Consider the following 56,038-nt stretch of genomic DNA (forward strand, 5'->3'; position numbering starts at 1 on the left):
CATCCTCAATGCCATGGTGAGCCATGACACCCTCTGGCAGGCTCCAGCTTGCTCATTGCCGCCAGCTGCCACCCTCATGGCAGCTACTACATAGCAGGGTGAGCTTGACAATCAAGATAATCGCTACGAGTTAGGGCAAACAACTGTTTGCCCCTACCAGTCCAATCCTCAATGAAAATAAGACGCCCCATTCACATCAAACGTCGCGCCCGTCGCATGGGGCGCTAGCCCCGCCACCAAAAACGCCACCAGGTTAGCGACATCCTGGGGCTCCGCCGGGGCACCCATAGGAATATCCCGCGTCACATACTCCGCCCCCCGCTCCGCCATCACCTGCTCGATGCGATCGGTGCGCACAAAGCCAGGCGCGATCGCATAGGCTCTCACCCCATCCTGGGCAAACCCCTTAGCGATACTGCGCGTCAGCCCTACAACGCCCCCCTTAGAGGCCGCGTAGGCCATAAACTCTGGCCCATCGCCCCGAAACGCCGCTCGGCTGGCCAGGTTCACCAAAGTACCACCGCCCTGGGTTTGAAAGTGGCGCACCGCTTCCCGACATAGATCAGCCATCGCAATCAAATTAACTTGCAACGTGTCCTGCCAGGCCGTCGACCACAGATCCCAGTCGGCGGCGATGGGGGCTGCGGGCATGGTCGCTGCGTTGTTGACCACAGCGCTAATCTGCCCTCGCCAACCCAGGGCTTGCTGCCAAAGCACCAAGGCCGCCCCCGGCACCGCCAAATCGGCCTGCACCAGGTGAACGCGCTCATGCCCCAGATCGGCGGCAATCTGGTTAGCCTCGGCTTCCCCCTGGCTGTAGTGGAGAAGGACCGAGGCCCCCGCTTCGTGCAGGGTGCGCGCGATCGCCTCCCCAATACCTCGGGAACCGCCCGTTACTAACACCGTGCTGCCCTGCAAATCAATTAACGTCATCAGCCATTGCCGCCAGTGGTAACGCGCCCAAACCTCTCGTCATCAGCCCTATGCCCACTCATTCAGGGAAATAGAGCAACCATAAGTCAATGTACAGCCGAGACCAACCCTCTAAAAATGTAAATATTCTTGCAATATTTCTTTACACTACGTTACAATCGGGCCACAGAGCAAAAAAAACGGAGAGCATCCCATGACAACTAGCGGTTACACCACTGAAGAGGGCGGTCGTCTCAACAACTTCGCCATCGAGCCCAAGGTTTATGTCGATGACAGCCAGCAGTTTGGCTTCAACAAATATGCCGAGAAGTTGAACGGTCGGCTGGCCATGATTGGTTTCGCCTCTGCGGTTCTGTTTGAAGCTTTAACCGGTCACGGCATTGTTACTTGGCTCACCAACTTGTAGACCCAGCTCAGGTTGGCGGTATCTGTCACCACGCCATAGAACGATTTAATTGTGAGCATCGCAAAAAGTCATCGTTCTAAGACCTACATCCTAAAGACGTATGTTAAATTAAGTAACAGGATATTGATTTTCGCCCCTCTAATCACTTAGGAGATATCCAACATGGAAACCAAAGAGACCAAGTTCGGTTTTGTTGACTTTGCAGAAACCTGGAACGGCCGTCTGGCTATGCTGGGCTTCGTGATTGGTGTAGCTACCGAGTTTTTGACTGGGCAAGGCATTTTGTCTCAAATCGGCATTATGTAGTTTGCTTAGAGCTTGATAACTAAATAAAAGAAAGGGAAGCAGAAAGCTGCTTCCCTTTCTTTTTGCTAGCTTGAGTTTTTTCAGCTTGTGGTCGGCTATAGCCATCGCCAGAACAGTCAGGACATGACTTGTATCCACTGAAGCGATGGCTATACGCCATCGCGCTGTCTCAGTTTTTGCCGTTGGAAGAGACCGGTGTAAGCGCAATGGCCATCGCTATAACGCACAACTTTTCGGCGATTACATCATTCGGGTGAGGGCAGTTATCTTAGACAGTTTAAGGGCATCTAGCCCGTTCAAATCGTCTAAACTCAACCACCCCTCTTTGACTAAGTCAGCAAATACAAAAATCAGCGCTGCTTCTCGCCCATCATATTTACCGTCAAGCTCGTGGCGGCGAGCGCTCAGAAAGTCGTGCAGACGCCAAACGTCATCGGTGTCAGCTACGGCACTGGCTTGGTCTCGCACCACTTGCACCAAAGCTTTTATCTCTCGCTCATAGGCCTTATCGAAGGCGGCTTTAGCAATGGACTGCTCTTGAGATGTCCACTGAAGTTCGCTGGTCTGCATGATTAAAGGGTTGAAAAGGGAATAGTGAAGCCTTCTATACCTCGTTGCCCAAATAGGTGGCTAGGCCATGCCGCAGACCTTAGAGCTACGACGAACTTTAAGCAGCTCTAAAGCCAATTCTCCACAGCGACTCGTATCAGCCCTAATTGTTGGGCAACGATGTATATATATCTATATTAAAGACACATTACAGAACTTTGCAAGTTCTCATAATCAACAAAACACCCCCGACTGGGGGTGCTTTGTTAACCAGGCCCAAAGACCAGGCGCGCAGACAACGCTTAACGAACTAGATTGAGTAGTTCCTTGGGCGACGCAAGCAGGTCAATGGCTACAAAGAAGATTTTGCCATCGGGGTTGAGCAAGAAACGCCAGGCAATATTCATGCCGACCCCGGCTCCAAACCAAGGAGTTTGCACTTTGCCAGTCACCTTGATCTGGGTGAACCCTTCATCGGCGGATTCGGTCACACCGCGCTCTGGAATCAACTTAAGGTTTTGGCAGTCTTCTTGAAAAAACCGCAGCACATTGGCTTTACCTACGATCGGTCGCTGGAAGGGTGGCTGGAGGGCACCGTCTGGGGCAAATAGCTCAATCAGCGCGTCAAAGTCGTTGGCGTTGAGGTTATTCATGTAGGCCAACACAGTTTGGTTGGTCACCCCTTCGATGGTGACCTGTTGGCGTTGAGCGACATCTTGAGGAGGCATTACCGGCTCAGCTACTCGCTGATAGGCCCCCATCTGCTTGGGGTCAAAGCCCATATCAACCACAGCATTGCGCAGCACTGTAATCTGCTGACCCGACTCTAGGTTACGAATCGACTGCAGCACCGCTGAGGCGTTGGCCGACAGCTGATACCCCTCGGGAATGGGGGCGACGAAGCCTTCTTCCATCCACTGACCCAGCTTGTACCAGAACCCCAGCTTGATGTTGGGCGACCAGGTGGAGTAGGTGCGGCCAATGGGGGTGTCGGCCCGGTTGGCTAGGTCGCACATGACCTGAGACTGCTCTTGGAACGACATGGCCCGAATCTCGTTCATGGTGGCTTCGGCAAACTGCATGCTGGCCGCGCCGGGAGCTGCAATGGTGATGCCCTTGCCCATATCGAGGTAGGCAAACCAAATTAACGCCAGTTGGTCTTCTGCACTCAACTGCGTAAAGCGAGCAATGGTAGCGGGTACCGCATCAGCAGTGAGGGTACTGGGGAAGATATTGCGCGCTGAATCGAGTGTGAACGGCATGTTATAGCTTCCTCAAAGGGTACAGAGTGAAAATGACTGTAAATTTCGAAACATTTCCTTACAAAACTTAACATTGAAGGTGTGTTCACGCAAGCGGAGTAGAAACGATGCGATCGCGTGCTTTGCTTTGGGGGCAAAATCCCTAGAATAGAGATAGTTCACAATTGCGTTTGGCGGATATATCTCTATGGAAACCCTTGCCCTTACTCCCCCCAATGTGGAGCAGGTTTTAGACGAACTGCGTCCCTATCTGCTTGCCGACGGCGGTAACGTAGAGCTGGTAGAAATTGATGGCCCTGTTGTTAAGCTGCGCCTTCAGGGAGCCTGTGGCTCTTGCCCCAGTTCGGCGATGACGCTGCGCATGGGTATTGAGCGTCGCCTACGCGAGTTTATTCCCGAAATCGCTGAGATTGAGCAAGTGTTTTAGCGCGACGGCTTAGCCATACCTAATCCTCCGGTGATGGTGCGCTGCACCTAGGTCGGAGGATTTTTCGTGTTTGCTGATATCCTGTTGTATTGGCGAGGGTTAGCCTATTTTGCGGCAGCCATTTTATGGATAGCGTTTAGGGGGTTGCTGTGCTCGACTTAAGGCAGATACGGGAAAATCCGGAGCGGGTGCAAGCGGCCCTGAGCAAGCGTGGGGAGTACGACCTGGCACCGCTGCTAGAGTTAGACCAGCAGCAGCGCCAGCTAGAGACAGCGCGATCGCAGCTCCAGGCCCGCAGCAACGAAATCGGCAAGCAGGTCGGCCAAACCATCAAAGCCGGCGCTGCCCCCAACGGCCCAGAAGTCACCGCCCTTAAAGACGAAGGCAACCAGGTCAAGGCAGAGCTACAAACCCTAGAACCCCAAGAGCGCGAGATCAAAGCTCAGATCGAAGCCATTCTGCTCGGCTTACCAAACCTGCCCAGCGACACCACCCCCGTCGGCAAGGACGAAACCGAAAACGTCGAAGTGCGCCGCTGGGGCGACGAGTACTTGCCGAAGCAGCCTGCCAAACCCCATTGGGAAATTGGCGAAACCCTTGGCATTCTCGACTTCAAACGCGCCGCCGAGAAGATTGCCCAGAGTCGCTTCGTCGTCTTGAAGGGCGCGGGTGCGGCACTAGAACGAGCGCTGATCTCGTTCATGCTCGATCGCCATATCAGGGCGGGTTACGACGAGATCATTCCCCCCTACTTAATCAACTCGGCAGCGCTTACCGCCTCGGGCCAGCTGCCCAAGTTTGCTGACGAAAGCTTCCAGTGCCGCAACGACGACCTGTGGCTCACCCCTACCGCCGAGGTGCCTCTCACCAACCTGCACCGCGACGAAATCTTGGGTGCCGACCAGTTGCCGATTCACTACTGCGCCTACACCCCGTGCTTTCGCCGCGAGGCGGGCAGCTACGGCAAAGACACCCGCGGCCTGATTCGCCTACACCAGTTCAATAAGGTGGAGATGTACAAATTTGTCCACCCCGACATCTCTTTCGACGCGCTAGAGGCGCTGGTGGGCGATGCCGAAGATATTCTGCAACAGCTCAAGCTGCCCTACCGAGTGCTAGAACTGTGTACCGGCGACCTGGGCTTTTCAAGCTGCAAAACCTACGACCTCGAGGTCTGGATGCCCTCTTCTGACAGCTACCGGGAGATCTCTAGCTGCTCGAATTGTCTAGATTTTCAGGCTCGTCGCGCCAATGTGCGCTTTAAGTCTGCGGGTCAAAAAGGTACTCAGTACGTGCATACCCTCAACGGGTCAGGGCTTGCTATTGGCCGTACCATGGCCGCCATTTTAGAAAACTACCAGGAGGCCAACGGCTCGGTGCGAGTGCCCGAGGTGCTGCAACCCTATCTCAACCGCGAGTACCTCTAAGCCCCGGTTCCCCCGACTACAGAGGGAATCGATACACGATCGCGCCGCTATCCTTCACATCAAAGGAGGCGTTGAGCATCTGGGCCTTTTGGTCGAGAAACTCCTTGGCCTGATCGATCGGCACCTGCGCTGCTGCCGCAAACTGAATAATGGTGAGGTCCCCCGCTTGGCTTTGCAGCAGCTGTAAAAACATCTGCTCCTGCTGTAGTGACAGGGATTGGGTTGTTTGCCGGTTGCTGTGGCGCAGATTCCACGCCAGCCAGCTGCCCAAAGCTGTAGGCGCTAGGCCGAACAGCACTAGAGCAGCTGCGGTCTCGGCTAGATCTTCCAAATCGTCATCAGCGTCGACGATCTGGACGGTCGCCAGCAGCGAAATGGATAACCCAAACAGCAAACAAGCTCCAGCCAATGTCTTTTGTATTGTTTGCATACCCATACTCTCCCACCCAAATCGATCTCGCTTTCGACAGACTTTTGACAGCAATGTTAGCCATCTTCCCCCTAATTCGCCTAGGGAGGGTCGCTTTGACCTGCCCTAGGCCCTCTCTATAATAGGAGGCAACCAGTCGCCCCCGGCCAGCTATGACCTACCCAACGGGACACTCCATCGCTCAGACTGACCCGCCGCGATCGCCGCGCGAAACGCTTCCCACCATGTACGACCTCCCCAGCGAGTTTCCCGAGGAGCCTGGCTTGCCTGACGAGTTCCATGACTTACAGCCGCAGTTACTGAGCCGCACACTGGCCCTCAGCGACTATAGCCGCGACCAGTGGTTTACCGGATCTGACTTAAACCTCTACTACGATGTGCATCATCCCCTCTGGCACAAGCGACCCGACTGGTTCTTAGCCGTCGGAGTGCCACGCTTGTACGATGGCCACGACTTGCGGCGCAGCTATGTGTTCTGGCAAGAGGGGGTCGCTCCAACAGTTATTGTAGAGTTTCTGTCGCCCAGAACCGAACCAGAAGACTTGGGGCGTTTTTACCACGAGAGCGATCAAGTCGAAGCATTGGCAGAAAATTCAGAGCCCTTAAGTTTAGGTCAGGTGCCCGGCAAGCTAGACGTCTATGAAACCTACTTACGAGTACCTCACTATGTTGTGTACAGCCGTTACACTCAGCGGCTGCGCTACTTCAAGTTAGAGGGAAGTCTGTATAGAGAGCAGGCTGTTAATTCTGCATCTCCTGCCATTTGGTTTGATGATTTAAAGGTTGGGTTAGGAATTTGGGAGGGTGAATTTGAAGGCATTCCAAGTTACTGGCTGCGATGGTGCGACGCTCAAGGCAGTTGGTTTTTAACCGATACCGAACAAGCCAAACAAGATGCCCAGCGACAAGTGAGCGCTGCCCAACAACGAGCCGATCGCTTAGCGCAACGGCTGCGCGAACTTGGGGTAAACCCCGACGAAATTTAGCCTTATTTTTTGCCGAATAGCTGACCCAGCACCGCTAACCGAGAGCAGTGCCAGTAGTCGATGTGGGAAATTACCTTGCCGTCTTCGCCGAGGGCTAGCTCACTGTGCCCAGGAATGCTCATGCGCGGCTGCCAGGGCACAGGGGCTACCCAGCTGAGAGTCCAGTGGGTGTTGATTTGAGTCGGAGTGGCGTACTCTATACCGTGCAGATCGAGGTTGACCTGCCTAAACAAGCGATCGATGAGCCCGATCATGCTCCTGTAGCGAGTGACGCCGCGAAACTCGTTGAGCGGGTCTTTGAAGTACACGTTTTCGGCGTACAGATGGTAGCTCTGGTCTTTGGGGAAGTGCTGATAGTCGAGGCGAATTTGGTCGAGAATATCCATAGTGGCCTCTCTAGGCAAGTACCGTCGTCTTTATTATCGACATTATCGACGACAGCACCTGGAGCCTGAGGTTGATTTCGCCTGAACTGCTCTGGCAGCCAGTTTCCTACAGAATCTCCCTATAGAATCTGGGAGAGGAATTTTTGGGTACGGTCTTCGCGGGGGTTGCTGAAAAACTCCTGGGGAGTGTTTTCTTCGATCAGGTAGCCGCCGTCCATCAGCACGACGCGATCGGCTACTTCGCGGGCAAAGCCAACTTCATGGGTAACGCAGACCATAGTCATGCCCGAGTCGGCTAGCGATCGCATCACATCCAGCACTTCCCGCACCATCTCTGGGTCGAGGGCAGAGGTGGGTTCGTCGAACAGCATCACCTTGGGCTGCATGGCCAGGGAGCGCGCGATCGCCACCCGCTGCTGCTGGCCCCCCGAAAGCTGCCCCGGAAACTTGTGGGCCTGCTCTAAAATCCCCACCCGCTCCAGCAGCTGCATAGCCACTTCCTGAGCTTTGGCCTTGGGCCAGCGGCGCACCCAGATGGGAGCCAGGGTGACGTTTTGCAGCACCGTCAGGTGAGGAAACAGGTTGAACTGCTGAAACACCATGCCCACCTCGCGGCGGATGGCCTCAATGTTTTTGAGGTCGTGGGAAATGGTGATGCCGTCTACCTCAATGCTGCCCTTCTGATAAGGTTCAAGGGCGTTGAAGGTGCGAATAAAGGTTGACTTTCCCGATCCAGACGGCCCCATGACTACCAGCACTTCGCCCTTGTAGACCGTCATGCTGACTCCCTTCAGCACATGGAAACCGTTGTCGTACCACTTCTCGACGTCGCGGGCAACGATAACAGGCTCCGTGCTCGTATGTTGGGCCGATGGTTGCTCCGTCTGAAACTGTGTCATGAACATTTTCCTCTTAAGTTCAGCCCCTGAGTGGGGTCATTAACGACGTATAAACAACGGATTCAAAGGCCTAAACCAAATCCAAGGCGAGCAGTGGAGTTCTGCCTATAGGACGATACAGATGCTGGGCTGGATTTGGTATGGGTACCTTTACCCAAGATAGATAATGCTATTTTGCCTTAACCCTAGGGGGTTTCTGGATTCCAGACTGTTAACTGTTACACGGAGAGACATTTAAGTCGTGCTAACTCATAGCCTCGATCAGTAGGGCTAAAGCTAGCTGTGGGCCACGAATGACTGGCCCACGCGCGTAGTACACAGTTAGTGGCCTGTATTGAGCTTTTCTTCAATTTTGCGGCTGCCCAGGGACATGGCATAGCAAAAGAGCCAGTAGATCACGGCTAGAAACAGGTAGACCTCGGCGTAGCGACCCAGGTAGGCCGGGTTGGCCAAGATCGATTTGCCGATGCCTAACAGTTCTGCCAAACCCACAATCGACAGCAGCGTGGTGTCTTGAAACAGGCTAATAAACTGACCCACGATCGCCGGAATAGCAATTTTGAGGGCCTGAGGTAGAACAATCAGGCCGAGGGTTGTAGGCGTGTTGAGCCCCAGCGACATTGCCGCTTCGTTTTGGCCTCGGGGCACTGCTTGAAGACCAGCCCGCACGTTTTCGGCCAGGTAGGCGGCGCTAAACAGGGCCAGCGCAATAATGGCCCGTAAAATGCGATCGGGCCGCGACCCCACCGGCAAAAACAGCGGAATCATCACCTGGCCCATAAACAGCAGGGCCACCAGCGGCACCCCTCGCACCAGCTCAATATAGGCGGTCGAGAGCCAGCGCACCACCGGCAGCGCACTGCGTCGCCCCAGCGCCAGCAGCAGCCCCAGCGGAAAACACAGGGCAATGCCGCTGACGGCGGTAAACAGCGTCAGCACCAGCCCACCCCAATCGTTGGTGGATACGGGGGTGAGCCCCAGCCCGCCGCCAATCAGCCAGAGAGCGGCAAAGTACGATAAAAACCAGGCCAGCGACACCCATTTGCCAATACCGGGAAATTTGCGCCCCGCCTGGCGGCCTGCGGCGGCTGCGATCGCTACCAGAGCCACCATCGGCAACAGCTTGAGAGAACTGGGCCGAGTGGGCGGAAACAGCACAATAAAGGCGCACACTAGCCCCAGGCCAATCAGCACGCTGCGGCTAAACAGGGTAGAGACATTGCGGCCCAGCACCCCCCACGACAGGCCCGCCAGGCCGCAGACAATCGCCAGCAAGGCCCAGATGCGTGGGTAGAGACCGGAGGGGAATGTGCCGGTCATAAACAGGCCAAAGTTGTTGGGAATGACCCGCCACTGAGCGGTGGTAAAGGCCCAGGACGTAAGCCGAACGGCTCCCCAGGCAAAAATGCCAACAATGACAACCGTCAGCAAGCTGTTGAACCAGTCGCTAAACAGGTTTTTTTTAGCCCAGGCGACAGGCCCGAGGCCAACAACTTCAGGACGCGCAGAGGAAAAAGAATCGGGAGTTACGGTGGTCATGGGTTAGCGCTCCTTGAACTGCACAGCCCGGTTGAACTGGTTCATCACCAGGGTGATGAGTAGGCAAAGAATCAGGTAGGTGGCCATCAGCACCACAAACACCTCCACCGGCCGCCCAGTTTGGTTGTAGGTGGTGGTTGACACCGAATACATCTCGGGAAAGGCGATCGCAAAGGCCAGACTGGTGTTCTTAGTCAAGTTCATGTACTCGCTGTTCATGGGTGGAATAATCACCCGCAGTGCCTGGGGAAACACCACCAGCCGCATCACGATGCCCGCATGCAGCCCTAGAGAACGGGCTGCCTCCCACTGGCCCTTCGACACCGACTGAATGCCCGCCCGCACAATTTCGGCCACAAAGGCCGAGGTATAAAACACCAGAGCGGTGAGCGCCGCCACGTACTCCCGCGACAGCCGCAGACCGCCCGTGACGCCGCCGCCCTCAATTCCCTCAGGAATAGTCCAGTTCATGCCAAAGACGATAATGGCCAACCACACCAGGCCCAGCACCGCCAGGGCAATCGACTGCTTTTGACCACCCACACCGGTTTCAATGCGAATTTTGGTGCGCCACTGCCACAGGTAAAAGGCGGCGATCGCCGCCCCAACCGTCGCGGCGATACCCAGCACCGCCAGCACCGCACTGCTCGCCCAGGGAATATAGACTCCCCGGTTATTGAGAAAAGCCAGCCCCAGCACGCCAATCTGGTTGGCCGGGTTGGGCAACATGCCAAAGATTGCAAAGTACCAGAAGAACAGCTGCAGCAGCAGCGGAATATTGCGCACCAGACCCACGTAGGCCCGGCTAATCTTGTGCACCAGCCAGTTTTTAGAGAAGCTGGCTACACCTGCCGCCGTTCCTAGCAGAGTGGTGAGGGCAATGCCTGCCGCTACCAGGGTCAGCGTGTTGCCCAGCCCCACCGTCAGCGCTCGCCAGTAAGGGTCGTTGGGGCGATACCGAATCAGGCTTTCGCCAATACTAAAGCCAGCCGGGTTGCGCAGAAAGCTAAAACCAAAGGCCCGCCCCATCTGAATCAAGTTGCGGTTCAGGTTGCTCAGAAAAAAGCTCAGCAAGAGAAAGACAACGACTAGCGTAATCACCTGAAAGGCAATCTTCCAGAAACGCTCATCCCGCAGCATTACCTTCAAATTGAAGGATCTGCTGCCGCTATCGTGGGCCATCTATGTCACCTGCGGTTAAGTCGTGTAAGAGTCGTGTAAAGGCTGTATGCAAAATAATCTAAGAATGATGTCAAGAAAAGTTCAATTCGTTACAAGGATTTATGAAAAAGGCGCAGTCTGGCTGCGCCTTTCACGTCTCAAAGCTTGGGGGAAACGGCTAACGGAAGCGATCGGCCCCAGTCACCTTAGCGGAAGGGGGGAGAGTACATAAGTCCACCCTCACTCCACAGTGCGTTTTGGCCGCGCTCTAGAGCAAACTCAGAGTCAGCCCCAACATTGCGCTCGTAGACTTCGCCGTAGTTACCCACTTGGGTAATGACCTGCACCATGAAGTCGTTGGGCAGCCCCATGTCGGTACCCAACGTGCCCTCTTGACCCAAGAAACGGGCAATATCAGGATTCTCTGTGCCCTCAAAGGTGCCAACATTCTCAGAAGTAATGCCGAATTCTTCGGCTTGAATCAGGCCATAGGTGACCCACTTGACCACGTCAAACCAGCCAGAGTCATTGTTGGTGGTCACAGGCCCCAGGGGCTCTTTAGACATAGTGACTTCGAGCAGAACGTGCTCATCGGGGTTGGGCAGGGTGCTGCGACGGGCAACCAGCTGTGACTTGTCAGAGGTCATGCCTTCGCAACGACCTTCGTCGTAGGCAGCATAGGCGGCGTCGGCATCCTGAAACACAACGGGCTCAAACTCTACACCCAGCTGGCGCATCTGGTCGGTCAGGTTGAGTTCGGTGGTGGTGCCGGTTTCTACACACACGGCCTGCCCGGCAAAGTCCTCCAGAGTTTCGATGCCGCTGTCGGCCCGCACCAGCATGCCCTGACCATCGAAGAAGGTGGTTGGCGCAAACTCTAGACCGACGCTGGTATCACGGCTAATGGTCCAGGTGGTGTTGCGGGAGAGCATGTCAACCTCACCCCCCGACAGCGCGGTAAAGCGCTCGGTAGAGTCTAGGCGGCGGTACTCTACGGCTTCGGCATCGCCCAAAACAGCGGCGGCTACGGCTTTGCAAACATCTACATCAAGGCCGGAGTAGGTGCCACTTTCATCCACAAAGCTAAAGCCTGGAATGCCACCGTCTACACCACAGATTAGCTGGCCCCGATTTTTGACGACATCTAACCGGCCGCCTGCGGTAGCTGTACCCCCCCCATCGCCACCGGCAGTGGTCGTGGTTTCACCACCACAGGCGGCCAATGTTAGCCCCAGGGCAGCTGCGAGTAAACCCCACTTACGCATGAATCAATCCTCACTCACAAAAAATAATGCAAAATACACACCCTTTAAACAACCGAGAGTGTTGCACTTGTTAACACTCCAACGGTTTGAGTTTTCATTTTGCATCAAAGATAACAATATACCTGGAGGAGGATTCGAATCAGGATGGATCCATTAAGATTATAGCTGCATCGAAACACCCGTGTTTCTAGACCTTACTGAATCCGCCAGCTGACGACTTTATACCGATTCTCATCGTTAAAGGCCCGAGAATCGGCGGTTGCGGCCCCTAGCCTGTTTTTCCGAGTTGAGCGTGGCAACGCCGACAGGATAGAGGGTGTGGCGGGAAGTGATGATAGGCCCTAGCGCCCTTGGGCTAGATCGCGAATTAAGGGAATTTTGGCGCGAATGTAACCGTGGAGCTGATCGGTTTCGCTCTGGTCAATTGGCTGCTGCCCGGCAAATTGATCTAACAGCCAGCACACTAGGCTGTTGTCATCTAGGGCAAGGAGATGACTGCTCTGTGACCGTTCTACCAAAGACCACAGGTGTCGTAGGAGCTGAGGGTTCATAGCAGTTGTTAATAATTTCTTTAGATTTATACTAATGCAACCGACTCGTTGTGCAGCAGAGCCGATGAATTATTAACATCTTCTTCGCTGTGGCACAGCCACTAATCTACCGCCGGGGTGAAATGCCGCTAGAGCCGGTGGGTTTTGAGTTAGTATCCCAGGCGATCGCGCGGGCTACGGTGCAAATGCCTGCCACCGCAATGCCCTGTTGTCGAAGGGCTTGAGCCGCTGCTTGGGCCGTCGCCCCGGTGGTCAAGATATCGTCTAGCAGCCACACTGTAGCCTGGCGCAGCGCACTGATCTGGTTGGGCTCAACGGCGAAGGCTTGGGCCAGGTTTTGCTGCCGGGCCGCACGACTGAGACTGTGCTGAGCCTGGGTAGCCAGCACCCGCTGCAGCCCGTGGCTGTGCAGGGGCAGGCGGTTTAAGCGGCAAAACGACCGAGCCAGCAGGTCGGCCTGGTTAAAGCCCCGCTGCTGCAGTTTGGTAGGATGCAGCGGGATGGGCACAATCGCCACCGGACGAGCCGATGACTCTAATTTGACGCGATGGGCAAAGACTGACCCCGAAGGGCCATCGCGCCAGGTTTGAGCCAGCTCGGTGCCCAGAAATTGCGCCACTTCGGTATGGCCCGTGTACTTAAGGCTGCCAATAACCTGGCGCAGGCTGCCCTCGTAGCGCCCCCAACTCACCACTGTGAGGCCGGGTAGGGTGCGATCGCAGGAGGTTGGGGCCTGGCACTGCCGCACCTGACGGCAGCAGCTGGGGCAGACCACCGCTGCGGTCGATCGCTGGCACAGGGGGCAAGGGCTGGCTAAAAAAAGGCTGAACAGCTGTTGTTTAGTCTGGCCAAACCAGCCCTGAGCCGATGACGAGTAGCGCATAATATTTGCCCTGGCGGAAGGAGGCAGGGCTGTGGCGGCGCACTGCTGAGTCTATTGTTGCGGGCACCGACGGCAGCGACGAGGGTAGAAATAACGAATTTGGGGACAATGGCCCCAGTTTGGGTCTTTGGACAGGCGACTAGGGCCATGGCCATCGCGTAGAATTTGTAACTATAAGATGTTGACTTGAATACAGCGCTCGTTTGCGATCGCAGGTTGGCCTAGTGGCTTTCGGTGCCCTCGCGTTTTTGTTGGGCCGACCGCCCTAGGGCGGTAATAAGCATTGATTAAAAACCAAATACATTAGGCCATTTCCCTCAGGCTGGTTTTTGGTGAGGGCTAGCCTTTTACCTCTGGTATGACCTGGCTTAGACAACTGGATGACCTGGGTTTAGCCGACCTGCGGGCCGTTGGCCACAAAGCCTACCACCTGAGTCGGCTCAAACAGCATGGACTGCCCGTGGCTCAGGGGGTTGTGTTAACGGCTGCGCCCTGGCACCGCAGTTTAGAGCAAATGGCCTGGCCAGAGCCCTATGGCGATCGGTTGTTGCCCGTTTGCCAGGGCGGGTTTCACGCCCTGCAGCAGTGCAGTCAGCAGTGGCAGCAGGCCATGCGGGCAATTCCGGCGATCGCTCAGGTTAATTGGTCAGATTCCCCTCCGTTTAGCGACGCTATCCCTGCCGCCTGGATGCTGCGCGCCTCGCTGTGGGCAGACTCGCCGGAGCCAAAAGATTTATCAAAAAACGTGTCAGAACATTTAGCTGCCTCCCCGGTACTGCTCAGCAATGGCCTTTTGCCAGCCCAAATTGAGGCTGACTTTGCCGCCCTGCCCCAGGTACTGCCGCAGTTTTGGAGTCAGGCGCTGACGGCCCGCTGCCTATCGGTCTGGCAGCTTTACTGTCAGCGACTGAGCGACCTCAACTTTGCGACGCTGATCATGCCGGTCTACCCAGCGATCGCCTCGGGCACCCTAACTCTCGAGCAGGGGCAGATTACCGTGGCGGCCGTTGCCGGGCTGGGGCTGGCCCTGACCCAGGGAGAAGCAATTCCGACCTACTGCCGTGCCAGTCGCAGCAAGGTAGCTGCGGCCATCTGGAAACCGGGGTTTCAGGAGCGGGTTTACCAGCTGATGCCAGCGTCTAAGTACCGCCCCCGCCCCGCGGTTGTAGCCCAACCCATTCAGGTTGTAGAGCGCGATCGCCCCGAGCTGCACATGCCCCTAGACGCTACCCAGCTAGCCCGCCTTGTGCACCTGGCCAATCTAGCCCAGGCAGCCCTGGGCAGCGATGGCGTACGCCTGGAGTGGTTGCTGCACCCCGGTGCCAACCCTGAGCAGCCAACCCTGGTGATTACCGAGGCTACTCCCTGGAGCGACCCGGCGGCGGTAGCGCCTGCCCCGTCGCCCCCCACCGCCCCTCGCCCCCGATCGCAACCGCCCCTGCTGCCCTCGGCCAGCACAGTGGTACGCGGCATTGGAGCCGCCGTCGGACGCGTTCAGGGGGTGGCGGTCGTGGCCCACCATCCCCAAGACTTGCCCCAGCCGTTGCCCGTGGGGTGCATTGTGGTGCTGCCCGATCTCCAGCCCGATGTTTTTTTTCAGCTGCAGGCTGTCAAAGGCATTGTGACGGAGMGCGGTGGGGCTACCTGTCACGCGGCGATTCTAGCGCGGGAGGTCGGTATTCCAGCGGTGGTCGGGGCACCCCAGGCGACCCAGCTGTTGGAGACCGGTATGGTGCTCTGGCTCGACGGCGATCGCGGCGTGGTCTACGGCCTGACCGACGAAGCTAGCGACCACCAGCAGTTTCAAACCGCCCTCAACGAGTTTCAAACCACGATTGACCCAGCGGCCGACCTGTCGCCCCAGCACAAGGTTCGCTATCAGCGGCTGCAGACCCAGGTGATGATCAACCTCAGCCAAACTCGGCAGCTGGCCGCTCTACCCCTCGACTACGCCAGCGGCATTGGCCTACTGCGCTCGGAGTGGCTGCTGCTCGATGTGCTAGACGGACGACACCCGTGGGACTGGGTCAACCAGGGCCAGGAGGCCGAGCTGCAAAGCCGCTTGGTGCAGCAGCTAGAGCCAATTTTGCAGGCATTGGGGTCAAAGCCCCTACGCTACCGCAGCCTCGATCTGCGATCGCACGAATGGCAGGCCCTGCAGGGCAGTCCGCCGGTCGAACCCAACCCCATGCTGGGACTGCGGGGCACCCTCAGCTACGAAGTCGACGATCGCCTGTTTCAGGTGGAGCTGGGGGCATTGGCAGCCCTACAGCGGGCGGGTTATGCCAATTTGCAGCTCATCTTGCCCTTTGTGCGCACCGTCGAAGAGGCGATCGCCTGCCGCCAGCGCATTGAACGGGCCGGGCTGCTCGACGCCGATGGGTTTATGCTGTGGATTATGGCCGAAGTACCGTCGGTGCTGTTTTTGCTGCCCGCCTACGCCCAGGCAGGCATCCAGGGCATTGCCATTGGCTCAAACGATTTAACCCAGCTGCTGCTGGCCGTCGATCGCGACCAGCCCATCATGGCCTCTGCCTACGATGAGCGCCATCCCGTCGTTCGCCTGGCTATGGCCCACCTGGTGCAAGAGGCTCACCGCTGCGGCCTGCTGTGCTCCATTTGTGGTCAGGCTCCAGTCCGCCATCCCGAGCTAATCGCCGATCTGGTCGCCTGGGGAATTGGCTCTATTTCGGTCGAAGCCGCCGCGCTTCCCTTTACCCTGGAGGCGGTTTGGCAGGCCGAGCAGGGCGATGAGTAGCCAAAGGTAACGTTACCAGCCCTGGGCAATACACAGCGATCGCCGTAGCATGGTCGATAATAACAACGTTGTGCAGACAATTAAGCCCTATGTCTCTTCCTTCCAACCTGGCTACCCTAGACGGTGCTCCTTTGGCCGCCGATTCTCTGGCTAACAAAGTTATTCTGTTTGTGAATGTGGCCAGCAAGTGTGGCCTCACCCCCCAGTACAACGGCCTGGTAGAGCTTGACAAAGCCTACGGCGATCGCGGTCTGATGATTGTGGGCGTGCCCTGCAACCAGTTTGGCCAGCAAGAACCCGGCAGCCCCGAGGAAATCAAAGACTTCACCAAGAACAAGTACGACGTCGACTTTACCCTGCTCGAAAAGCAGGATGTCAACGGCCCCAACCGCAGCCCGCTCTACCAATTTTTAGTCGGCGAAGGCCCCGATATCACCTGGAACTTTGGCAAGTTTTTGGTCGGGCGCGACGGCAACGTAGTCGCTCGCTTTGACCCCAAAACTCCGCCTGATGATGCCGATCTCAAGGCTGCAATCGAGCAAGCCCTGGGCTAACTGGCCAGGGTCGTCAGTACATCGTGCAGCAGATCTTGGTGCATGAGGGCGCGATCGACCCGCGACTTGATCTGCTCTGGCGTCAGCGGGTCGCCGTTAGCATAGACCTCCAACCAGGTTTTAGTGATCTGCTCCGGAGTCTCTGGCCAGCGGTGTGCCCCGGCCTGGGGGTTGAGGTCTATTCCCGGCAGATCGAGGTCGGCCATTAGCTGGCTAACCTTAGGGTCGTAGCTCAGCCCAAAGCAGCGGCAGCCCTCAGCCGCCGCCATAATTAGAGCGTGCAACCGCATGCCAATCGTCATCTCTACACCGCGAAACAGCCCCTTGAGCTGGTGCGGGTCGCTGAGGGTGTAGATCCGGCTGGGACCGGGCAGCCGAGGCTGAATGTACTCGGCAATGGGCAAGTCTTTGACTGGCTGAAATGGCACCAGCAGTAAGCAGGTCTGGGTAGCCGATTGAAACGCAGCCAGGGCATGGGTGAACTGATCAAGATGGCGTTCGCCGAGCCAGGGGTGTGGGCGCAGGGCCACAGCTACTCGGGGGGCAGGCAGTTCCCACAGCCCCTCTACAGGCGCTGGTTCCAACGCCCACACCGGGTCAGGGGCCTGCATACCCGGCACCTGCCACCGCGCCAGCCAAGCCGCCGAGCCATTGTCGCGCACGCTAACGGCGTCGCAGTGGCCCAAAGCGTAGCGACCCAGCCCTTGGCTCAGGGGATGGTTCAGAGGGCCAATGCCCTGACCCCAGGCAATGGTTTTTAGACCCAGCCACTGGGCCAGGGCCATCAGGCCACCGTAATAAACCGGGTTTTGCAGACTGGTGGCATCCTGCAGCAGGCTACCGCCCCCCCAAATAAACACGTCGGCCCCGCGCAAGGCCCGAATGACTGGCCCAAGTGCTTTGCGGGGCACCGCCTCAACCCCGTAGCGCTGAGCGGTCTCGGCCGGGTTGCCCGACAGTACTACCGGAGTTACCGTTGGGGGCAGCATTTGCAGCAGGGTGGCCAGCAGCGCTTCGTCGCCGCCGTTGCCCATACCGTAGTAGCCACACAAAACCGCTCGCATGCTTCACCTGTCCCCGGTTAACCCGTTCGTTAAACCGCTATACGCCATACACCGACCTCTCTACAATAGAGGCTGTTGTTACGCCCTGAACCTCATGCACGCCCTCTCACTACCCACCTGGATGATCCACATCTCAAGCGTGCTGGAGTGGATGGCGGCGATGTGGTTCATCTGGCAGTTTGCGGTGGTGACCCAGCGACCCGTGTGGCGGTGGCTGGCGATCGGTATGTTTCCAGCCCTGGTCAGCGCAATGGCCGCCTGCACCTGGCACCTGTTTGACAATGCGCCGGGGCTGGCCTGGCTGGTTACCCTACAGGCCGCCATGACTGTCATTGGCAACGGTACCCTCTGCCTCGCCGCCTGGTGGATTTGGCGACACGGCAGAGTATCGACAGAAAGCTAGCGCACGATTGGCCAGTTCCCCACGCCAATTGCTGAGTGACAAAAGCACCTAATACGAAATCCGCATTGAAAAACCCCTAAGTTAAAGCAGAAATCCCGCAGGGGCATTGCAGTGCAATGCCCCTACCAACCCCGTGCAACAGATAGGATTCAGTACAGCCCCTCAAGCCTTACCCTCCCTTCCCCTCACCCACCCAACGACTCAACCTCCCAACCAATGCTCGACAAAAACACTCTCTTTGCCATGTCCCTCTTCCCCTACCTGGGGTTTCTGTGGTTCATGACCCGCACTAAGGAAACTCCTCGGCTGGCCCTGACTGGGTTCTATGCGCTGCTGGTGTTTGTAGCCGTGACCATTCCAGCGGGTATCTATGCCAAGGTGGGGTTGGGCGAAGAGTTGGCCAATGTTGATTGGCTCCACGGCAGCGCCGAGGCGTTTTTAACGCTGTCGAATATTTTGGTAGTGCTGGGGTTTCGTCAGGCGGTTCTGCAGCACCGGGCTGGGGGAGATGAGGTGGGGAAGGAGGGGCAGTGAGGAGGATGAGGACGGTGAGGGGGTGAGGAAGACTTGCGACGTTTAGATGTCCCCGTCCTCTTCTCATCCCGCTATTTCCTCGTCCCCCCATTTCGTCATCGTCCCCTCATCCCCTGGGGCAAAAGCCATTTGCCAGAAGGCGGCTTCGAGATCCGCCACGCGCAGAAAGGCGACCTCAGCCTGGGCTTCAACAGGTGGGCTGGCGGTAGTCAGCGCAGCATCGGCTTGGGCGGCGAGCAGGCGAACGTAATCGGTAAAGCCGGGGTTGCCCCAGCGATCGGCAAACTCGGTGTAGGGTTTGGGCATGGGGCCGGGGAGTTGCCAGCCCTGGTTGTAGGCATACTCAATGGCCCATAGAGCGGTAGCCTGCACCGGATAGGGAGCAATAGCCAGGCTGGCCATAAACTCGCAGTAGCGCTGGCAGGTGGGCTGAATGGAGGTAGCTAGGTTGAGCGATCGCTCGCTAGCCTTGGCCTCAAACCACAGCAGCTCGTCTTTGAGGGCACCCAGACCCGCTAGCAGCACGTCGATGTGGTCGTCGGGGGCGGCCGCCAGCACGCGACCCACCATCCGGGTAAAGGCTTTGACAAACAAAAAATCTTGCACCAGCCAGGTATTGAACTGGGCTGGCTGAAGGGTGCCGCTGTGGCAGCCGATCAAGAAAGGATGGGTAGTGGCCCTTTTCCAAGCGGCGGGGTGGGTTTGGAGCAGCGATTGACAGGTTATGGGCATAGTGAGCCTAGCAACAGCAAACGAATGGGGCCAGGAGTAGGTGGGTTTTGGGTTGCAGCAACGTTGCGCGCTTTAGCCCTTATACCAAATCCGAATTGCATTAACCCCAATGCTCAGCAGGCGGCTTGAGTAAGGGCAAACGGCGTTTGCCCAACCCAACCGGGGGTTAGCCAAGGCGGATTCAGTATTAAACCATGAACCCAAACAAGTAAATCCGCAACCCAGCGGGCTAATTTGGCACAATTTCGGTAACGACACGGCCGCCGTCGACCACTACAGTTTGGTCATCAAGGCGACCCACGGCGCGGGAGCCGTTGAGGTTGATGGCGGGGTCGACCTGGCGGTAGTTGACTCGGCCTTCGGCCACTACCGTTTGGGTATCGACGTTCCAGTTGAGGCGATCGCTGGTCATGCGGGTCTGGTTGGTTTCGCCAACGGCCACCACATCCTGGGAGAGCACAATCTGCTGTTCAGCTAGGTTCATCTGGCCCTGACGGGCGGTAACCCTAATTTTGTTTTCGGGATGAACCAACGTTAGCGGCTGATTGACGGCCACCTGCTCCTCGTCCACCTGCCAATCGAGGGCTTCGCTGGTCATGTTGAGCGGCAGCTCTAGCATTTGCATGGCCACCTGGCCCCGTAGGGCAACCAACTGCTCAGCCAGGTTGAGGGAACCGCGTTGGCCAACCACAACGTCGGTAATGGCATTTTGCTTAAACTGCTCAACTCGCAAAGGCTCAGCGCTCTCAATGCGCTCGTCTTCCCAAAACCAGGTCAGTTCCTTGGCCTGAAGCTTAAGCCAGGACTCGGTCTGCGGGTCAGCTACTACAGTGCTGGCGACCACATTGCCCTGGAGTTCCATGCGGTTTTCGCGGTTAAACACCCGCGCTTCGTCGGCAGCGGCGCGCAGCTGAGGGTGGGTGCCGGTAATTTGATCGCGCATGATCAGCATGTCGTCCTGGGGCCGCCACTCCATTTCGCTGCCCCGCAAAACAGAGCCATTTTTGACGCCCGTAGCAACAATATTGCCCCGCAGCACAATAACGCTGCCGTTCTCTTGCACCTCACCCTTGTCGGCAACAACTCTATAGATCACCTCGCCATCCTGAAAGAGATCGCCATCAGGGCGAGTGATAAAGGCCACCTGCTGATCGGTGCTGTAGGTGACCTCGTCGCCCTTGACTCGCCACAGCAGCAGCCCATCGTCGTCGGGCTGCTCTAGGGTGACATCGCGCAGAGTCAGGCCGGGCTCTGGATCGGCCGTGGTGTCGGTTGCCTGGTCAGAACCTGGCCTGGGGCCAACCAGGCTGTATAGCCCGATCGTCACCGCTGCGATCGCAGCTCCCCCAATCATTAACCGCCGCCATTGTGCTGCCATGGGTTGCCCTAGAGGTTATTCGCCAATCACCACGCCGTCTTCCGGCGGCTCTTCGGTGGCGGCCAGATTAGACAGCGGCCTGTAGGTGTAGTTGTGGCTAGCGGTACTGCGAGGCAGCTTGCGAATGTCGTCTTTGACCCCTTCGAGGTCGATGTAGCGATCGGCTACGTTGATCAGGCTATCGCTAGTCATCGATCGCAGACTCACCACCTCTACCCGCGCTCCGCGGTAGCTGGCGGCATCGGCGGCATAGGCTAAATCGCCGTCGCCGCTGACCAGCACAGCGGTGTCGTAGTAATCGACCAAAGCCACCAAGTCTACGGCAATCTCGACGTCGAGATTAGCTTTCTTAGAACCGTCGGGCAGCTGCACCAGGTCTTTGGCAATCACCCGGTAGCCGTTGCGCCGCATCCACAGCAAAAAGCCCTGCTGCTTTTCGTTGGTGCGATCTACTCCGGTGTAGAAAAACGACCGAAACAACCGCGACCCAGCGGTCAGCTTGCACAGCAGCTTTGTGTAGTCAATCTCGATACCTAGCTGCAGGGCTGCATAAAACAGATTGGAACCGTCGATAAAAATGGCCACCCGCCCCCTGTTGTCGAGCACCTGCTCAGGGGTAAATATGGCGTCGTCGCTAATTAGAGAATGGCTGTGATGAGTATCTAACATGGGTTTTTATGGTGGATTAAATAGAGTTTGGTGAGCCTAAAGCAAGCGTAAAAAGGGTTGGATTGTTATCAAGGGCTGGCTGCGGTTTCGGGCAGCTCTAGGCGCTGAAATACGGGAGCGGATTCTCCTAGGGGTTGAGCCGGGGGCAGTTGCCCCCAGGCGGCATGGTCAGCGTAGGCGATCGCTTGACCAAGGGCTTTGTCGTTAAAATCGATGGCAAAGCCGAGCTGGGTATAAATCTGGTTGCTAATGTCAGGAATAATCGGCGACAGCAGGTAGGCAGCCTGACGCACCGACTCTAATACAGCGTATAAAACGACCTCAGTCTCAGCCTGTTTGCCCTGTTTGTAGAGGCTCCAGGGGGCTTGCTCGTCTAGAAACTTGTTGCTGGCCTGCACCAGGGCCAGAGTGGCCGTGCAGGCCTGGCTAAAGGCTAGCTGGGTATAGGCCTTGGCTACCGTATCGGTGAGGGCAGCGCCAATCGCCCGCAGGGGATGGTCAGCCGCGATCGCACTAGGGTCGACATCGGGCACTTTGCCGTCGCAGTAGCGGGCCGCCATTTTGAGAGTGCGGTTGAGCAGGTTGCCCAGGTCGTTGGCCAAATCGGCGTTGAGTACGTTGATAAAGCGGGTTTCGTTAAAGTCGCCGTCTTTGCCAAACTCAATCTCACGCAGGAAGTAGTAGCGCACCGCGTCGGGGCCGTAGATTTCGACCAGTTCTACCGGGTCCAGGGTGTTGCCCTGGCTCTTGCCCATTTTCTGGCCATCCTTGGTTAAAAAGCCGTGGCCGTACACCCGCTCCGGCAGCGGCAGCCCCGCCGACATCAGCATGGCGGGCCAGTACACCGCGTGAAAGCGCAGAATATCTTTGCCAATCAAATGGGTGTTAATGGGCCACCAGTTGGCGATCGCTTTTTCAAGATTGGGCGGTTCGCTGGGGTCTTGCAGCGCGGTAATGTAGCCCAAAAGCGCGTCAAACCACACGTAGAGGGTATGGCCGGGGTCGGTGGGTACCGGGAACCCCCAGTCGAGGTTAATGCGCGAAATAGAAAAATCTTGCAGCCCCCGCTTCACAAAGCTCAGCACCTCGTTGCGGCGGGCCTCAGGTTGAATAAAGTCGGGGCGATCAGCGTAGAGCTGCTCTAACTGGTCCTGATAGTTAGACAGCTTGAAAAAATAGTTCGACTCGTCGCGCCACTCGACCGCCTTGTTGGTGTGGATGGGGCAGCGCTTCCCATCGAGCAGGTCGCGCTCTTCTTTAAATTCTTCGCAGGAGACGCAGTACCAGCCCTGCTGCTGGCCCTTGTAGATATCGCCCCGATCCCAGACGCGCTGAAAAAACTCGTTGACGATGGCGTTGTGGCGCGGGGCCGTAGTGCGAATGAAGCGATCGCAGTCAATATTGAGCAATGCCCACAGTCGCTCAAACCCAGCCACAAACTCGTCGCAGTGAGCCTGGGGTGAAACGCCTCGTTCTTCGGCGGTGCGCTGAATCTTTTGGCCGTGCTCGTCGGTGCCCGTAATCATCAGCACCGGGTGCCCCATCAGCCGATAGAAGCGAGCCACGACGTCAGCAGCAATCGTGGTGTAAGCGCTGCCGATGTGGGGTAGGCCGTTGACGTAATAGAGCGGTGTCGTAATGGCAAAAGGCGGTTTGTCGGCAGGGGTAAAAGTCATACAACCAGTGGGAACACTCGCCTGCTAAGAGGCTGAATTAACAACGGCAATCATCGGCGCAACAGCCGCTAGAACGAAGCTCTAGGGCAAAACCCGCCAAATAACCAGGATAGCAGCGCCAGCAAAAAGCTGACCTTTGACACCTACACAAACCCGATGCCAGTTTGTATACTAAGCCGCTGTGTTAGCGTTCCCTGAATAAACCCTAGAAGATTTAAGCATCTGACAGAGTAAAACAATTGATTTGAAACCGCTCTGGCCAAAAAAGACCTTAGTCGTCGAGCAGGCCGAGTCGGTCCGGTGGCCAAAATCGCACCACGGCTTTGCCAATGATGTTTTCCTGGGGCACAAACCCCCAGGCGTGGCTGTCGTAGCTGCTGTTGCGGTTGTCGCCCAGCACCAGATAAGACGCATCGGGTACTTCCTCAGGCCCCCACTGGTAGTCGGGTGGGGCTTTGATGTAAGGCTCGCTCAGCACCTCGCCATTGCGAATCACCTCACCGTTGCGCACCTCGACCACATCCCCCGGTAGACCAACGATGCGTTTGATAAAGGCATCGCGCCGCTTGCCCGGAGGGGTAAGGCTTTCGGGCGGCCAAAACACCACAATATCCCCATGCTCAGGAGGGTTGAGGTGGTAGCTAATTTTTTCGATCACCAGGCGATCGTTGATTTGCAGGGTTGGCTCCATTGAGCCAGAGGGAATGTAGCGCGCCTCTGCCACAAAGTGCCGAATCCCCAAAGCCAACACGACGCTTAGCCCAATGGTTTGCAGCCCCTCCACCCAGGGATTGGGTTGCGACATCTGCTTTCGTTGCCCTGGACCTTGATCCAGGGCAGGTTTGGGCGGCAGCGAAGATTTATCAGACTGATCGGTCACAGGTGTGTCCCCGAAAGTTATAGAGCAGGGTGCTCAGGCAGCTCTGAGGCGTATTTCACCACAGGCGTTTCCCTTTAATCTGTCCTAGTGTAGTCGATCTGCTTTGCAACCATCTGCCCTTGAGGGCAGGGGTTTACCGCGATTGCAGACAATTAGCTGGGGGGATGCATTCAGGGGTAGATCTAGGCGATCGCCGAAGCAATTTTTGGAGAAATTGCAGGGGCCAGGTCCTCAGACCACAGCCCTTTTTCTTCTAGCCAGGGACGGCTGTAAATGCGCGATTGGTAGCGCGAGCCGCCGTCGCACAGCACCGTAACAATTTTATGGCCAGGGCCGAGCTGCTGGGCTAGCTTGACTGCTGCCGCCACATTGATACCCACGGAGCCACCCATAAATAGCCCATCTTCATAGAGCAGTTGATAGAGGGTGCGCAGCGCCTCAGCATCTTCAATTTGAATGGCGTCGTCAATGGGTACTCCTTCCATGTTGGCAGTAATGCGGCTGTTGCCAATGCCTTCGGTAATCGAACTGCCCTGGATGTTGATTTCGCCGGTTTTGATGTGGCTGTAGAGACCGCTGCCCATGGGGTCGGCCACTACGCAGCGAATTTGAGGATTTTTCTCTTTAAAAAACAGAGCTGCGCCCGCGTAGGTGCCGCCGGTACCGGTAGCGGCTACCCAGCCGTCAATGGTGCCCTCGGTCTGCGCCCAGATCTCGGGGGCAGTGGTTTCGTAGTGGGCCAGGCGGTTGGCCAGGTTGTCGAACTGGTTGGCCCAGATGGCGTTGTCGAGTTCTGCCGCCAGACGACCCGACAGCTTTACGTAGTTGTTGGGGTCGCGGTAGGGCACAGCGGGCACGGTGCGCACCTCGGCTCCCAAGGTGCGCAGCAGGTCAATTTTTTCCTGGGATTGGGTATCGGGAATGACGATCAGGCAGCGGTAGCCTTTAGCGTTGCAGATGTGCGCCAGGCCAATGCCGGTATTGCCAGCCGTACCCTCGACGACGGTGCCGCCGGGCTTGAGCAGGCCTTTTTCTTCAGCGTCTTTAATGATGTAGAGGGCAGCGCGGTCTTTGACCGACCCGCCGGGGTTGAGAAATTCTGCCTTACCCAAAATGTCGCAGCCGGTGGCTTCGCTAACGCTTGGAAGGCGAATTAAGGGGGTGTTGCCCACTGCGGCGACAAAACCGTTTTTGATATCCATATTCTTCGTAACCGTTGACAACAGCCTGCTGCGCCGGGGCCGACGCCGACTCACTGATCTAGCGCAGGTCGCCTCTTCATCCTACGGTGAAACGGCGGGCTTCTCGGCTAGAATCGTTATGCTTTCTGCAGTTTTGGGGCCGCTTTTGAGGGTGCTACCAGGGGCAACAGTCTCAGTTAAAGCATGAGGAAGTAATTCTCACCCTGAGACACTTCGTGAACGCCCCTTGGTCGCTATCACCCTTGGTTCTTAAAAACTGGTTTAGGACTGGCCTTAAGGAAAGATGCTGATCTAGCGTCTCTTCAGTTTGACAGGCGGAAACGCAGCTAGCATCTGCCATCGGGGCACAATCTCGGCCATAGCACAACGCCACCGCTACCCCTGTCTTTTTCAGCTTGTTTCGTCTCTAGTGCCAATGAAAACCCTCGAAGCGCTCATTTTTGATGTCGACGGTACTCTGGCCGAAACCGAGCGTGACGGCCACCGAGTCGCGTTTAATCAAGCGTTTCAGGAGTTTGGGCTGCCCTGGCACTGGCCAGTAGGTCTCTATGGTCAGCTGTTGCGGGTGGCCGGTGGCAAAGAGCGCATTCGCCACTATATTCATCGCTACCAGCCCAAGTTTGAGCGTCAAGACGACATTGATGAGCTGGTGGTGGGGCTGCACCAGGCCAAGGCTCGCCATTTTCAGGCGCTGGTTGCCAGCAACGTAATACCGCTGCGGCCGGGGGTGAGGCGATTGATTGAGGCGGCTCAGCGGGAGGGGGTGCGACTGGCGATCGCCACCACCAGCGCCAAAGACAGCGTTATCCCGCTGCTGGAGCGTCTGCTGGGGCCAGACTCGCCCACCTGGTTTGAGGTAATCGCCGCCGGAGACATGGTGCCGGCTAAAAAACCCGCCCCTGATATCTATAATCTGGTGATCAACGCTATGGGTCTCAACCCCGCCACCTGCCTGGTGGTTGAAGACAGCCCACAGGGGTTAGAAGCCGCGATCGCAGCCGGGCTTCCCACCGTGGTCACGGTCAACGACTACACTCGCAACTATGCTCTGCCCGGCGCTCGCCTGGTAATCAGTCATCTGGGCGAACCCAGCCTTCCGTTTGAAGTGCTGTGGGGCGAGGCCAGCAACGCCTATTATTTCTCCCTAGATTTGGCCCAGGCGCTCCTACCGTCTTAAACGCCAGCACGGCTCAGGGCGCACGCCGCACGCCCCTACCCTTTACGTCAGGGTTGTCTCCGCCAAATCGGCCTCACCTCCTCATCCCCTCATCCTCTTTTCTACTCATGCCGTTATCTCAAGCCCTCTGGCACTCCAGTGATGACCTTGCCCAGGCCTGTCTGCAACATCCCTTCGTACAGGGTCTTGGCGACGGCACCCTGCCGGTCGAGAATTTTGCCTACTACGTGGGACAAGACGCCTTTTTTCTCGAAGCCTTTGCCCGTGCCTACAGCATCGCTGCCGCCAAAGCCCCTACTTGGGAGACGTTTCAAGTGTTTCATCAGCTGGCTGATGGGGTGCTGGCCGAGCTTAATTTGCACAGCAGTTACGCCCAGCAGTGGGGCGTCGAGCTGGCGATGGTCACTCCTGGTGCGGCCACCCGTCGCTATACCGATTTTTTGCTCAGCACCGCCTGGGGGCAGTCGTCTGAGGCGACGGCGATCGCTATGGCCCCGTGCATGCGGCTCTATGCCTTTTTAGGGCAGTCCCTAGCGCAGCTCAAGCCACCAGCTCACCGCTACAGCCCCTGGATCGAGACCTACAGCAGCGACCAGTTTGAGCCTCTGGCCGCCCAGCTCGAAGCGCTGATTGACAATCAGGCTGTCGATACCCCCAGCAACCGAGCCGCCTACCGCTACGCAATGGACTGCGAGCTCGCCTTTTTTGAAGCCGCCTGGCAGGTCAAATCGTGACGGCTTAGGGCTGGCTAGCCAGGCGGTGGCGAACGTCTTCATCGCTGGTTTGGGAGAAGTTCTCGTACCAGCAGCCGATCGCCGTAAGCCGGTCAGGCAGAGCCACACATACGACCTCATCGACCTTGAGCCTCAGCTCATCGTAGAGACTGGGCGCAGCCACGGGGGCAGCCACAATTAGCCTGGCAGGCTGCTGAGGGCTAACCACTGAGATCGCGGCCCGCATGGTGGCTCCGGTAGCAATACCGTCATCGACCAAAATAACGGTGCGATCGCGGATGGTAGGCGGTGGCCGATCGCCCCGGTAGGCGCGATCGCGGCGCTGCAGCTCTTGCAGCTCTTTAGCCGCAATGGCGTCAATCGTTGAGGTTGCAATGTCTAGCCCGCGGACGACATCGTCATTGAGTACGCGCACCCCGCCCGAGGCGATTGCTCCTAAGGCCAGTTCTTCGTGGTCTGGCACCCCCAGCTTACGAACCAGGCAAATATCCAGCGGCGCATTGAGAGCCTGGGCCACTTCGTAGGCTACCGGTACCCCGCCCCGAGGCAGCCCAAGCACTAGCACATCGGGGCGATGGGCATAACGCTTCAGTCGATTGGCGAGCTGTCGTCCGGCATCGGCACGGTCTTGAAACCGCATGTTGTGGGCAACAGCATCGAGCATGGTCTACCTCCTGGGAACGGGCGGCGGGGGAAGGAAGGGGGGCTGCAATCGCGATTGCAGCCCCCCTTCAAAACGGCTTAGTGAATATCGACTTTCACAACTTTTTGCTGCTCTGATTCCAATTTGGGCAGAGTTAGATGCACCATGCCGTTTTTGTAGTCGGCCTGCACATGGTCGGTTTGAATGCGCGCGGGCAGCGGAATCGTGCGCTCAAACTGGCCATAGTGAAATTCTGAGCGCACTAAGCCCTTTTCTTCGTGCTTAGACTCTGACTTGCGCTCGCCTCTGACTAAAACCGATGATTCGGTGACCTGAAGATCTAAATCCTTAGCTTCCATCCCTGGAATCTCAAGTTTTAGATGAATGGCATTATCGGTTTCTTCCATTTCTGCCGAGGGCATGAAGGTTAGCGATTGTAGGCCTCTGTCGCCGTCGCCATCACCCCCGGCAAGAAAGCGATCGAACAGGTGATTCATTTCTCGGTGCAAGCGCTCAATACCTCGAAATGGCTCCCAACGAGCGATGTCACCCAGGGGATCGTGATGCATGATAGGCATAACTTTTCCTCCATTTTTCTATGAAGATAAAGTTGGTGTTAGGGCTGGGTATCGGTCATCGATAGATGTTCACTGGCAGGAGAGAACAGTTAAGCTTAGCCCCTTACCTCACCAGCGAAAATTTCTGTCTGTGACCTACCTTTATGCTAAATCCAAACCATAATTCGTGAGGTTTTTTGTAAAGAAATATTGAATTTTTAGTTATACACGGCTGGTCTGCTCGGGGTTTTGTCGTAGGGCTGGGCAACGGATTTACAACAACGGCAAAGGCGAAAAAATCGGGCTTCAACTCAGCAGGATAATGACATTTTTCTATGCCTCAATATGTTGGACTGTACGCTTATACAGCGCACCGTTGCCTGAGACTTAGACAAAATTCAGTTTAATGAACCCCAATTCACACCCATTGCCCCTGTCAGGGCGTGACATGCTACACCCCCACAAATTGGGAGTATTCATTCGGGAGTTGGTATTGGCCCTGACGATGCCCCTACAATCCGCCTGACCCTAGCCTGTGTTGAACAATCAGCCCCTTCGCCAGAGATAATAAACGCGGAAACGTTCACAGGCTCACCCCATGACTGCCGACATTCGTTTACTCGTGCTCGATATCGACGGTACCCTGGCCGGAGAGTCTAACCAGATCAATGCCCCCGTTTTGGAGGCTATTGGCCAGGTGCAGCAGCGGGGGATTGCGGTCGCGATCGCCACCGGGCGCATGTACCAATCAGCGCTGCGATTTCATCAGCTAGTGGGCTCAGCCCTGCCGCTGATGGCTTACCAGGGAGCCTTCATCAAAGACCCCAAAACTCAAAAACTGCACCGCCACACGCCCCTACCCCGGCAGCTGGCGCTGGAAATCTTGACCTACCTGGCCCCGATGGAGGCTAACAACGACCTGTCGGTTCACCTGTACATTGACGACCAGCTCCACGTGCGGACGATTATCGACGACACCGAAGCCTACGCCCAGCGGTCGGGCATTCACCCCATTGCCGCTGGCGACTTGGCCATGCTGCTGAACAACAACGTTGCGATCGAAACCACCAAGCTGCTGACGCTCAGCAACAACCTTGACCTGCTCAGCGACATTTTGAGCCACCTGGGCCAGCGCTATCCCACCGAAGACCTCTATTTGACGCGATCGGTCGAGTACTTTGTGGAGGCAACCCACCCCCTGGCCCACAAGGGCGAAGCCGTGCGGTTTTTGGCTGAAGACCTGCTGGGTCTTGCGCCCGACCAGGTGATGGCTATCGGCGACAACTACAACGACCTAGAAATGCTGCGCTATGCAGGTATTGGCGTAGCAATGGGCGATGCGCCTGAACCCGTCAAGCAGGGGGCCGATTGGGTGGCTCCGGGGGTGGATGCGGATGGGGTAGCGGCGGCGCTGCGAGAGTTTCTGCTGTAGGGTTTTCTGCCGGTCCTTGAGTTGGGCCATCTGGGCCTGGGCTGTTTGAGCTGAGGCCATCGTACAGCTGCGAGAGCGTAACAACCCGAAACCCCTGACGGTCAATGAGGCTGAGCAGCGTTGGCAGCGCTTGGGCCGTTTGCACGCAGCGCTCCATCGACCCGCCGTGCATAACAAAGATAGCGCCCGGGAAAATAAAGCGGGCCAGGTACCAGGTGTTGAGGGTGGGCTTGCTGAGGGGGCGCAGGGTGTCAAACGGCACCATCGACGCTAGGGCCACCAGCGACTCGTAGCCGGGGGTGAGCCGAATGTGGTCGACCATTGCCCGGTTGTAGAGGCCGCGGCCGGGGCGATACCAGCGCAGCGGCTGCTGAATCAGGTCGGTAATGCGATCGTGGGCCTCTTGAAAGTGGCGGGCAAACTGGGCGGGCTGCAAAATGGCGGGGGTGGTGTCGGTGGTGCCGTGGTTGGCAATTTCGTGACCGCTGGCCAAAATCTCTTGCAGAATGGTGCTGCCCGGATTGAGGTGGTCGGTAATCACAAAGAAGGTGGCCCGCACCGGGTGCGCGGCGGTGCGGTTGTAGCGATCGAGGGCGGTGAGAATGAGCCGGGTAGAGGTGTCGTTGCGATCGCCCGGCGTCGGCACATCGTCAATGGTGAGGGCCACCAGCTGGGCCTCGGTAGGGGCATAAAACAGCGCATCCGGAAACATCCGGGCGACCTGGGTGAGGATCTGCTGCTGGGGAAGGGCCATAGGGGTTAGCGGCTAGTGGGATCTAGACTATCGCGGAGGCGATCGCCCAGCGTATTAATGCAAAGCACGGTGAAAAAAATGGCCAGACCAGGGGCCAGCACCAGGTGAGGCGCGCTCTCGATATAGTTTTGAGCGTCGTAGAGCATGCGACCCCAGGTGGGCACGTCGGGCGGAAACCCAACCCCTAAAAAGCTCAGGGTAGACTCGGCCAGCAGGGCGTTACCGACCCCAATCGTAGCAGCCACAATCACAGGACCAAGGATATTGGGCAGCAGGTGGGTTTTGACAATGCCCCAGGGCCGGGCACCCAGGGCCACAGCGGCTTCCACAAAAGTTCGCTGCTTGAGGCTCAAGAATCCAGCCCGCACCAAACGGGCCACCGACATCCAGCTCAGCCCGCCAATCAGCAGCACAATCAGCCCAAAAATGCCCCGCTCTGCCCCCAGCGATCGCCGCACCGGATCGCCCAGCAGGTAGACCACCAGCAGTACCAGGGGCAGCTGGGGCAGCGCCAAAAACAGGTCCGTGACCCGCATCAGCACGACGTCGACCCAGCCGCCGCAAAACCCAGCCAGCGCCCCAATACCCACCCCCAGGCTAATGCCCACCAGAGCAGCCRSMRRSCYCWCMSCTNRGCSAGWTNNACSGCCCCCNAGCAGCAGCCGAGCCAGCTGGTCTTGGCCCAGGTCATTGGTGCCCAGGGGCTGCCCCACACCAGGGGGCAAAAGGGCACGGCCAAAGTCAATGGCGCTGGGAGAGGCTGGGTAGAGGAGAGGGCCAAGGGCGATCGCACCTACCAAAACTCCTAGCCCAATTAGGGCCAGTCGAGCGGTGCGATCGCCCCACAACCGCTGCCAGACTTGGTTCTGGTCGCCCAGGGGAGCAACTAACTTGGGCGCTACAGAATTAGTGGCCATAGCGCACCCGAGGGTCAATGACGCCGTAGAGCACATCGGCCACCAAGTTAAAGGCCACCACCAGCACCGCATAAATAAAGGCAATGCCCATGACTACCGGCGTATCGCTGCGGTAGATAGACTCAATCAGCAGCGCCCCAATCCCCGGCACCCGAAACACCTGCTCTGTCACCAGCGCCCCAGTAAAAATGGTGGGAATATCCAGCGCCACCAAAGTCACTACCGGAATCAGCGCGTTGCGCAGCATGTGCAGGGTAACAATGCGCCAGCGGCCCAGGCCCTTGGCTCGCGCCGTTTTCACATAGGTCTGCGGAATTTCTTCGAGCATGGCGGCCCGCACAAACCGCAGCAGCACCGCCGTCTGAAACAGCACTAGCGTGGCAATAGGCATAATTGACTGCCGCAGCCACTGCCCCAAGCTGCCCAAATCGGTTACCACCAGCGTGTTGTCATAGATAAAGGGCAGCCAGCCCAGTCGCACGCTCAGCACAATAATGAGCACCAGCCCCGAAAAAAACGGCGGCGTCGAGAAGCCCATAAAGGCAACGGTGGTAATGGTGCGGTCAATCCAGGTGTTTTGCCGCAGGGCCGCGACCACGCCCAGAGGCAAGGCCAGGGCCACGCTCAACAGGTAGGCTACCCCAATTACCCAGAGAGTTACGGGCAGGCGCTGAGCGATCAGCGCCGCCACCGGCAGTCGGCTGACGAAAGAGTAGCCCAGGTTGCCGCTAAACAGCGCCATTGTCCACTTCAGGTAGCGAATGGGAATGGGCTGGTCGAGGCCCAGCGATCGCATAATATTCTCCCGCACCTCCGGCGTAATTGCCGGGTTCGTCGCCAGCTCGCCCAGTGGATTGCTGGGCGACAGCGCCAGAATAACGAAGATCACCGCGCTGATGGCCAACAGCGTCGGAATGGCAACCAGCAGGCGCTTAAGCAGATAGCCGAGCATGGTAGAAAACTATGGGGTAGGAGCAGCCTCAGACCGTAACCTCAGACTATGGCTAGTCTAACGGGGCCATTTCCCCTACGCATATTTTTTTTGTTGCTCCCTGGGCAAAGCCTCCGAAGCCAAGCTCTCTTTGCTCAATCCAGCAACCGCCCATCAGCTAAAAGGTATTGGCGCTGCCTCAGTTTTCGCCAGGGACAGTTGCTAGGGCCTAATCGCATGACCGCCGCGACATACATGCAATGCCCCAGGCTGCAGAACCCCTAAGGCACAGAACCCTTTGATTTAGCTCCAACCCACCCCGAAACCGACGCTGCTATCAACAGGTGGATCAGGGCAGGCTAATGACATTTAGACCAAGCTGTCTGCCTTAGATTTAATAATCTTGGCCGGAATCCCTACCACGGTAGAGTCTGGGGGTACATCGCTTAGAACAACAGCGTTAGCACCCACATTGACGTTGTCGCCAATCGTGATTTTGCCAAACAGCTTAGCGCCCGCTCCCACATTGACCCGATTACCCAAAATCGGAGCATCAAAGGGGCGATCGAGATGGCGCAAACCCAGCGTAACGCCCTGTCGAATAATGGTGTCATCGCCAATGATGCAGTTGCCGTGCACAACAATGTTGCCCTGGTGCTCTACAACGACCCGTCGCCCTAGTTTGACCGAGTAGGGCAACTCAATACCGTAGGTGTTTCGCACCTTGTGGTACATCATTCGATAGACCAAGCTCAGTGGTGCCCGCAGAAACTTGGACTTAACGCCCATGCGCCAGACGCCAAACCGATGGACTGCCACAGCTCTAAACCCAGGCTTAACCCAATCGCGGCCGTGGGCAATCCAGTCTTCCTTGATTTGCTCAATTAACGCTTTGAATGAGGTATTGGGTTGCTCCAATCGATTCTCAAAATTGACGTCCAAAGCACTATCGGCAACGTTAATTGCAGAGGTCATATAACTCCTATCCCAACTTATCTAAATGACCTAGGACGTTCGGCATCGACACAACTGACAACATCGTTTAGACGACAATTATCAGACAAGGTTACCGAAAACTAGTTAACCGTTTGGGTGTGATGTAACGGTTACTCAATTTTGCAGGGGCAGCACGGGGGCAGAAAGGCAAGCTATAAACGCCTATGGGCAGCTACCTAGGACTGATGGGGCAAAAGCATACAAGGTCTAACCTGCAGACATGAAAATCAACCTTGAGAGCACTCATTAAGACTCTGAAATAAGACTCTTAAATTGCTATGCTTAGTCTACTCCGACGGCAAAATCATTCCACAGAGGCAGTGTTAGGGCTTTGTAATAAGTTCATAATTTAGTAAAAATACTACCTACCCTGTTTCGTTCCACGCTTAGACTGCTGGAGTGTTTTGCAGAAAGGCCATTCACTCTAAAGGGGAAGATGCCTTCAAGTCAGGCGGTATCGGTAGCTTCCAAGGAATGGGCTGCAGGAGAGTTAAGACGGCCCACGGCCATCTTGCAACAGGCATAGACGGTTGTCCTGTGGATCAGCTCTGGTTGCTTACCCCCGCTTGGTTAAGAGCAAGCGACCGTTTGCCCCTACGAGAAATCTGTTTTAGGCCGGGGTTTTGAACTCACCTTGATGTGGGGTCAGCCCTAGAACAGCTCCCTGGGGGATAACCTCAAACCTGGTTGACTGACACAACTTTGGAAAGCATTGACATCCTGTAGGTTGAGTGGCGCGACAGCAGAACCCACAGGCCCTAGATTATCGGCTAGGGTTGGGTTCCACTGCGTTGCCCCAACCTACATTGGAAAGGTGTCAGGCAGTCAGACCTCAGATACCAGGCTTTTGAGCTTGTCTTTTCTGGAGCTGGGGTTTAGCTGAGCTTAGGAGCCAGCGCGGCCTTTGGGTAGGCGATACGCTTGTGGTTGTACTGCTGCCACACCTGCACAAAAATTTCGGCAATCAGGGCCATGTGGTCGCGGGTCAGGCCCGATTCTACCAGCTGATTATCTTTCCAGCGGGCGCGCAGAATGCGGTTGACCATGGCTAGGGCCTCGTCGGGGGTGGCATCGGTGAGCGATCGCAGCGCCGCCTCGCAGGAGTCGGCCAGCATGACAATACCAGTTTCGGGCGACTGAGGAATGGGGCCGTCGTAGCGAAAGTCGTCTTCTTTCACCACCAGGGCTGGCTCATCTTTAGCCATTTCTTCGGCCTGGTGATAGAAGTAACTGATTAGCATGGTGCCCTGGTGCTCGGGAATGAAAGCCTGCACCGCCTTCGGCAGCCGACACTTGCGCGCCATTACAATGCCTTCGGTGACGTGTTTTTTGATGATTTCGGCGCTGAGCCAGGGGTCATTGAGGACGTCGTGCTTGTTGGGGCCACCCATCTGGTTTTCGATAAAGCCCTGGGGGTCGTGCATTTTGCCGATGTCGTGGTAAAGGGTACCGGCACGTACTAGCTCGACGTTGCAGCTTAGGGCACGGGCGGCGGCCTCCGCCAAACTTGACACAAATACCGTGTGCTGAAAGGTTCCAGGGGCTTCTGACGCCAGCCGTTTGAGCATGGGACGGTTGGGGTTTGACAGCTCGGCCAGGCGAATGGGAGTCACCAGATCAAAGAGGTGCTCCAGGTAGGGGCTGAGGCCCAGGGCAGCAATGCTAGAAATCACGCCGTAGATGCCCTGAAGGGCCGCCCCAGTGAGCATGCCCGACCAGGCTGAGATCAGCGATACCGGGCTGACCACCAGCGTTAGCAGCAGGTAGGCTACCCCCTGGGTCAGGCCCACACTACCGCCGAGGAGGGCCAGCTCTTCGCGCGATCGCATGCGGCCCGCCAGTAGGCTGCACACAAAAGCTCCGGCGGCCCCAGCCATAAACGAAATCCCGCTGACTGTGGCCCCGATGGGCAGCAGGACGGCCACCAGCACGACCAGGGTGCCCCCCAGCACGGGGCCGTAGAAACTGCCCGCTAGCAGGCCAATAGCCGGCAGCCCGTAGGCGGCCACCCCAGCCATTTTCATGACCCCAGCGCTGACCACCATGGCCGTTAGCAACAGGTAGTCTTGCTGACGCAGGCGCTGGGGTACCCAGCGCTCAACTAGCAAAAACAGGCCCACTCCACCGGCCACCAGCCCCCCAAACATAGCCAGACCCCAGTAGTTGAAGCGGCGCTGGCTGAGGTTGAAGCTATCGAGCAGCACAAATCGGCTCTGGGTAATAACGTCGCCAGCGGCAACGATGAGTTCCCCCTGCTGCACTTCTACAAAGACGGGTTTGACTGCCTCTGCGGCCATATCGGCCTGCAGGCGAGTGCGATCGCTGTCTTCAATCAGGTTGGGCTCTAGGGTAGAGAGCAACAGCTGGCGAGCAAAGGGTTCGATGGGGCGGGGCAGCGTGTCTTTGAGCTGCAGATAGACAGCGCGATCGAGCACCTCTGGGGGCAACCCCGAGGAAATGCCCTGGGCCAGCATGCGCTCCGCTGCCTTGCGAATTTCGACCTGGGCGTTGGCCCAGTCTTGAAGGGATAGATCAAGCACTTGGGGAGATTCGGCAACGCCCTCAGCTTGGGCAACAAGCAGCGTGAAGTTGGCCATTGCCTCCTGGTAGCCCTGCCGCGCCTGCTCCACTGAGTCTAAGAGCTGGCGCAGCTCCTGGCTGCTAGAGCGCTGACCATAGGCCCAAAGTTCGCCCAGGGCGGTTTGCTGGTCGGGAGTAATGGTCTGGTTGCGCAGCAGGGTATCTAGCGTTACCCGCTCATCGCGGGCGCTTTCGTTGGCCAAGGGGTCAATCAGACTACGCAGCTTCAGCCAGGTGGCGTCGTCGGAGCGCCGCAGGTAACTCTGCATCTGGGTTGACAAGGTGCTGGTGGCGACAAAGGGTACCGTTCCAGCCTGGCGGCGAATATCACCCACCTCTGCCATCAGGCTGCCCAGCGATCGCAGCACCGCCTCGTCGGTAGTCGATTCGATGCGCAGTACCTGAAGAGCACCATTGCGAGCATCTCGACGGCGTTCTTCGGTGGTTTCTTTATCTTCTACCCGAGCATCGGCGGGGGCAAAAATGGTGTTGGGAGCCACGCTGCCCACCTGCAGGCCTGGCTGGTTATAAAAGCGCTGCCCTAGAATAGCCGTCAGACTCAGGGTGGTCAGCACAAAGGCCAGCCGGGGATGACGAATATTTTTGCGCCGTCGCAGAGGACGGCAGGGCTGCGGCCGACCTTTGCGCAACCGTGCGGGCTGAGCAGAGCAAGGTGCGCCTGGCTTGTCGCTAGCCTGCAGCGGCTCTAGAGACGGCGAGCGGGGTAGCAGCGTAGGGCGAGAGATCTTGGGCTTTATGGTCTGCTGCTCCACAGCCCACCAGTGCTCAACCGCAGCCACAAATTCCTGAATTGCCTTCATAGATTAGGACAGCTAGAGGGGTGGGCAGAGGCCAGGAACCCCAGAGTAGAGGGCCAGCCAAACTGAATCGTCAGCAACGAGCGGTTCGAGATACCCCTTCCTCCGCTGTGCGCTCGGGCCGCCAGCCCAACCGGAGCCTCTCAAACGCTATTATAGGCGGCGGCTCTGGTCAACGCCTGTACCCCTGGCCCTAAACCCTGATACCGCAAGGAAAAGGAGGCTGTTCTGGGCGATCGCAAACCTCGCCCCCTGCCCAGCGACAATGCAGGCCCAGGGCGATCGCCTCCAGGTCATCGGCTTCCAGGTTCTGCCAGCCATCCTGCCCCGCCCCAGGGTACGCCAACAGCCAGCGCTGACGCAGGCTCGCCCCCAACCCGGCTCGCCCGCCGCTCAGGCCCACCACCAGCCCGGCCAGGGCCACTTCCGTCGCTGCCCAGCCTCGCTGATGGGCTGTGCCCAACACCACCGCAAACTCGCCTTGGCTCTGAACTACCAGCCGTAGGACTGGCTCCAGGGGATTGACTTCACCGTCTGGGGCACAAGCTATGGACAGCAAGGAATGCCCCCAGCCCGGCCCCGATCCAGCCGCCGCCATCACCTGGCAGACGAGGTCAAACAAAACCTCACAGGCCACCACCACCGCGGGCGATTCCCCTCTGGGGAGGTTGCGCCATTGCCCTATGGCGGCGGCCCAGTCAGCGACCGCCGCCCGATGATGGCCGTGGGCATCGGCCTGTAGCCACAGATAGGGCAGGGCATTGAGCAGCAGCGCTGGGGTATCGGGCAGCGTTTGAAAGTGGGGTTGCCACCGCGACGGCAACAGCAGATCGCCCTGGGCGCAGGCGCGGGCAACTTGCAGCAGTCCCCCCCGCCAATTCCCTGCGGCAGCATCGACACCACACCGCCGGTTAGCCAGCCAGCGATCGCCAATGACAATGGCCTCCAGCGCTGCCCCCAGCCGGTCTGACAGGGCTCCTGACCTTAATAATTTCGGCGGCATTCCTCGCTGAACCATGGTTGGGGTGCCTTTACGCTGCTGAACCCTGGCATTTGGTGAATCGTCGGGATGAATTTTAGCGGGCGAATCTAACCGCTAACCGTGAATTTTAAGGGGCGCAGTAGCTTATTTCTGGATAGCAATCCTATAATGCTTGCTGTCAAGCGCCTGCCGCTTACTGTTACCCCTGTCTGGAGCCAAGTTTATGTTCTGCGCCTCCCCTTTTACCAAACGGGCTGCCCCAGGCTGGGCCAGGCCTAGTCTTTGGGGAATGGTTATGGCGATTCCCCTCTGGGGAGGCTGCGCCTTCGCCCTGGTTGGCAGCTTCACCCATTCGTCTGCCCAGGCTCAGACCCCTGCGGAGGAGGCCGCTCCGACTAGCCAACCCGCCGTTCCAACCGTCAGCGGCGGCCGTATTGTGAGACCCACCCTTCAGCTGGGCAGCCAGGGGGAGTCGGTGCGCGAGCTGCAATCCATGCTCATTCTGCTGGGCTACTACCCCGGTCAGGTGACCGGCCTGTACCAAGAGGATACCGCCACCGCCACGCGCCGTTTTCAAACCGCAGCCGGTATTACCGCCGACGGCATTGTCGGCCCCGCCACCTGGAGCCGCCTGTTTCCCACCCCGCCCAGCGAAGCCAACCCACCTGCCGCCACAACCACCGACGGTGCCACCCCGGTCGCGAATTCCCCTGCGGCGAATACACCACCAACGAGTACGCCATCGGCCAATACGCCCCCAGCGAGTACCCCCCCGGCCAGCACCCCACCCACCACCAATAACGGTAACGCCCCAGCGTTACCCGTGCTGCGCCCCGGCATGGAGGGTGATGTAGTACGTCAGCTGCAGCAGCGACTGCGGGCCAAAGGGTTTTATAACGGCGCGATCGACGGCATCTTTGGCAGCCAAACTGAGGCCTCTGTGCGGCGGGCCCAGGCGGCGAATAATCTTACCGTAGACGGCATTGTTGGCCCCGCCACCTGGCGGGCACTAAACTAAGTACTGTAATTCAGCCGCCTGTGGCGATCCGCTGGCCTCTCAGAGCAAAGCCGCCGGAAGGAAAAGCATTTCGGCGGCTTACAGAGGATGTAGTAACTTAGCGCTGCAGGTGCTTTGTAGAGCCTTACTCAGCCTGGATTAACCAATAGTCAGCCCCTGGGTTAGAGGAGTCGGGCACGGTGGCGCTGGCGTAGATTGAGTAGGGCACATCAAGCGGGTCTAGGGCAGACATCTGCTGGGCGGCACTGTTCATATAGAGCATGTAATTGCCCATCAAAAAGTAGACTCCCATCAGGGCGGCGGCGGAAGATGCCACCAAAAAACCCGCCAGCATCAGGGAAAACTCCTGACCTTTAACAGCCTGCTCCATCAGTCGGAGTGCCCAAGCCACCAGAGCAATAACAATAGTTAGGATGAGCAGCAGCATGGAAGAGGTCTACGGTAAAGACTTAAATGACAAAGTGTAAAGTTTGAAACGTAAAGCTTCTAACCTATATGTTACACATCGTAACAGGCATTCATAAAACCGGCATGGTTCCACAGAATGTTTTCACTTTTGCCAAACTAGGTCAGACGCACCGGCACCTGGCGATCGCGCAAATGCTCTTTGACCTGCTGTACCGTCAGTTGACCGTAGTGCAGCAGCGAGGCCAGCAGAGCCGCCTCTGCCCTACCGTCGGTTAGGGCTTGATGAATGTGGTCACAGGTGCCCGCTCCGCCAGAGGCGATCACCGGCACTGGTACCCGGTCGGCGATGGCGCGGGTTAGCTCTAGGTCATAGCCCGCTTGGGTGCCGTCGGCATCCATACTGGTCACCAGCAGTTCGCCAGCCCCTTGAGCAACAACGGTTTCAGCCCAGGCCAGGGCATCGAGGCCTGTGTTTTCGCGACCGCCCCGCACGTAGACATCCCAACCGGGCTGGGTGGGGTCTTCGCGGCGGCGAGCGTCAATGGCTACCACAATGCACTGCGCCCCAAAGCGATCGCTGGCCTCCCGGATTAGCTCGGGCCGCTTGACCGCCGCCGAATTAATGCTGACTTTGTCGGCTCCAGCTCGTAACAACTTCTTAATAGTCTCTAAGGATTGCACACCACCACCCACGGTCAGGGGAATAAACACCTGCTCAGCGGTGCGATACACCACGTCGTAGATAATGTCGCGGTCTTCGTGGGTGGCTGTGATATCGAGAAACACCAGCTCATCGGCCCCCGCCTGGTTGTAGGCCTGAGCCAGCTCCACCGGATCGCCAGCATCCCGGAGATCGACAAAGTTAACTCCTTTGACAACCCGCCCGGCTTTGACATCCAAACAGGGCACAATCCGTTTTGCCAGCATTTCCCTTACTCCTTTTGTTTATAGTTAGCTCCGCTTCGCGGCCATCCCAACCACTCATCGCCCCATTCACCTACTCGACCGCCCTATTTCCTGCCGCAGTAGATTAATCGTTTCCCAAGGTTTCACAATAGAGGATTTTGAGGATCAACAGGGGCCAAGACGCTGATACACTGTGTCTTGGTTTTATTGTTGGATGTGCAGTTGGAGCCCTCAGTAAACATGGGTTTAGAGATTGGCCAGAAGGTGAAGGTATCCCGTCTACGCGATCGGGTTTCTAAGGAAACGGCGACTTACCTCGGCAAGCGGGGCGTCGTGAGTCGGTTCAAAATGGTAGACGGCAGCGGTGTCGGCGTAGTGGTGGAATTTGAAGATCGCTACACCACCTGGTTCTTTGAAGATGAGCTGTCTCCCATTCAGTGATGGGCACTGGGCGACAAGCATAGGGTGGTTGACGGCAGTGCCGGATCGCTTAGGGCTACTACAATCCCGACGAACCCTTTCTGCTCCCTTCCTCAGGGGGATGGTTAATGATTTTTTGATCACTAAAATCTGATGGGATTCCCAACGTAGATATCCCCTGCGGCTCAGCCTAAGGTTGCCCTTCAGGTGTCAGGCACCTGATCGGTTCTGGGCTGCCTGTTCTATAACCTAGGTTAGGGACAGGGTATATTTGCAGCGGCAATTCCGTGGGTGAATCCGTTTAGCAGTCATAACCAAACAGAACGCGTAGGCCCATTTCTATGGCATTAATTCTTACCTTTTTAGGCAAGGGCGGCAGCGGTAGCACCACAGTTGCGATCGCTGCCGCTAAACAGCGGGCGCAAGCGGGACAGCGGGTGTTGCTGATAATTCAAGATGCCACTCCAGCCCCGGCGCTGCTGTTGGGGCAGCCTCTGGGGGCGGAGCCCGCCGAGCTGGAGCCTAACCTGTGGGCGATGCAGTTTCAGGCGGCAACGCAGCTAGAGAAAAGCTGGGATGAGGTGAAAGCCCTGGAGGCCCAATACCTGCGCACGCCGTTTTTGAAGGCAGTCTACGGCCAGGAGCTGGGAGTAATGCCAGGGATGGACAGCGCCCTGGCCCTCAATGCGCTGCGGCAGTACGATGCTAGCGATCGCTACGACGTGATCATCTATGACGGCAGCGATGCCACTGCTACCCTACGCATGCTGGGCATGCCTGAGATTCTCGATTGGTACCTGCGACGATTTCGCGGCGTGTTTCAGCAGTCGGACGTGGGCAAGGTGCTGTCGCCCTTTTTGCAGCCTATGGCCGCAGCGGTGCTGGCGGTTGACTGGTCAGGGGATGTGCTCGATCAGCCCACTGGGCAGGTGCGATCGCAGCTCGAAGCAGGCCGTGAAGCCGTCACTAACCCCAGTCGAGTGGCCGCTTTTTTAGTCACAACACCAACCCCTGGAGCGGTGGCTACCGCTCGCTATCTGTGGGGTAGTGCCCAGCAAATTGGCCTCACCGTAGGTGGTGTGCTGGTGAACAACGGCAATTTAGCCGACGACCAAGCAACCGCCTTTGCGCCTCTGCCTCAGGTGGCCCTACCTTCAGTAGTAGAGCAGGGCTGGGAGAGTGCGATCGCAGCCCTGCCCGACCCGGCTCAGTGGGCAGCAGCGGCCCCGTGCCCGGTCAGTGTGGATGTGGCCGCCAAGACAGTGCGGTTGTTCCTGCCCAGCTTTGACAAAACCCAGGTCAAACTCACCCAGTACGGCCCCGAGGTCACCATCGAGGCGGGCGATCAGCGGCGCAACCTGCTGCTGCCCCAGGCGCTTCAGGGCAAAGCCGTGGCTGGGGCCAAGTTTCAAGACCAGCACCTGGTGATTTCGTTTAGCTAAAACTTCTCCTTCTCGAGATTACTGCCCAGCTCCATGTCATCGGTTCCCAGCAAAATGCTCTCTGTGCCTATTAGGGTTTGATTCTGACCCGAAAAATGTGGCACCGTGGGTAAGTATTATGCCGACCTGATTTTTCATCGACTCGTAGCAGTTTCACACCACCATGGCTGAACAACCGTCTTCCCTTCCGGTCAATGATGCTCCAGACCAATCCCCTGGTGCTGAGATTGCTGCTGAGGTCGCCCCTGAAGCCCAGGGCAATGCGGCCCGCCAGCTGTTGGGCATGAAAGGAGCCAAGGCGGGCGAAACCTCGATCTGGAAGATTCGTCTCCAGCTGATGAAGCCTATCACCTGGATTCCGCTGATTTGGGGGGTGGTGTGCGGAGCAGCCTCCTCCGGCAATTACCGCTGGAACCTGGAGTACGTGCTGATTGCGGCGGCCTGTATGCTGCTTTCGGGGCCGCTGCTGACCGGCTACACCCAAACCCTCAACGATTTCTACGATCGCGACATTGACGCCATCAACGAGCCCTACCGTCCCATTCCTTCCGGGGCAATCTCGATTGGCCAGGTGGTGGCCCAGATTTTGGTGCTGCTGGTCGGTGGGGTAGCGGTGGCCTTTGCCCTCGATCGCTGGGCGGGTCATAGTTTCCCGACCATTACCGCGCTTGCCATCGGTGGATCGCTGGTGTCGTACATCTATTCAGCGCCGCCCCTCAAGCTGAAGCAAAACGGCTGGTTGGGCAACTACGCCCTGGGGGCCAGCTATATCGCGCTGCCCTGGTGGGCCGGTCATGCCTTGTTTGGCACCCTGACCTGGCAGATTGTGGTGCTCACCCTGTTCTACAGCCTGGCCGGTTTGGGCATTGCGGTGGTGAATGACTTTAAGAGCGTGGAGGGCGATCGCCAGATGGGGCTCAAGTCGCTGCCGGTGATGTTTGGCGTGACCACCGCCGCCTGGATTTGCGTACTGGCGATCGATATTTTCCAGGGGGGCGTAGCCGCCTACCTGATGGCCATTCACCAAAACCTCTACGCGGTGCTGCTGATCCTGCTGATCATTCCTCAGATCACCTTTCAGGACATGTACTTTCTGCGCGATCCCCTGGGTAATGACGTCAAATATCAGGCCAGCGCTCAGCCTTTTTTAGTATTAGGTATGCTGGTGACAGGGCTGGCTCTGGGGCACGCGCCGCTTTAGGGGATCCATCAAATCAAGGGCGACAAACCGAATTCCAGTCCAGAAGTGGAGTTTTGTCGGTGGGAAAGCTTCAGATTCCGAGCTGGACTTGTTATACCCTTGAACAAATGGTCGAAACCCCATACAGTTCACAGAGGACGTGAAGGGCAACGGTGCTATGGCTCGATCTTGGTTAAGCTGGCTGTCGTTTCCTGCGGGAAAGTCATCGCGTTCTGCCAGACGCAAGACCGCTGGGCGCAAGACCGCTGGGGTCAGTCCCAGCAATTTTGCTAAAACAACCGCTTCACCGCGATCGGCTGAGGGGCAGGTTTTACCCTCCCAGGAGCAGGTGCCGCCGCCGCGCAGCTACCGACCGCTATTTTTGCGGCCCTTGTTTTGGGCAGTGCTGCTGGCGGGGGCAGGTATTGCCGGGGGAGGTACTCGCGCCTACCGCGTATTTGTCACAACCAACGCCACACTGCCCGATCCTAATGCGGCGTTGACCTATCAACGCGACGGCACCGTCACGATGGTGTCAGCTGACGGAGTCATTCTGCAGAAGCTTGGCCCCGCCAGCCGAGAGACCATCACCTACGATGCCCTGCCTGAGCATCTGGTAGATGCGTTTATTGCCTCCGAAGACCGCCGCTTTTACGAGCACAACGGCGTCGATTACCGGGGCATTGCCCGCGCTGTCTTAACCAACTTGCAAAACCGAGAAACGGTGGAAGGGGCTAGCACCATTACCCAACAGCTGGCTCGTATCGTCTTTCTCGATCAGGAACGCAGCTACCAGCGCAAGCTCAAAGAAGCTCTAATGGCGGTCAAGCTTGAGGAAAGCCTGACTAAAGAGCAGATTATTGAGCGCTACCTCAACCTGGTATACCTGGGTTCTGGGGCCTACGGCGTAGCTGATGCCGCCTGGATTTATTTCGGTAAAACCATTGACCAACTTACCGTGGCAGAGTCGGCCATGATTGCCGGTATGGCCCCGGCCCCCAGTTTGTACTCGCCAGCAGTCGATGTAGAGGCAGCCCGCAGCCAGCGCAACCGCGTGATTCGCGGCATGTTGGCCACCGAAACGATCACCGGGGCAGAAGCCGAAGAGGCGATTACCGCCAGCGTAGAAGTCACCCCCAACCAGCCCAAGTTTCTCTACAGCGAGTTTCCCTACTTCACGATCTATATTCAAAAGCAGCTGGAAGCCCTGCTACCCCCCGAACAGCTTGAGGCCGGTGGCCTGACGGTAGAGACCACTCTAAATGTGGTCTGGCAGCGTCGCGCTGAAGAAACCGTTGAAAACGCCGTTGAGCGCTACAGCAATTGGCAGCGCGTAGGACAGGTTGCGCTGGTAGCCGTTGACCCTCGCAACGGTGAAATTAAGGCCATGGTAGGTGGCACCGACTTTACCAGCGAAAATCAGTTTAACCGCGTTACCCAGGCCCAGCGACAGCCAGGGTCAACCTTTAAAACCTTTGTCTATGCGGCGGCGATCGCAGGGGGGGTATCGCCCTACAAAAACTACGTCGATGCCCGCTATGTCGTCGATGGCTACGAGCCCAAGAACTACGGCGAAAACTACAGCGGCGGCATGGATCTGCTGCAAGCCCTGCGCAACTCGGTCAACATTGTGGCCGTTAAGCTGCTGGTCGATGTGGGGTTTGAACCCGTCGTCGACCTGGCAGGGCGCATGGGAATCAAGTCGCCGCTGCTGCCGGCCTACTCGCTAGCCCTGGGCACGTCAGAAGTTAACCTGCTAGAGCTTACCAGCGCCTACGGTACCCTGGCCAACAAGGGAATGTATCGACCCAGCCACGGCATTCGACGGGTTCTAGACAGCAACGGCAAAGTGATCTACGAACGGCCCAATGAGTCAGTTCAGGCCATTGATGCCGACTCGGCCGCCATCATGACTTGGATGCTGCGTGGGGTTGTCGAGGGGGGCACGGGCAGTAACGCTTATCTGGGCCGTCCGGTGGCCGGCAAAACGGGCACCTCTGAGGAGTACCGCGATCTCTGGTTTGTGGGTTACATCCCTCAGCTAGCGGCTGGAGTGTGGATGGGCAATGACGACAACACGCCAACCCGAGGTGCTAGCAGCATGGCGGCAGGGGTTTGGCGCGATTTTATGGCCAAGCTGACCGACGACATTCCCTCCGAAGATTTTCCAAGCCTGCCTCGTCTGGGCGGACGCGAGGGCACTATTACCCTCAGTCCGGTTAAGCCCGGTCGAGTGGTGGCCGAGAGCGGGCCGTCTCAAGTATCAGCGTCGGATTCCAGACCGAGGGGTGAAAGTCGCCAGACTGCCAACCGTTCGGAGAACGAAAACAGGTCGTCCGGTAACAATGAGGCACCTGCCGCCGCCAGCAACAACGATAGCGACAGCAGCGGCCCCAGGAACAACACCCCTGCTCCGGAACCAGCCGCAGCGCCTGCTCCAGTCATCACCAATGATCCACCCGCCCCAGCACCGCCTGCCCCAGCACCTCGCCCAGTGAATCCGGCTCCAGTAGCCCCAGCCCCGGCCCCGGTGGCTCCTGCTCCTGCACCGCCGCCTATTGTGGCACCACCGCCGCCCCTAGAGGCACCTGCCCCTGCCGCCGAGGGAGAATAGTCCGGAGGGCGTAGATGGTGGGTAAGTTTAGCGCCATTGCATGGGAAGGGTCAGACCTGGGGGTGATACCCTGACCGACCGATCGTCGTAGGATAAAAGACAACCATTTTTGGAGATGAATTTAGTTATGGCACTCTACTTTGCGGTATCAGGTGAGGCGGTGACCTCTTCGTCCCTTGTACTGGTCTACGTGGTGGGCTTTATAGCCGCAGTAACCCTGGGCTCTGTGGCCTGGTACAACTCCAAGCGCCCCGCAGGCTGGGAAGACAAAGAAAAGCCCGACTTCCTTCCTACCGTGAAGCCAGAAGAGGGCAAAGAGGGTTAGGTATCCCTGCGGTTTAGTAGCGGCGCGATCGCGCCCCATGATGCACCACAGCGCTATCAAAAACGCAACATCTCTCGTAGGGGCAAACGGCTATTTGCCCCTACCCAAGTTCATACTTCAGTTCAGCAACACCAATAGGTCTAGCGAGTTTAAAGCGCCCTAAAAGCATTAGTTTGCCCCCTTTGACTTAACATCGTCAGCGGCTTTTGTTAGACGGTAAAAAGTGGGGGTTTGTGTCCAATCCTGGCGGAAAAACACAATTCTCCTGAGACATTGCGTTGCAACATCTCAGGAGAATGCTTGCTTTAAATTAGTGTTTTTTTTCAAATCAGCTCTTGCGTTACACACATTTGAACAACAGAAGCAGCACCCACGAGTTCAGCACTCTGGCTTATACCCAGTCCGACTCAAAAACCCTGCATCAAAATGGACATCCCGCAATGGCAAACGATCGTTTGCCATTGACTGGCCGGGGGAGCAGGCAACCAGGGTTTGATCTAAGCATAGCCGTTCCATCAACGTCGGTTTGGGAACGGCTATGGCTGTCGTTGTTGTTAGGAGATGCCGTGCTAGCGGTATAGACGATTAGTTTAGACCTTAGCGCCAGCGGGCGAAGAAAAGGCCTCGACACCCTCGGTGGGCCCACCAATATCTTTCCATGCCGACAGTCCACCCTGGATGAGCGCCACTTTTTGGTAGCCCGCCTGGCGCAGCTGATTGACCACTTCCGCAGCCTCGTCAGCACCGTCGCCATAGACATAAATGTCCCGCTGGTGTTCCAGAGAGCCAGTCGCCTCATCAACCTGATCCCGCGACATAGCACCAGTAATGCGCTCTGCATTGAAGGATTGGCGGCTGCGGGCATCAATAATGGTGAGGGCAGGCTCACCCCAGTTCAGTCGCTTCAACAATTCATCGGCAGTAGCCTGAGTGCCAGACATCCCTGGGGGTTTTGGCAACGGTTGGGTAACTGCAGACTTAACAGCTTGAACCTGGTCAGAAGCCTGGCTAGAGAAGTCTTCGGCCCGGTTAGCAAACTGGTCGGAAACAAGACCCGAGGCTTCGGTAGCCGCCTGGTCAGAGTCATGTTCAGCGCGCTCGGCGACATTTAGGTCTTGAGGCGAAGCACTTTGATCAGCTTGTCCAGGATTATTAGAAATACTCTCGTTTTGATCACGAAAATTAGTCATCAAAATACCTCTACTATAGGCATCAACAGAAATACCATAGCAAGCCTTTTGTAGGAGCTTATCCATCAGCAGGCATAATTCAGATCAACAGAAGAATGAGATTTCGCGCTTCAAGATTACGGAGAGTTAATTGAAATCATGGTTAACCCTCTTTTGTTGCTCTGGCTAGAGAATAGATGAAACGACGAAAACTCGTCATAGATTGTATTGGTCCGATAGCTTACAACTTAGGCTGATAGCTAAAAAGCTTAATGCCGAGGCACTACCAAGCACACTAGTGTTTCAATAACGCCGATAGTTGTTCTAGTGCCTGCACAAGCCGACTACACCAACCGCCAAAAGCGTAAGACTTTATTCTCTTGCCACAGCGATTTTAGAAAACTCAAAAAACTGAACCCAGCCCATGTAAAACGGGCTAGGTTCATGAAGCATTTAAACGTTGTTTGCCCATACGGTAGGCAGGCCAAAGCGTTTTTTATTCAGCAGAGTACTTCTTTAGCCAGATGTAATCGATTTTGAAGAAAGGGTTAATCGATTATCCGCAGCCGCCCCTGGCGAATAGCATCAAACACACGCTGCGCCGTAGCATGGTCCTGGTTGCTGAGCGTAGGCTGGCTGAGCAGTACGTCCATAAGTTCTCGTTGCACCTGGCGACTGATGCGACGTTCGGCAAAAATTTGATCAACGATGGCTTTGAGCGACTGGCTAGTGACTTGAGACATGACGACGACCTGAGCGATTTGAGGCTGTACTCAATATCGCCCAATACGTCAAACTTAATCGTGATATAGCCTCTGGCTGAGCATGATCTTGAACCTACCTGCTTGTAATTAACAGCAGACAGATACGTGGTTTAAATCACTAACATCAATCTTCGGCTGAGGTAAGCCGCCGCTGACCATCGGTTTGACTAAGGCGGCATTTCTGAACGCAACAAATCTAAGTTCAGATGTGGAGTTGTGCTGGTGGGACAGCTCTAGACTTCGAGCTGGACTATGCTATGGATGCTAGGCTTCAGCTTTTTGTGCCGCCAACCGCCAAGGTCAGTAAGGTGGGCAGATAGGGCAAATGCTACAGCTGCCGCTGGCGATCGCCCCGGTAGCGCACGTACTCGGCCAGGCCCGCTAGCAAGGCCGAGCCCAGAATGAGCACCACGCTGAGGGCATTGATGTCGGGCTTAACCCCCGTACGCACCCGGCTAAAAATCTCGATGGGCAATGGGTTAGCCCCCCCTCCAGCGGTAAAACTGGAGATCAGCAGGTCGTCCATGCTGAGCACAAAAGCCAGTAGACAACCGGCTAAGATGCCCGGTGCCAGCTGCGGAATCAGCACCTTGATGAGCGCCTGGGTCGGAGTAGCCCCCAGGTCGAGGGCGGCTTCTTCGAGATTGGGGTCGAGGCGCTGGAGGCGGCTAGCCACCACCACGGCAATATAGGCCAGGCAGAACACCATGTGGGCCGCAATAATGGTGCCCAGGCTCAGCGGTATTGCCATCGATGCCAGAAACACCAGGGTCGCCACTGCGATCGCGATATCGGGCACAATCAGCGGCAGGTACGACACCCCCCGATACAGCCCCTTGCCCCGGAACCGATAGCGAGCTAAACCGATAGCCATCAGGGTGCCCAGCACGGCTGAAACCGCCACCGCCACGATCGCAATAGTCAGGCTATCTTGCAGGGCTGACAGCAGGCGGCGATCGCTAAACAGAGCCCGGTACCACCGCAGGCTAAACCCTTCCCAACTGGCGCTGTAGCGCGAATCGTTGAAGCTGTACACCCCCAGCACAATGATGGGGAAGTACATGAAGGCGTACATCAGAGCAGTGAAGAGACTGGGCCAGGTAATGGAGCGCGGGGCGGACATGGGAGAGGTAAGCGGGTAGGTAGGTGGTCGAGTAGATGGGTGGATGGCGTAGAGCGGCTTCTTGCAGAGTGGAGAGAATGAGGGCTGGCGTAGGCTGTATCCGCGCAGCGATGCACCGCCCATAAAGGTTTCAGAATTAGGTTTCGGATACGGAGCGTTTGTCACCGTAGCGCAGGAGGAGGGCGATCGCCAGGCTGACCGCCAAAATCAGCACCATGCTGAGCGCCGAACCAAAGCCCCAGGCGCGGGTAGGGCCAAGAAACTGGTTGTAGATCAGCCGCGAAATATTCATAGATGAGGCTCCACCCAGCAGAGTGGGCACCACGAAGTCGCCCAGCGTGCTGATAAACACCAGCAGGCACCCAGCGGCGATGCCGGGCAGGGTTTGGGGCACGGTAATCTTCCAGAAACCCTGGGACGGAGTTGCCCCCAGGTCGGCAGCAGCCTCTAGTAGGCGGGTGTCGAGTTTTTCGAGCGAGGCATAGAGAATGAGCACCATGTAGGGCAAAAAGCTGTAGGTGAGGCCAATAAACACCGCGGTCGGCGTATTGAGCCAGTTTTGGGTCGGTAGCCCTACAGCTGTGAGAATGGTGTTCAACACGCCGCTTGGGCGCAGAATTGCGGCCCAGGCATAGGCCCGCAGCAGCGACGATGTCCACAGCGGCAAAATGAACCCCACCAGCAGCAGGTTGCGCCAGCGCTGAGGCGACATCAGCGCCAGCCAGTAGGCCACCGGAAACCCCAGCAGCAGGCAAAGCACCGTTGACCCCAGCGCAAAGGCCAGCGATCGCCCAATTACCCGCAGGTACACCGGCTGCAAAATTTGCAGGTAGTTGCCCAGCCCGTAGCCTCCGCTGGGCTGCCCCAAACGCAGCCCCGGCACCAAACTGATCTCAAGAATGAGCAGGGTGGGTAGCACTAGCAGCAGCAGCAGCCACACGCCCCCTGGCCCCAGTAGCGCAACTGGCCCCAGCCAGCGCCGGGGAGCAAAGCGATCGGCCCAGGGGCGCAGTGGGGAGGGTACAGGAGTCATTGGGAAGCGAGAGTAGATGGGTAGGGAGTGGGAGGGTGGATGGGTAGGGAGTGAGGAGGTGATGGGGCGGGGGCTGCTTCGTTCATCCATTTAGTTAACCCACCCATCCACCCGTTTGCCCATCTGCCCATCCACCCCTTAAGCGCTGGTCACTTCGGTCCAAAACTGGTCAAAGAGGTCGGTGCTGGCGGTATCTACGGCAACAATGCCTTCACTTTTGGCCAGTACAGATTCGGGAGGGTACAGGTCTTCGTTGCTCTGAATTTCGGCGGGCAGTTGGTTAAAGGCGGCCTGGTTGGCGGTGGCAAAAAACAGGCGTTCTACAGCGGCGCTGGCCACTGCGGGGTCAAGCATGAAGTTGATCCACTGGTAGGCGGCGTCAACATTGGGGGCGGTGGCAGGAATGGCCAGGGTATCGGTCCACAACGACGCCCCGCTGGCAGGAATGATGTACTCCATGCGGTCGTCTTCAAGGGTGAGCGCGATCGCATCGCTGGAGTAGGCCATTGACACGCTCAAGTCACCGCCTAGCAGTTCGTTCTCAAAGCCGGTAGTCTTAAAGGCGGCAATGTGGGGTCTGAGCTCAAGCAGACGGTTGTAGGCCGCCTGGATTTCTTCGGGGTTGCTGGAGTTGTACGAGTAACCTAGGGATTTGAGGGTGGCCCCCAAGGTCTCGCGCATATCGTCGAGCATGGTAATGCGGCGGGAGAGGGCGTCCTGGTTCTCCCACAAAAAATTCCAGTCGACGGGCTCGCCAGGGGTAGCCTCACGGTTGAAGAGCAGGCCCGTGGTGCCCCAGCAGAAGGGCACGCTGTGAGCATTGTTGGGGTCGTAGGCGGGGTTTTGCCACTGGGCTCTGAGGTTTTCTAAACCCGTAATGCGGCTCTGGTCTAGCTCCGTAAGCAGGCCCAGGTCAATCATTTCTGACACCATGTAGTCAGACGGGTAGATGAGGCTGTAGGCATCGCCACCGCCCGCCTGAAGCCGGGTCAACATAACCTCATTGGAGTCGAAGATATCGACTACGACCGAAATGCCGGTGAGTTCAGTAAAGGCGGCGGCCAAACTGTCATCGGTGTAATTGGCCCAGGTGTAGATGTGCAGCGTGCCATCGCTACCGGTACTCCCGCCAGCAGGCGGACCAGCTAGGTTCTGGCGACAGTTAGCGGCAGCGAGGCCGGTCAAGACTGCCGCCGACCCCTGCAAAAAGCGCCGTCGACCCAAAGCTGGACGGCGCGAGTGGGGGGAGGTCAGGAGTCGCTTTGCAGACACGGTTTTCTCCAATGTGGCTAGGGGGCTAATCAGGGGCTAGGCAGGCAGCGGCTGTAGTGGGATGGTGAGTTGTCCCAGTATTCAGTTCTCCAGTATATGAGGATGCGTCCCAGGCGTATGTATCTAGGCAGAGGACGACGGGGTCTAGAGGGTGTCGCTTAGCTAGGTAATGGCGCTGCGTCTATGTGTGCTACGTCATGTGCTACATCTAATAGCCTTGGGCTTGACCAGGCTTTGCAGGCTGTAGGCCCTAGTCTAGGCAGCGTTTAGCACCAGGCAGTCATCGGCGGTCCAGTGGACGTAGACGGGGGTATCTACGGTAATAGCTCCCTCAGCTCGGTTGGGCTGGCGCACCGTCAGGGCTTCGCCTGAGCTGAGGCGCACTACGCAGTGCAGGTGAGTACCCAGATACATCAGGTGACTGACCTGGCCCTGGTAGCAGTTGCCGCCGCTGCCGGGGGCACTCAAACTGAGGTTGATCTTTTCAGGCCGTACGCTGACCACGACGTTTTGAACGGTGGGTCGGGGAGACTGAGTCGATTGGGCCAGCACCCGCAGCCCGCTCTCGGTAGTAACCTGCACCTGAGCGGGGTAGGTCTGGTCTACGCGGCCGGGCAGCAGGTTGGTATCTCCAATAAAGTCAGCGACAAAAGGCGTGCGGGGGCGGTCGTAAATATCGCTAGGCGTGCCAATTTGCTCAATTTGGCCGTTGTTCATCACAGCGATGCGACCCGACAGCGAGAGGGCTTCCTCCTGGTCATGGGTGACCAGAATAAACGTGATGCCCAGCTGGCGGTGCAGGTTGGCCAGTTCTACCTGCATCTGCTTGCGCAGCTTTTGATCGAGAGCACCGAGGGGTTCGTCGAGCAGCATGACGGCGGGGCGGTTGACTAGGGCGCGGGCCAGAGCAACGCGCTGCTGCTGCCCCCCAGAGAGCTGGGCCGGGTAGCGGTTGGCCATGGTCTCCATGCGAACCAGCCGCAGGGCCTCGGCCACGCGATCGCGCACCTGAGCCGTGCCCAACCGCCGAATTTTGAGGCCAAAGGCAATATTGTCTTTGACGGTCATGTGGTCAAACAGGGCATAGCTCTGAAAGACAGTGTTGACCGGTCGACGGTGGGCAGGCACCGTGCTCACGCTGGTACCTTGAATTAGCACCTCTCCGGCAGAGGGGGTTTCAAACCCCGCAATCAGCCGCAGGGTGGTGGTTTTGCCGCAGCCCGAGGGGCCCAAGATGCTAAAAAACTCACCCGGTTGCACCACCAGGTCGAGCTGACGTACCGCTGTGTCGGCTCCGAAGGTTTTGAATACCTGGCGTAGCTCAACATCTGGCTGCGTCTCTGTTGTTGCCGTCGTTGCCGCCGACTGAACCGTTTGAGCCATACCCTATCTCCCTGGGTGCACTCCAACTTTAGCGATCGCACCTGGCATAGGCAAGTCGCTGTTTTTACAACATCTGACCCAGCTCAACCTCTATCCAAGGCGGTACTGCCTATACTTTACCCACACCAGCGATCGCCGATGCATTCCGTGCCAAAAAAGCTGCTGCTCTGGCTTTAACCATTCTCCTGAAACCTTTTTTTGGAGCCTAACTAGGGAACATCGGAAAGTCTGCAAAACGCTCAAAACGCTACTATGGCACCAGGTCCTGCTCCGGAGCGTAGAAATGGTAAATATAGTCGCAGCACTAGCCCATCCACGGCGTCAGCGCCGATCTACTCTAGCGAGGTGGATGCTGGCGGTGGTGGCAGGGGCTGCGATCGCCAGCTGTCGACCCAATACCTCACCCCCGCCCGCCGCAGTTGAGCCCGCTCCCAGCGCCCCAACACCGACAGAGCCTACCCCCGCACCTACCGCCACCCAGCCCCCCGACGCCACCCCTGCCGCCCCAGATACAACCCCTTCAGCCTCAGCAGCAACCCTGCCGGATACTCTCATTCACCAGTGGCAGCCCCTCAGCAACGTGCTGCTTGCCTTTGGCACCATGACCGTAACCCCCAACCAGGTGCAGTGGAGTAGTGGTCAGAGCAGCCCCTATACCCTGATTGGCACCGAAGGGGGCTACCTGCTCAGGCTCGAGTCTAGCCCCAGCTTTTACGACACCCAAAACCAGTACATCAAGCTCATCCCTAAAGCCGACACCAGCGGTGCGGCAACCTCCATAGAAATAGCGTTTTACTCCAGTGACACCCAGCTCCAGAGCGACGAATACATCATGTACGGCTCCTACGTCGCCGAATAAACAGTGCCGTAACAAAAAGGGTAGATGCCTCGCTCCGGCATCTACCCTTTTTATTGCGTAATGGCCTGTTGCTGAGGCAGTTGTTACCGCCAGGGTTTTACTCGCCCTGGGGGCGACCCCGATTCTCTAGAATCTCCTGCACCTGCTCACTGGGGGCATACTGGTAGCCAAACGTCGACTCATCCGAATCGTCTAGGATTTGGGGTGTTAGCAGCACAATGAGTTCTCGGCGCTGGTTGTCGGTCACGGTGCTGCGGAACAGCGCACCCAAAATGGGAATATCGCCCAGAATGGGAATCTTGTTGACGCTAGAACGCTCCGACTCCTGAATAATGCCAGACAGTAGCAGAGTCTGACCGTCGCGAACCCGCACCTGACCAGAGCTAATTTGGCGCTCCGACAGCAGGAAGAATGTGCCAGCGTCACTAGAGAAACTATCAGTTGGAGCCGAGATACTGGGCGCTACCGACAGCGATACAAAGCCGTTGTCATCGATGCGATCGACATCGATTTGCAGAATTAGACCCGCCGGCTCAACCTCAATATCTAGCGTAGTCAAAGTTCCTGTCTCAGTTACTTCAATGGTTTGAGTAAGTTCAGTCACCACGTCTTGAGTTAGCTGAACGGTAGCCGTTTGGCCCTCTTGAACAATTAGCGTGGGGTCAGTAATGATCTTGCCGTTGCCGTTTTGCACTGTTCCCAGCAGCTGAGCCAAGAAATTGCCGGAGGTATTATTCTGACCAGGGCCACCTAGCGTACGCGGCAGGATGGGGGTACCTGTGGGAGTTGCCTGGTTAGCAGTATTAGGTGTACCGCCATCCCCAATGTTGAGAATGCCAAGTCCCCCGGAGCTGAGCACGCCAAACAGCCCGTTTTGGAATGAAAAACTGGTGCCAATAGCATTGATAGCGTTGAGGTCGATGTCAATAACTCTGACGTTGACCGCCACCTGCCGCCGGCGTAGATCGATGCGAGTGAGCTGCTCGGTGGCAATGGCAATCAGATCAGCTCGGCCCACCAGGGTGACCGAATTGGTGCGCTCGTCGGCCACCACTTGCAAGCCGCGCAAAATTCCCTGGCTATCTTCGTAGTCAACCCGGTTGACCTCGATTTGCTCTACGGTTGAGGTCTGAGTTTCGGTGAGGGCAGGAGCACCTTCGGCCACCTCAACAGCATTGACGTTGGTAACCAGGCGCTCGCGGCTGACGGCACTTTCCGCCCCTAGGGCAACCAAAAAGTTGGTGGCAACGGTGGCGTCAACCTGGTTCAGGCGCAACGTTCTAGCCGAGACATTTTGGGCCGAAACCGGCAGGGTAGGGCCAACATAAATGCTGCGACCCACCCGATTGGCCTGCAGTCCCGTCACCCGCAGCACGTGGTTAAACACGTCCTGCACCGACTCATTCTCAATATCTAGACTGACCGGTGGCCCATCGGCACTAGCTGCTGTCTCCTGTCCCCCTTGGGTTGCGCCAGCGGGAGTAAAGACCAGGTTGAGGCCGGCAGCTCTGGCCAACAGCGACAGCACTTCGCGGGCGGGGGCATCGCGCAGCAGCAGTTTGGGAATACGCTCGTTGCTGCCCAAGTTTATATTGCTGAAGGTCGGTGCCCCTTCGGCTACAGAAATATCGCCAATTGGGGGTGCAACAGCCCGAGGCAGGAAAGGAGGAGCCTGCTGTACCTGGGGCCGGGGCACTGGGGTGCCGTCAATGGTGACTTCGGGATTGGGAACCAACACATCAGGGTTGGCGGGAGCCGGAACTACGGGGGCTGGCCCTGGGGCTGGTTCTGGGGTTGGAGCAGCCTGAGCTACCTCAGGAGGGGCATCTGGGGCGGGTACGGTTTCGAGTTCGGTGGGTACCGGAGTGGGGGCCTGGGCAGTTTGACCGTCGCTACGAACCGACAGGACGACGCGATCGCCGTTAGAATCTACTTCTCCCACAGGGGTCTGACCATCGCCATTGACGGTGACTCGCACGCTGTTAGCATCGAGGGGCACTACCGAGACCTGAGTAATGCCAGGGGCGGGGTTAGCTTGGGTAAAGCTGCCGCCATCGGGCAGGTTAAGCTGAGCGCGGGTAATATCGGCAACTAGGCTATTGCCCTGGTTAACCGTAAAGACATTGCTGTTATCGCCGCCTTCGGTTTCAAACACCAGATCGAGGCCGGTGGCGGTGGGGTTGAGACGGACATTAGTAATGCTGGTAACTGAGGCCAGGCCAGGCTGGGCAGCCAGGGCGACTAGGGCGCTGCCAAGCAAAATCGGGTGTAGGTTCATCAGGCGGTTCACGATTCACTCCTCCATCACAGATGCGGCAGGGCCGCGCAGGGTATAACTAGG

54 protein-coding genes and 1 pseudogene are annotated in these 56,038 nt (G+C 57.5%); 20 read left to right on the top strand and 35 right to left on the bottom strand.

Annotation, left to right across the window (positions count from 1 at the left end; translation table 11 throughout):
• Positions 1–168: 168 nt before the first annotated feature.
• On the bottom strand, positions 169–933 hold the full coding sequence (locus IQ265_RS20160) for an SDR family oxidoreductase (RefSeq protein ID WP_194056896.1): 765 nt from the start codon (positions 931–933) through the stop codon (positions 169–171).
• A 193-nt stretch (positions 934–1,126) separates the two neighbouring features.
• On the opposite strand from IQ265_RS20160, the gene IQ265_RS20165 reads away from it, so the two are divergent.
• Together IQ265_RS20165 and IQ265_RS20170 are read left to right on the top strand one after the other, a co-directional pair.
• A complete protein-coding gene (locus IQ265_RS20165; RefSeq protein WP_194056897.1) occupies positions 1,127–1,339 on the top strand; it encodes a chlorophyll a/b-binding protein in 213 nt (70 codons plus the stop codon).
• 162 nt (positions 1,340–1,501) lie between these two features.
• Positions 1,502–1,645 carry a chlorophyll a/b-binding protein gene (locus IQ265_RS20170; protein WP_073606607.1) on the top strand — a complete coding sequence of 48 codons (144 nt, stop codon included), beginning with the start codon at positions 1,502–1,504 and terminating at the stop codon, positions 1,643–1,645.
• A gap of 240 nt (positions 1,646–1,885) precedes the next feature.
• Here the strand turns inward: IQ265_RS20170 and IQ265_RS20175 are convergent, their stop codons facing one another.
• The gene (locus IQ265_RS20175) at positions 1,886–2,215 is read right to left on the bottom strand and encodes a hypothetical protein (RefSeq protein ID WP_228038218.1); all 330 of its coding nucleotides are present in this window, start codon (positions 2,213–2,215) and stop codon (positions 1,886–1,888) included.
• 281 nt (positions 2,216–2,496) lie between these two features.
• Positions 2,497–3,456 carry an orange carotenoid-binding protein gene (locus IQ265_RS20180; protein ID WP_194056898.1) on the bottom strand — a complete coding sequence of 320 codons (960 nt, stop codon included), beginning with the start codon at positions 3,454–3,456 and terminating at the stop codon, positions 2,497–2,499.
• A 187-nt stretch (positions 3,457–3,643) separates the two neighbouring features.
• Between IQ265_RS20180 and IQ265_RS20185 the strand changes: the two genes are divergently transcribed.
• Together IQ265_RS20185 and serS are read left to right on the top strand one after the other, a co-directional pair.
• On the top strand, positions 3,644–3,883 hold the full coding sequence (locus tag IQ265_RS20185; RefSeq protein ID WP_017299982.1) for a NifU family protein: 240 nt from the start codon (positions 3,644–3,646) through the stop codon (positions 3,881–3,883).
• Between the two features lie 149 nt (positions 3,884–4,032).
• Positions 4,033–5,310 (top strand): serine--tRNA ligase, encoded by a 1,278-nt coding sequence (gene serS / locus IQ265_RS20190; RefSeq protein ID WP_194056900.1) that lies wholly within the window; start codon positions 4,033–4,035, stop codon positions 5,308–5,310.
• 16 nt (positions 5,311–5,326) lie between these two features.
• Here serS and IQ265_RS20195 read toward each other — a convergent pair whose 3' ends face one another.
• A complete protein-coding gene (locus tag IQ265_RS20195) occupies positions 5,327–5,740 on the bottom strand; it encodes a hypothetical protein (protein ID WP_194056902.1) in 414 nt (137 codons plus the stop codon).
• A gap of 152 nt (positions 5,741–5,892) precedes the next feature.
• On the opposite strand from IQ265_RS20195, the gene IQ265_RS20200 reads away from it, so the two are divergent.
• Positions 5,893–6,726 (top strand): Uma2 family endonuclease, encoded by an 834-nt coding sequence (locus IQ265_RS20200; RefSeq protein WP_194056904.1) that lies wholly within the window; start codon positions 5,893–5,895, stop codon positions 6,724–6,726.
• A 2-nt stretch (positions 6,727–6,728) separates the two neighbouring features.
• Here the strand turns inward: IQ265_RS20200 and IQ265_RS20205 are convergent, their stop codons facing one another.
• The 7 genes from IQ265_RS20205 to IQ265_RS20235 all read right to left on the bottom strand — a co-directional run bounded on the left by IQ265_RS20205 (position 6,729) and on the right by IQ265_RS20235 (position 13,410).
• Positions 6,729–7,112: a DUF2358 domain-containing protein gene (locus IQ265_RS20205; protein WP_194056906.1), complete on the bottom strand. Its 384-nt coding sequence runs from the start codon at positions 7,110–7,112 to the stop codon at positions 6,729–6,731.
• A 119-nt stretch (positions 7,113–7,231) separates the two neighbouring features.
• Positions 7,232–8,011 carry an amino acid ABC transporter ATP-binding protein gene (locus tag IQ265_RS20210; protein ID WP_194056908.1) on the bottom strand — a complete coding sequence of 260 codons (780 nt, stop codon included), beginning with the start codon at positions 8,009–8,011 and terminating at the stop codon, positions 7,232–7,234.
• A gap of 321 nt (positions 8,012–8,332) precedes the next feature.
• Positions 8,333–9,550: an amino acid ABC transporter permease gene (locus IQ265_RS20215; RefSeq protein ID WP_194056910.1), complete on the bottom strand. Its 1,218-nt coding sequence runs from the start codon at positions 9,548–9,550 to the stop codon at positions 8,333–8,335.
• Positions 9,551–9,553: 3 nt separating this feature from the next.
• Positions 9,554–10,732 (bottom strand): ABC transporter permease subunit, encoded by a 1,179-nt coding sequence (locus tag IQ265_RS20220; RefSeq protein WP_194056912.1) that lies wholly within the window; start codon positions 10,730–10,732, stop codon positions 9,554–9,556.
• Between the two features lie 185 nt (positions 10,733–10,917).
• Positions 10,918–11,976, bottom strand: a complete 1,059-nt coding sequence (locus IQ265_RS20225) for an amino acid ABC transporter substrate-binding protein (protein ID WP_194056914.1) — start codon at positions 11,974–11,976, stop codon at positions 10,918–10,920.
• Between the two features lie 341 nt (positions 11,977–12,317).
• Positions 12,318–12,527: a hypothetical protein gene (locus IQ265_RS20230; RefSeq protein ID WP_194056916.1), complete on the bottom strand. Its 210-nt coding sequence runs from the start codon at positions 12,525–12,527 to the stop codon at positions 12,318–12,320.
• 106 nt (positions 12,528–12,633) lie between these two features.
• Positions 12,634–13,410 (bottom strand): phosphoribosyltransferase family protein, encoded by a 777-nt coding sequence (locus tag IQ265_RS20235; RefSeq protein WP_194056918.1) that lies wholly within the window; start codon positions 13,408–13,410, stop codon positions 12,634–12,636.
• 5 nt (positions 13,411–13,415) lie between these two features.
• Between IQ265_RS20235 and IQ265_RS20240 the strand changes: the two genes are divergently transcribed.
• The 3 genes from IQ265_RS20240 (at position 13,416) to IQ265_RS20250 (ending at position 16,722) form a co-directional block, all read left to right on the top strand.
• Positions 13,416–13,553, top strand: a complete 138-nt coding sequence (locus IQ265_RS20240) for a hypothetical protein (protein ID WP_194056920.1) — start codon at positions 13,416–13,418, stop codon at positions 13,551–13,553.
• Positions 13,554–13,768: 215 nt separating this feature from the next.
• Positions 13,769–16,168, top strand: a complete 2,400-nt coding sequence (locus IQ265_RS20245; protein ID WP_194056922.1) for a putative PEP-binding protein — start codon at positions 13,769–13,771, stop codon at positions 16,166–16,168.
• A gap of 89 nt (positions 16,169–16,257) precedes the next feature.
• A complete protein-coding gene (locus IQ265_RS20250) occupies positions 16,258–16,722 on the top strand; it encodes a glutathione peroxidase (RefSeq protein ID WP_194056923.1) in 465 nt (154 codons plus the stop codon).
• Here IQ265_RS20250 and csaB read toward each other — a convergent pair.
• On the bottom strand, positions 16,719–17,786 hold the full coding sequence (csaB, locus tag IQ265_RS20255; RefSeq protein ID WP_194056925.1) for a polysaccharide pyruvyl transferase CsaB: 1,068 nt from the start codon (positions 17,784–17,786) through the stop codon (positions 16,719–16,721). The genes IQ265_RS20250 and csaB overlap by 4 nt on opposite strands.
• Positions 17,787–17,880: 94 nt before the next feature.
• Between csaB and IQ265_RS20260 the strand changes: the two genes are divergently transcribed.
• Both IQ265_RS20260 and IQ265_RS20265 read left to right on the top strand, forming a co-directional pair.
• Complete coding sequence (locus tag IQ265_RS20260; protein WP_194056927.1) at positions 17,881–18,189, top strand: DUF2499 domain-containing protein; 309 nt, start codon at positions 17,881–17,883, stop codon at positions 18,187–18,189.
• 216 nt (positions 18,190–18,405) lie between these two features.
• The gene (locus IQ265_RS20265; RefSeq protein WP_194056929.1) at positions 18,406–18,723 is read left to right on the top strand and encodes a DUF3593 domain-containing protein; all 318 of its coding nucleotides are present in this window, start codon (positions 18,406–18,408) and stop codon (positions 18,721–18,723) included.
• Between the two features lie 63 nt (positions 18,724–18,786).
• On the opposite strand, the gene IQ265_RS20270 is transcribed toward IQ265_RS20265, so the two are convergent.
• The 6 genes from IQ265_RS20270 to IQ265_RS20295 form a co-directional block, all read right to left on the bottom strand.
• Positions 18,787–19,455 (bottom strand): TenA family transcriptional regulator, encoded by a 669-nt coding sequence (locus IQ265_RS20270; RefSeq protein WP_194056931.1) that lies wholly within the window; start codon positions 19,453–19,455, stop codon positions 18,787–18,789.
• 229 nt (positions 19,456–19,684) lie between these two features.
• On the bottom strand, positions 19,685–20,833 hold the full coding sequence (gene lptC / locus IQ265_RS20275; protein WP_228038219.1) for an LPS export ABC transporter periplasmic protein LptC: 1,149 nt from the start codon (positions 20,831–20,833) through the stop codon (positions 19,685–19,687).
• Between the two features lie 15 nt (positions 20,834–20,848).
• Entirely contained in the window at positions 20,849–21,502 is a 654-nt protein-coding gene (locus IQ265_RS20280) for an NYN domain-containing protein (protein WP_194056933.1), read from the bottom strand.
• A 68-nt stretch (positions 21,503–21,570) separates the two neighbouring features.
• A complete protein-coding gene (gene metG / locus IQ265_RS20285) occupies positions 21,571–23,178 on the bottom strand; it encodes a methionine--tRNA ligase (protein ID WP_194056935.1) in 1,608 nt (535 codons plus the stop codon).
• A 271-nt stretch (positions 23,179–23,449) separates the two neighbouring features.
• Positions 23,450–23,983, bottom strand: coding sequence for a signal peptidase I (lepB, locus tag IQ265_RS20290; RefSeq protein WP_194057137.1), 534 nt, complete (start codon positions 23,981–23,983; stop codon positions 23,450–23,452).
• Between the two features lie 257 nt (positions 23,984–24,240).
• Positions 24,241–25,260 (bottom strand): cysteine synthase A, encoded by a 1,020-nt coding sequence (locus IQ265_RS20295; protein ID WP_194056937.1) that lies wholly within the window; start codon positions 25,258–25,260, stop codon positions 24,241–24,243.
• 415 nt (positions 25,261–25,675) lie between these two features.
• Between IQ265_RS20295 and IQ265_RS20300 the strand changes: the two genes are divergently transcribed.
• Together IQ265_RS20300 and IQ265_RS20305 are read left to right on the top strand one after the other, a co-directional pair.
• Positions 25,676–26,437, top strand: a complete 762-nt coding sequence (locus tag IQ265_RS20300) for an HAD family hydrolase (RefSeq protein ID WP_194056939.1) — start codon at positions 25,676–25,678, stop codon at positions 26,435–26,437.
• A 107-nt stretch (positions 26,438–26,544) separates the two neighbouring features.
• Positions 26,545–27,171, top strand: coding sequence for a TenA family protein (locus IQ265_RS20305; protein WP_194056941.1), 627 nt, complete (start codon positions 26,545–26,547; stop codon positions 27,169–27,171).
• Between the two features lie 4 nt (positions 27,172–27,175).
• On the opposite strand, the gene IQ265_RS20310 is transcribed toward IQ265_RS20305, so the two are convergent.
• Together IQ265_RS20310 and IQ265_RS20315 are read right to left on the bottom strand one after the other, a co-directional pair.
• On the bottom strand, positions 27,176–27,835 hold the full coding sequence (locus tag IQ265_RS20310) for a phosphoribosyltransferase (protein ID WP_228038220.1): 660 nt from the start codon (positions 27,833–27,835) through the stop codon (positions 27,176–27,178).
• Positions 27,836–27,912: 77 nt separating this feature from the next.
• On the bottom strand, positions 27,913–28,392 hold the full coding sequence (locus tag IQ265_RS20315; RefSeq protein WP_194056943.1) for an Hsp20/alpha crystallin family protein: 480 nt from the start codon (positions 28,390–28,392) through the stop codon (positions 27,913–27,915).
• A gap of 577 nt (positions 28,393–28,969) precedes the next feature.
• Between IQ265_RS20315 and IQ265_RS20320 the strand changes: the two genes are divergently transcribed.
• Positions 28,970–29,803 (top strand): Cof-type HAD-IIB family hydrolase, encoded by an 834-nt coding sequence (locus IQ265_RS20320; RefSeq protein WP_194056945.1) that lies wholly within the window; start codon positions 28,970–28,972, stop codon positions 29,801–29,803.
• Here IQ265_RS20320 and IQ265_RS20325 read toward each other — a convergent pair.
• The 6 genes and pseudogenes from IQ265_RS20325 to IQ265_RS20350 form a co-directional block, all read right to left on the bottom strand.
• A complete protein-coding gene (locus IQ265_RS20325; RefSeq protein WP_194056947.1) occupies positions 29,724–30,557 on the bottom strand; it encodes a polysaccharide deacetylase family protein in 834 nt (277 codons plus the stop codon). The genes IQ265_RS20320 and IQ265_RS20325 overlap by 80 nt on opposite strands.
• 5 nt (positions 30,558–30,562) lie before the next feature.
• Positions 30,563–31,474 (bottom strand): annotated as a pseudogene (locus IQ265_RS20330) (ABC transporter permease).
• The gene (locus IQ265_RS20335) at positions 31,464–32,426 is read right to left on the bottom strand and encodes an ABC transporter permease (protein ID WP_194056949.1); all 963 of its coding nucleotides are present in this window, start codon (positions 32,424–32,426) and stop codon (positions 31,464–31,466) included. The pseudogene IQ265_RS20330 and the gene IQ265_RS20335 overlap by 11 nt, the downstream one beginning before the upstream one ends.
• Positions 32,427–32,774: 348 nt before the next feature.
• Positions 32,775–33,380: a serine O-acetyltransferase gene (locus tag IQ265_RS20340; RefSeq protein ID WP_194056951.1), complete on the bottom strand. Its 606-nt coding sequence runs from the start codon at positions 33,378–33,380 to the stop codon at positions 32,775–32,777.
• A gap of 896 nt (positions 33,381–34,276) precedes the next feature.
• On the bottom strand, positions 34,277–36,802 hold the full coding sequence (locus IQ265_RS20345) for an HDIG domain-containing metalloprotein (RefSeq protein ID WP_194056953.1): 2,526 nt from the start codon (positions 36,800–36,802) through the stop codon (positions 34,277–34,279).
• 190 nt (positions 36,803–36,992) lie between these two features.
• The gene (locus IQ265_RS20350) at positions 36,993–37,817 is read right to left on the bottom strand and encodes a hypothetical protein (protein ID WP_194056955.1); all 825 of its coding nucleotides are present in this window, start codon (positions 37,815–37,817) and stop codon (positions 36,993–36,995) included.
• Positions 37,818–38,076: 259 nt separating this feature from the next.
• On the opposite strand from IQ265_RS20350, the gene IQ265_RS20355 reads away from it, so the two are divergent.
• Complete coding sequence (locus IQ265_RS20355; protein ID WP_194056956.1) at positions 38,077–38,799, top strand: peptidoglycan-binding protein; 723 nt, start codon at positions 38,077–38,079, stop codon at positions 38,797–38,799.
• A 124-nt stretch (positions 38,800–38,923) separates the two neighbouring features.
• Here the strand turns inward: IQ265_RS20355 and IQ265_RS20360 are convergent, their stop codons facing one another.
• Positions 38,924–39,226, bottom strand: a complete 303-nt coding sequence (locus IQ265_RS20360; protein WP_194056958.1) for a hypothetical protein — start codon at positions 39,224–39,226, stop codon at positions 38,924–38,926.
• A gap of 137 nt (positions 39,227–39,363) precedes the next feature.
• Positions 39,364–40,134, bottom strand: coding sequence for an imidazole glycerol phosphate synthase subunit HisF (hisF, locus tag IQ265_RS20365; RefSeq protein ID WP_194056960.1), 771 nt, complete (start codon positions 40,132–40,134; stop codon positions 39,364–39,366).
• Positions 40,135–40,353: 219 nt separating this feature from the next.
• Here hisF and IQ265_RS20370 point away from each other — a divergent pair, with 219 nt between their 5' ends.
• The 5 genes from IQ265_RS20370 (at position 40,354) to IQ265_RS20390 (ending at position 46,094) form a co-directional block, all read left to right on the top strand.
• Positions 40,354–40,554 carry a cytochrome b6f subunit family protein gene (locus tag IQ265_RS20370; RefSeq protein WP_194056962.1) on the top strand — a complete coding sequence of 67 codons (201 nt, stop codon included), beginning with the start codon at positions 40,354–40,356 and terminating at the stop codon, positions 40,552–40,554.
• A gap of 320 nt (positions 40,555–40,874) precedes the next feature.
• Positions 40,875–41,975, top strand: a complete 1,101-nt coding sequence (locus IQ265_RS20375) for an ArsA family ATPase (RefSeq protein WP_194056964.1) — start codon at positions 40,875–40,877, stop codon at positions 41,973–41,975.
• A gap of 163 nt (positions 41,976–42,138) precedes the next feature.
• Positions 42,139–43,176 carry a chlorophyll synthase ChlG gene (gene chlG / locus IQ265_RS20380; protein ID WP_194056966.1) on the top strand — a complete coding sequence of 346 codons (1,038 nt, stop codon included), beginning with the start codon at positions 42,139–42,141 and terminating at the stop codon, positions 43,174–43,176.
• A 157-nt stretch (positions 43,177–43,333) separates the two neighbouring features.
• Positions 43,334–45,769: a PBP1A family penicillin-binding protein gene (locus IQ265_RS20385; protein WP_228038221.1), complete on the top strand. Its 2,436-nt coding sequence runs from the start codon at positions 43,334–43,336 to the stop codon at positions 45,767–45,769.
• A 127-nt stretch (positions 45,770–45,896) separates the two neighbouring features.
• Complete coding sequence (locus tag IQ265_RS20390; RefSeq protein ID WP_194056967.1) at positions 45,897–46,094, top strand: hypothetical protein; 198 nt, start codon at positions 45,897–45,899, stop codon at positions 46,092–46,094.
• A 590-nt stretch (positions 46,095–46,684) separates the two neighbouring features.
• Here IQ265_RS20390 and IQ265_RS28860 read toward each other — a convergent pair.
• From IQ265_RS28860 to IQ265_RS20420, 6 genes are all read right to left on the bottom strand, one after another.
• Complete coding sequence (locus IQ265_RS28860; protein WP_228038222.1) at positions 46,685–47,284, bottom strand: rhodanese-like domain-containing protein; 600 nt, start codon at positions 47,282–47,284, stop codon at positions 46,685–46,687.
• 527 nt (positions 47,285–47,811) lie between these two features.
• Positions 47,812–48,006, bottom strand: coding sequence for a hypothetical protein (locus tag IQ265_RS20400; protein ID WP_194056968.1), 195 nt, complete (start codon positions 48,004–48,006; stop codon positions 47,812–47,814).
• 349 nt (positions 48,007–48,355) lie between these two features.
• Entirely contained in the window at positions 48,356–49,150 is a 795-nt protein-coding gene (locus IQ265_RS20405) for an ABC transporter permease (protein WP_194056969.1), read from the bottom strand.
• Between the two features lie 136 nt (positions 49,151–49,286).
• A complete protein-coding gene (locus IQ265_RS20410; RefSeq protein ID WP_194057145.1) occupies positions 49,287–50,183 on the bottom strand; it encodes an ABC transporter permease in 897 nt (298 codons plus the stop codon).
• 138 nt (positions 50,184–50,321) lie between these two features.
• On the bottom strand, positions 50,322–51,455 hold the full coding sequence (locus IQ265_RS20415; protein ID WP_347404992.1) for a spermidine/putrescine ABC transporter substrate-binding protein: 1,134 nt from the start codon (positions 51,453–51,455) through the stop codon (positions 50,322–50,324).
• Between the two features lie 255 nt (positions 51,456–51,710).
• Positions 51,711–52,838 carry an ABC transporter ATP-binding protein gene (locus IQ265_RS20420; protein ID WP_194056970.1) on the bottom strand — a complete coding sequence of 376 codons (1,128 nt, stop codon included), beginning with the start codon at positions 52,836–52,838 and terminating at the stop codon, positions 51,711–51,713.
• A 283-nt stretch (positions 52,839–53,121) separates the two neighbouring features.
• On the opposite strand from IQ265_RS20420, the gene IQ265_RS20425 reads away from it, so the two are divergent.
• Positions 53,122–53,697 (top strand): hypothetical protein, encoded by a 576-nt coding sequence (locus IQ265_RS20425; RefSeq protein ID WP_194056971.1) that lies wholly within the window; start codon positions 53,122–53,124, stop codon positions 53,695–53,697.
• 97 nt (positions 53,698–53,794) lie between these two features.
• Here the strand turns inward: IQ265_RS20425 and IQ265_RS20430 are convergent, their stop codons facing one another.
• On the bottom strand, positions 53,795–55,987 hold the full coding sequence (locus IQ265_RS20430; RefSeq protein WP_194056972.1) for a type IV pilus secretin family protein: 2,193 nt from the start codon (positions 55,985–55,987) through the stop codon (positions 53,795–53,797).
• Between the last annotated feature and the right edge of the window lie 51 nt (positions 55,988–56,038).

The sequence above is a fragment of the Nodosilinea sp. LEGE 06152 genome (genome assembly GCF_015207525.1).
GTDB lineage: Bacteria > Cyanobacteriota > Cyanobacteriia > Phormidesmidales > Phormidesmidaceae > Nodosilinea.

What these genes read in the sequence shown, in the direction of transcription:
- IQ265_RS20385 (WP_228038221.1), top strand. Translation starts at nt 43,334, where the DNA reads ATGGCTCGATCTTGGTTAAGCTGGCTGTCGTTTCCTGCGGGAAAGTCA.
- IQ265_RS20310 (WP_228038220.1), bottom strand. Translation starts at nt 27,835, where the DNA reads ATGCTCGATGCTGTTGCCCACAACATGCGGTTTCAAGACCGTGCCGAT.
- IQ265_RS20170 (WP_073606607.1), top strand. Translation starts at nt 1,502, where the DNA reads ATGGAAACCAAAGAGACCAAGTTCGGTTTTGTTGACTTTGCAGAAACC.
- IQ265_RS20225 (WP_194056914.1), bottom strand. Translation starts at nt 11,976, where the DNA reads ATGCGTAAGTGGGGTTTACTCGCAGCTGCCCTGGGGCTAACATTGGCC.
- IQ265_RS20390 (WP_194056967.1), top strand. Translation starts at nt 45,897, where the DNA reads ATGGCACTCTACTTTGCGGTATCAGGTGAGGCGGTGACCTCTTCGTCC.
- IQ265_RS20195 (WP_194056902.1), bottom strand. Translation starts at nt 5,740, where the DNA reads ATGCAAACAATACAAAAGACATTGGCTGGAGCTTGTTTGCTGTTTGGG.
- IQ265_RS20230 (WP_194056916.1), bottom strand. Translation starts at nt 12,527, where the DNA reads ATGAACCCTCAGCTCCTACGACACCTGTGGTCTTTGGTAGAACGGTCA.
- IQ265_RS20360 (WP_194056958.1), bottom strand. Translation starts at nt 39,226, where the DNA reads ATGCTGCTGCTCATCCTAACTATTGTTATTGCTCTGGTGGCTTGGGCA.
- IQ265_RS20345 (WP_194056953.1), bottom strand. Translation starts at nt 36,802, where the DNA reads ATGAAGGCAATTCAGGAATTTGTGGCTGCGGTTGAGCACTGGTGGGCT.
- IQ265_RS20165 (WP_194056897.1), top strand. Translation starts at nt 1,127, where the DNA reads ATGACAACTAGCGGTTACACCACTGAAGAGGGCGGTCGTCTCAACAAC.
- lptC (WP_228038219.1), bottom strand. Translation starts at nt 20,833, where the DNA reads ATGGCAGCACAATGGCGGCGGTTAATGATTGGGGGAGCTGCGATCGCA.
- lepB (WP_194057137.1), bottom strand. Translation starts at nt 23,983, where the DNA reads ATGTCGCAACCCAATCCCTGGGTGGAGGGGCTGCAAACCATTGGGCTA.
- IQ265_RS20160 (WP_194056896.1), bottom strand. Translation starts at nt 933, where the DNA reads ATGACGTTAATTGATTTGCAGGGCAGCACGGTGTTAGTAACGGGCGGT.
- IQ265_RS20355 (WP_194056956.1), top strand. Translation starts at nt 38,077, where the DNA reads ATGGCGATTCCCCTCTGGGGAGGCTGCGCCTTCGCCCTGGTTGGCAGC.
- IQ265_RS20370 (WP_194056962.1), top strand. Translation starts at nt 40,354, where the DNA reads ATGGGTTTAGAGATTGGCCAGAAGGTGAAGGTATCCCGTCTACGCGAT.
- IQ265_RS20405 (WP_194056969.1), bottom strand. Translation starts at nt 49,150, where the DNA reads ATGTCCGCCCCGCGCTCCATTACCTGGCCCAGTCTCTTCACTGCTCTG.
- IQ265_RS20315 (WP_194056943.1), bottom strand. Translation starts at nt 28,392, where the DNA reads ATGCCTATCATGCATCACGATCCCCTGGGTGACATCGCTCGTTGGGAG.
- IQ265_RS20200 (WP_194056904.1), top strand. Translation starts at nt 5,893, where the DNA reads ATGACCTACCCAACGGGACACTCCATCGCTCAGACTGACCCGCCGCGA.
- IQ265_RS20280 (WP_194056933.1), bottom strand. Translation starts at nt 21,502, where the DNA reads ATGTTAGATACTCATCACAGCCATTCTCTAATTAGCGACGACGCCATA.
- hisF (WP_194056960.1), bottom strand. Translation starts at nt 40,134, where the DNA reads ATGCTGGCAAAACGGATTGTGCCCTGTTTGGATGTCAAAGCCGGGCGG.
- IQ265_RS20185 (WP_017299982.1), top strand. Translation starts at nt 3,644, where the DNA reads ATGGAAACCCTTGCCCTTACTCCCCCCAATGTGGAGCAGGTTTTAGAC.
- IQ265_RS20250 (WP_194056923.1), top strand. Translation starts at nt 16,258, where the DNA reads ATGTCTCTTCCTTCCAACCTGGCTACCCTAGACGGTGCTCCTTTGGCC.
- IQ265_RS20320 (WP_194056945.1), top strand. Translation starts at nt 28,970, where the DNA reads ATGACTGCCGACATTCGTTTACTCGTGCTCGATATCGACGGTACCCTG.
- IQ265_RS20235 (WP_194056918.1), bottom strand. Translation starts at nt 13,410, where the DNA reads ATGCGCTACTCGTCATCGGCTCAGGGCTGGTTTGGCCAGACTAAACAA.
- IQ265_RS20400 (WP_194056968.1), bottom strand. Translation starts at nt 48,006, where the DNA reads ATGTCTCAAGTCACTAGCCAGTCGCTCAAAGCCATCGTTGATCAAATT.
- IQ265_RS20300 (WP_194056939.1), top strand. Translation starts at nt 25,676, where the DNA reads ATGAAAACCCTCGAAGCGCTCATTTTTGATGTCGACGGTACTCTGGCC.
- IQ265_RS20425 (WP_194056971.1), top strand. Translation starts at nt 53,122, where the DNA reads ATGGTAAATATAGTCGCAGCACTAGCCCATCCACGGCGTCAGCGCCGA.
- IQ265_RS20270 (WP_194056931.1), bottom strand. Translation starts at nt 19,455, where the DNA reads ATGCCCATAACCTGTCAATCGCTGCTCCAAACCCACCCCGCCGCTTGG.
- IQ265_RS20210 (WP_194056908.1), bottom strand. Translation starts at nt 8,011, where the DNA reads ATGACACAGTTTCAGACGGAGCAACCATCGGCCCAACATACGAGCACG.
- IQ265_RS20180 (WP_194056898.1), bottom strand. Translation starts at nt 3,456, where the DNA reads ATGCCGTTCACACTCGATTCAGCGCGCAATATCTTCCCCAGTACCCTC.
- IQ265_RS20340 (WP_194056951.1), bottom strand. Translation starts at nt 33,380, where the DNA reads ATGACCTCTGCAATTAACGTTGCCGATAGTGCTTTGGACGTCAATTTT.
- IQ265_RS20205 (WP_194056906.1), bottom strand. Translation starts at nt 7,112, where the DNA reads ATGGATATTCTCGACCAAATTCGCCTCGACTATCAGCACTTCCCCAAA.
- IQ265_RS20220 (WP_194056912.1), bottom strand. Translation starts at nt 10,732, where the DNA reads ATGGCCCACGATAGCGGCAGCAGATCCTTCAATTTGAAGGTAATGCTG.
- IQ265_RS20410 (WP_194057145.1), bottom strand. Translation starts at nt 50,183, where the DNA reads ATGACTCCTGTACCCTCCCCACTGCGCCCCTGGGCCGATCGCTTTGCT.
- IQ265_RS20305 (WP_194056941.1), top strand. Translation starts at nt 26,545, where the DNA reads ATGCCGTTATCTCAAGCCCTCTGGCACTCCAGTGATGACCTTGCCCAG.
- IQ265_RS20295 (WP_194056937.1), bottom strand. Translation starts at nt 25,260, where the DNA reads ATGGATATCAAAAACGGTTTTGTCGCCGCAGTGGGCAACACCCCCTTA.
- IQ265_RS20215 (WP_194056910.1), bottom strand. Translation starts at nt 9,550, where the DNA reads ATGACCACCGTAACTCCCGATTCTTTTTCCTCTGCGCGTCCTGAAGTT.
- chlG (WP_194056966.1), top strand. Translation starts at nt 42,139, where the DNA reads ATGGCTGAACAACCGTCTTCCCTTCCGGTCAATGATGCTCCAGACCAA.
- IQ265_RS20260 (WP_194056927.1), top strand. Translation starts at nt 17,881, where the DNA reads ATGCACGCCCTCTCACTACCCACCTGGATGATCCACATCTCAAGCGTG.
- IQ265_RS28860 (WP_228038222.1), bottom strand. Translation starts at nt 47,284, where the DNA reads ATGACTAATTTTCGTGATCAAAACGAGAGTATTTCTAATAATCCTGGA.
- IQ265_RS20325 (WP_194056947.1), bottom strand. Translation starts at nt 30,557, where the DNA reads ATGGCCCTTCCCCAGCAGCAGATCCTCACCCAGGTCGCCCGGATGTTT.
- IQ265_RS20175 (WP_228038218.1), bottom strand. Translation starts at nt 2,215, where the DNA reads ATGCAGACCAGCGAACTTCAGTGGACATCTCAAGAGCAGTCCATTGCT.
- csaB (WP_194056925.1), bottom strand. Translation starts at nt 17,786, where the DNA reads ATGCGAGCGGTTTTGTGTGGCTACTACGGTATGGGCAACGGCGGCGAC.
- IQ265_RS20335 (WP_194056949.1), bottom strand. Translation starts at nt 32,426, where the DNA reads ATGCTCGGCTATCTGCTTAAGCGCCTGCTGGTTGCCATTCCGACGCTG.
- IQ265_RS20420 (WP_194056970.1), bottom strand. Translation starts at nt 52,838, where the DNA reads ATGGCTCAAACGGTTCAGTCGGCGGCAACGACGGCAACAACAGAGACG.
- IQ265_RS20350 (WP_194056955.1), bottom strand. Translation starts at nt 37,817, where the DNA reads ATGGTTCAGCGAGGAATGCCGCCGAAATTATTAAGGTCAGGAGCCCTG.
- IQ265_RS20265 (WP_194056929.1), top strand. Translation starts at nt 18,406, where the DNA reads ATGCTCGACAAAAACACTCTCTTTGCCATGTCCCTCTTCCCCTACCTG.
- metG (WP_194056935.1), bottom strand. Translation starts at nt 23,178, where the DNA reads ATGACTTTTACCCCTGCCGACAAACCGCCTTTTGCCATTACGACACCG.
- IQ265_RS20375 (WP_194056964.1), top strand. Translation starts at nt 40,875, where the DNA reads ATGGCATTAATTCTTACCTTTTTAGGCAAGGGCGGCAGCGGTAGCACC.